Origin of the sequence: Xanthobacter sp. NM-59 (genome assembly GCF_021401125.1) — a bacterium.
GTDB lineage: Bacteria > Pseudomonadota > Alphaproteobacteria > Rhizobiales > Xanthobacteraceae > Xanthobacter.
Genome location: NZ_JACBFQ010000003.1, coordinates 343,187 through 400,154, shown reverse-complemented (window position 1 = coordinate 400,154; position 56,968 = coordinate 343,187). Strand labels below are relative to the sequence as shown.

Below are 56,968 nucleotides of genomic sequence, written 5' to 3'. Positions count from 1 at the left end.
GCTGCCCTATGGCGGCGAGATCTATGAGATCTACCTGCATCCCCAGTTCCAGGGCCTGGGCTTCGGCCAGCGCCTGTTCGCCTCTGCGCGCAGCGATCTGGCGATGGCGCGCCTGGGTGGTCTGGTGGTGTGGGCGCTGGCGGAAAACGAAGCCGCGGTGGGTTTCTATACGGCGCTGGGAGGGCAACCGGTCGCATCGTCCAATGAACGGTTCGGCACGAAAACGCTGGACAAGATCGCCTTCGCTTGGCAGCGGTAGCGCCCGCGCGGAGTCATTCCCGCGCGACCCCAAGCTGGAAGCGAGACTGACATGCGCATCGAAGCCATTCCAACTGGCAAGAAAGCCCCGGAGGAAGTCAACGTCATCATCGAAGTGCCGATCGGTGGCGAGCCGATCAAGTACGAGATGGACAAGGAGTCCGGCGCCCTGTTCGTGGACCGCTTCCTCTATACCTCCATGCGCTATCCGGGGAATTACGGCTTCATCCCTCACACCCTTTCCGGCGACGGCGACCCGGCCGACGTGCTCGTGTGCAACACGCGCGCCCTGGTGCCCGGCTCCGTGATCGCGGTGCGCCCGGTCGGCGTGCTGGTGATGGAGGACGAGAGCGGCCAGGACGAGAAGATCGTCGCCGTGCCCGTCTCCAAGCTCACCAAGCGCTATGACAAGGTGGCCGAATACACCGATCTGCCCGAGATCACGCTGAAGCAGATCGAGCACTTCTTCGAGCACTACAAGGACCTGGAGCCCAACAAGTGGGTGAAGGTTCTGCGCTGGGGCGACAAGGCGGAAGCCCACAAGCTGATCGTCGAGGCCATGGAGCGCGGCCAGGCCAAGGCCTGAGGATCGCCTTTTTCAATGCGGGTGCTCCCCCGAGGATTTCCCCGGGGGAGGCCCCTTGCGGCCAGCTGTGCCCCGATCGCGCAATCCGATTGCACAGCCTTCATGGCGCCCTTTTCGAACGGTGGCGAAGCGCCCGACTTGATATCCACCCATTGACAGCGACGCGGAAAGGACCCATCCGCCTCTCCAAGCAAAGGTGAGGGAGGAAAGGCATGTCCGTTTTAAAAAGCGAGCGCTCGATTGGAAATGTCGCGCCCGTGGTGGTGGTGACCGGTGGCGCCAGCGGCATCGGTGCCGCCTGTGTGCGCCATTTCGCCCAGGCGGGGGCCCGCGTCGCGGTGCTCGACCGCAGCCTGGAGCCGGCCGAGCAGCTCGCCGCCGAGGTGGGCGGCCGGGCATACGCGGCCGATGTCGGCGACGCGGAGGGCCTTGCCGCCTGCGCCGCGACCATTGAGGCCGAGTTCGGCCCGGTGGCGGTGCTGGTGAACAGCGCCGGGGTGCTTCAGCCGCCGGAGCGGCCCCACGACCTGCCTTTGTCCCGCTGGGACGACGTGATCCGCATCGACCAGCGCGGCACTTATGTGGCCTGCCTGGCCTTCGCGCGGGCCATGCTGACCCGGCGCGGCGGCAGCATCGTCAACATCGCCTCCATCACCGGCCTGCGGTCGGTTCCCCTCCACGCCTACGGCCCTGCGAAGGCCGCCGTGATCGCCATGACCGAGTGCCTGGCGGCCGAGTGGGGCCCTCAAGGGGTGCGGGTGAACGCGGTTTCGCCCGGCTACACGCTCACGCCCGCTCTGCGGCAGGCCATCGCGCGCGGCGAGCGGGACGTGTCGGCCCTGGAGGCGAACGCGGCGATGCAGCGCCTGGTGGAGCCGGACGAAGTGGCCCGGGCGGTTGCCTTCCTGGCGGGGGAGGAGGCCTCGGCCATTACCGGGGTGAACCTGCCGGTGGATTGCGGGTGGCTGGTGGCCACGCCGTGGAACACGTATGGCGGCCTGCGTCCCGCCAGTACCGAATGAGCCTTGCGTAACCCGGCTGCGCGCACCGCAGCATTTTTCGGCGGGCCATTTCCCGGCCCCGCCCGCGCGCAGCCATGACCCGAAGGTTGGGCGACCCTGACCGTCTGGCGGATGCTCACTCGACCGGACCGGTGATATCATATAGCTATCGCAAATAGCTAATACCGGGGATGGAAGCGCGCCGCATCCGCTGCGGGGCGGCGCGCAGTTGCCGGAGGAGTGCCGTGTCATGTCGTTGAAGCCAGCCAAGGGTCGCAAGCCTCTGCCGCTCACGGTCTCGCGGCCGGCCCTCCTGGTGGACAGGTCCGATGTCACCTTTCGCGACCTGTTGCACGACATGCTGGCGTTCGCCGCGGTCATCGAGGAAGTGCGGGACCGGCTGGGGGGGCTGATCGGCCTGTCCGGCACGCAATACACGATCCTGACCTCCATCGCCCGGCTCAGCGACCGCATGACCAATCTGGGCGTGAACCAGGTGGCGGAGCATCTGCATCTGTCCGGCGCCTTCATCACCCTGGAGGTGAACAAGCTGGTCACGGCGGGCCTCGTCACCAAGACCGTGAACCCGGAGGACCGCCGCCGGGTGGTGCTGGCGGTGACGGCGGAGGCGGAACGGCGCCTGACCGAGCTGGTCAAGGTTCAGGTGCCCGCCAACGACTCGCTGTTCGAGCCGTTGTCGGCGCAGGAGTTCAAGGCGCTGCGCGGCATTATCGCCAAGCTGGCCTCCCCCGGCGACCGGGCGGTGCAGCTCATCAAATTCCTTGCCCCAACCGGCAAGCTGGACGAAGTGCCGGCGGACGTGCGCGCGCCGGTATAATCGCGCGCTGGCGGCGGGATCAGCGGGCGGCGAGCGGGTGCTGGGCGCTGTGCGCGCGGGCGATGGCGTCTGCCGGCCGGGGCGAGCCGGTCACGGCGCGGTGGATGGCCTGCCGGGTCGCCTCATAGTTGAAGTCCTGGATGCGGGCGTCGTCCTCGGCGTCCCAGTGGATGAACACCCCCACGCAGATGAAGATGTCGTCCGCTTCCTCGATGGGGATGATGCCTTCGGCCACGCTGTCGGTGACCGCCTTGGCCACCGCATATTGGGCGGGTCCGAACATCTGCACCGCCTGGCGGGCATCCTTGATGGTCACCTTGTTGAACAGCACCGTGTTCGGTTTGGCGAGCAGGTTCGGCTCCACCACGGCGAGCAGGGTGGTGAAGCCGTCCTTGTTGTTGGTGAGCGCGCTGACGAACGCATATTCGGCGGACGAGCCGCGCGGGCCCATGATGAGGTCGATATGCGCCACCTCGTTGCCGTCGCCCACCAGGGCCTCGCCCACCAGCAGCCTGTCAATCTTCGCCATCAAAAGCTCTCCGCAAGAAAATCACCAATGAAAATGGCTTCCGCAATCGCGCCCTCCCGCTGATGCCCGGCAATGCGGAGCGTGCGGCGCGGGGCCGGGGTCACCGCACCAGGATCGGCACGTTGCCGGTGGCGGCGGCGCCTCGGCCGTCGCGCACGGTGACGAACACGCGGTAGGCACCGGGCTGGAGCGGGCCGATGCGGACCATGTTCGGCCCCGCCTCGTGCACGGCTTCCGGAAAGCTGGGCGGAACCGGCTCGGGATCGCCGCCGAGGCTGGGTGCGGTGCTTTCGGCCATCACCTGCCATTCCACCTTCAGCGGGTCGCCATCGGGATCGGTGGCGTTGACGCGGAGCTGGGTCATGCCGTTGCGCTTCAGCAGCACCGGGCCATCGAGCTGGAGCGAGAGGATGCGCGGAGCGTGGTTGTCGCCGCCGGGGGGAGTGCCGTCCCACTGGTCCGCCATCACCTCCACCGTCTCGCTCCAGTCGCCGTTGGGCAGCAGCAGCGAATACCAGGTGGGCGTCACCTCCTGCTTCTGGCCCCAGAGGAAGACGATGGTGCCCACGCCCGAATGGCTGGCCATGGACAGGTAGCGGCGCATGAGGTCCGCCTTGGTGGACGAGGTGGGCTCGATGCGGGCGCCCCAGGGGGTCTTGGGGGCCTCCCAGTGGCCGAGCGGGCCCATTTCCGTCAACACCACGGGGCCGGCCCAGCCCTGGGCGCGGGCGCGGGTTTCCGCCGTCAGCAGGCCGTCGCCATAGCCATTGATGCCGAGCACGTCGATGGAGGGGGCCAGCTCCTTCAGCTGGCGGGCCTTGTCGGTGCCCACCTCCGCCAGCACCGCGAGGGTGGGGTGGCTCGGATCGAGGGTCTTGACCATGCGCGCGGCCTCCTCGATGGCCGGCCACACGGTGGCCTGCACCTCCGCCGGCGGAAGCTCCACCTCCACCTCGTTGCCGATGCCCCACATGAGCAGGGCCGGGTGGTTCCGGTATCTTTCCACCATGTGGCGCAGGTTCTCGAGCTGCGCATCGACTGCCTGACGGTTGCGGTAATCAAAGCCGAGGCGGGGCTGCCCCATCCAGAAGCCGACGATCACCTTCAGCCCGGCCCGCTGCGCCGCATCGAGGATCTCGCCGGGCTCCTGGCCATAGGTGCGCACCACATTGGCCCCCAGCGCCTTCAGCTCGGCCAGGCGGGTTTCGCCCGCGGCGCCGTTGGGAATGAAGGGGCGCCCGTCCACCAGAATCTCATTGCCACGCACGGAGACATGGGCGGCTTCCGCGCGCAGGGGCAGCATGGCGAGGGCGATGAAGGTGATGAAGCGGAATGCGCGCACGTCGTGACAAGGCTCCTGACCGGTCCCCCCGGGCGGGGCATCGAGGCATAGCGCGGCTTGCCGCGCCGCACCAGGATTGTTGCCCCCGATGCGGGAGGCAAATGAATTCTCAGTTCCGCCCCGCCGGCAACGAGGTTGCGCGGCCCACGGGATGCTCTAAAGGAGGGGCGCGAGGGTGGCGGGCCTTCCTCGCGCGAGTGCGTTTTCGAGTGAGGTGGGGCCCGGTTCACCTGAAGAAAACGCGTCAACTCAATAGGCTGGAGCGTTCCCGGATCGTGTGGAGCGGGGATGCTCAGGAAAGCTCGAGAGGCTCGCCGCCGTCATGTTCGTGCTCGCCCATTTGTCCGATCCCCATCTTGGCCCGATTCCAGAGGCGCAGCTGTCCGAGCTGCTGGGCAAGCGCTTCTTCGGCATGATGAATTGGATCGGCGCCCGGCGGCGCAATTTCGGCGCCTCGACCCTCGGCCCGCTGATGGACGACCTGCAGGAGCAGAAGCCGGACCACATCTGCGTCACCGGCGACCTGGTGAATGTGAGCCTGCCGGCCGAGTTCGATACGGGCGCCGCCTTCCTCACCTCCCTCGGCGCGCCCGAAACGGTGAGCGTGGTGCCCGGCAATCACGATGCCTATGTGCGCTCCGCCATGCACTACCACCTGGAGCATTGGGCGCCCTTCCTGCGCGGCGATGAAAGCCACCCCCATACGCCGGTGGACGTGGACGCCTTTCCCTATGTGCGGCGGCGCGGGCCCGTGGCGGTGGTGGGCGTTTCCACCGCCGTGCCGACGGCGGTCTTCCTTGCCAGTGGCGAGGTGGGCAAGGCCCAGCTGGGCCGCCTGCGGGCGCTGCTCGCGGCGCTGGGGACGGAGGGGCTGTTCCGCGTCGTGATGATCCATCACCCGCCGGTGGGCCACCGGCCGTTTCACCGCGATCTCAAGGATGCGGCGGCCCTGCGCGCGGTGCTGGCCCAATCCGGGGCGGAGCTGGTGCTGCACGGGCACGACCATCGCGCGGCTCTCGGCCAGGTGGAAACCGGGGAGGGGGGCTCCATTCCCGTGGTGGGCGTGCCTTCTGCTTCCGCCGGGCCGAACGACGACCGTGGCGCGGGGGCCTATGCGCTCTATCGCGTTTCCGGCAGCCCGGGCATGTGGCGCTGCGAGATGGAGCGGCGTGGCTACGATCCGGCGGACGGCGCGGTGGCCACCCGTAAGACGCAGGTCCTGTGGCCGCGTCCCGCCGCTGCGTGAGGGGCCGGTCAAGGTGCTATTCAAACCCAGTCGCGGGAAGGATAATTACCGAACTTTAAGTTGAGGTGCGGGGTCGGTGGGGCCATGGTGCGGCCATCCTTTAAGGAGGATCTGATGAAGAGAGCCGTTATCGCCGCCGCCACCGCCGCGCTTCTCGCCGGCTCGGCGATCGCCCATGCCGCCGGCCCCGCCGATGCGGCTGCGCCCCAGAGCACCCAGCAGGCTGCGCCCCAGACGGCAGCACCTCCGGCTGCCGCGCCGGCGAACCCGCAGGCCACGGCCGCAAAGCGGGCTGCGGTGTTCGACGCCCGCATTGCTGATCTCAAGGGCGCGCTGAAGCTGACGGCCGATCAGGAAAAGCTGTGGCCCGCGTTTGAAACCACGCTGCGCAATGTGGCCCAGGAGCGCGCCGCGCGGATGGATGCCCTGCACGCTGCGCGTCAGGCCGCCCGCCAGTCTGGCCAGCGTCCCGCCCGTCCCGACATGGTGACCCGGATGCGCGCCGCCTCCGACCGCATGGCCACCGCTTCCGGCGAGCTGCGCCAGGTGGCGGATACGCTGGATCCGCTCTACAAGACCTTCGATCCCGCCCAGAAGAAGGTTTTCGAGCAGGCTGCCCGCAAGGATCTGCGCAGCTTCTTCGGCACGCCTCACCCCCGCCGCGGGGATGGCCCGCGCCGTGGTGAGGGCCCGCGCGGGGGCTGACCGATGGGCTCGCAGGGGCGGAGCGGGTCTCTCCGCGTCGCCTCGAAGCGGGCTGCGATCCGACACGGACGGTCCCATGAGGCTTCCATTCGGAAGTCTCATGGGTTTCTTTTCTATTATTGATTTTTCACAGCCCTCGGGCGGGCATTAACATGACCTCGAATCGCGGCGGACGGTCTTGCCGCGCGGAAAGAACGGGTCATGTCCGCCTCACCTGCCTCATCCTCTCCGGCCTCGGCTCCCGGGCGTCATTTGCCGGCGCTGCTCATCATCGTCGCCGGCTGCGTCATCGCCATGGTCACGTTTGGGCCGCGCTCGGTGTTCGGTCTGTTCCTGGTGCCCATGTCGCGGGAATTCGGCTGGGGACGCGACGTGTTCGGGCTGGCGGTGGCCATCCAGAATCTCCTGTGGGGCCTGGGCTCGCCCTTCGCCGGCGCCATCGCCGACCGGTTCGGCACCGTGCGGGTGCTGTGGGCGGGCGCGCTCATCTATGGCGCCGGCCTCGTGCTGATGGCCTATTCCAGCACGCCCGGCGCCCTGCAGCTCACCGCCGGTGTGCTGGTGGGGTTCGGCCTTTCCGCCGCCTCGTTCAATCTGGTGTTGGCGGCGTTCGGCAAGCTGTTGCCGGACCGGCTGAAGTCGCTGGGCTTCGGTGCCGCCACGGCGGCGGGCTCGTTTGGCCAGTTCCTGTTTCCACCCCTCACCACCGGGCTCATCCAGGCAGTGGGGTGGCAGGAAACGCTGATCGTTTTCGGCATCTCGTTGCTGCTGGTGATGCCCTTCTCGCTGGCCCTCGCCACCCGGGGGGCCGCGCGCCCGGCCGGCCCGGCGGCGGTGCACCAGCAGAGCGTGGGCGCCGCCTTGTCCGAGGCGTTCCGCCATCCGAGCTATGTGATGCTGGTGCTGGGCTTCTTCACCTGCGGCTTCCAGCTGGCGTTCGTCACCGTGCACATGCCGGCCTTCCTGGTGGATCGCGGCATGAGCCTTTCGGTGGGCGCGGTGACGCTGGCACTGATTGGCCTGTTCAACATGGCCGGTTCCATCGGCGCCGGCTATCTCACCGGGCGCGTGTCGCGCAAGTGGCTGCTGGCCTGGATCTATGCGGGGCGCGGCGTGGCCATCGCAGCCTTCATCATGCTGCCGGTGACGCCGCTGAGCTGTTACCTGTTCGGGGCGGTGCTGGGGCTGCTCTGGCTGTCCACGGTGCCGCCCACATCGAGCCTCGTCATGCTCATGTTCGGCACCCGCTACATGGCCATGCTCTACGGCTTCGCCTTCTTCTCCCACCAGGTGGGCGGCTTCATCGGCGTCTATCTGGGCGGCGAGATCTATGAGGCGGTCGGCTCCTATGACCTGGTGTGGTGGCTCGCCGTCGCGCTCTCCTTCGCTTCCGCCGCCATCAACCTGCCGATCCGCGAGGAACCGGTGAAGCGGCCGGTGGTGGTGAGTGTGTGAACGCAGGGTTAAAATCGCGCGTCCCGGCGGGCACAGTGCCGGGAAAAATGGCTCGGGAATTGCGTTTTCCGGGCCGGGTGGCGGAGCTGGCCCTTGACAGTGCCGGGGCGGGTCTGCGCAAGTGGGCGGCTGAAACGACAAGCATTTAGCGAACCAGCCATGCGCAAAACTCTTCTTGCGGCTGTCGGCTTCGCCACCATCGTGACGGGGCCGGCGCTGACCACCGCCGCCCGGGCCGAGGAACAGCTCAGCGCTGAACAGGCGCGGGCGTTCGTTGTCGGGCGTGATTTCTCCTTCACCTGCTTCGAGGGCTCCAAGGGCTCCGGGCGGGTCAATGCTGACGGCTCGGTGGCCGGGATCATCTCCCTGCGCGAGGCGCCGGCCCGCTTTGTGCGCCTGCCGGCCAACACCCTTCGTGTGCGCAGCGGCGCAGTGTGTGGCGCCGTGAAGGGCATGAGCTTCGAGCCGTGCTTCGATGTGGTGAAAACCGGGCCCGGCAGCTTCCGCGGCACCCTCTCGGGTGTGCAGACCATGTGGTGTGACTTCCAGCGGACGGGGCGCGACCGCCCTCAGGTGGCCTCGCGCCGCAGCCGCTCGCGCACCGCCGCCCAGGAAGCCTCGGCGGAGTGAGTCTCTTCCAAATGAGCCTCTGCTGAGAGAGGCTTTGGGCAGCTGAGGGCAAGGGGCCCTGAACGGGCGCCCCGCCCAGTGGGCGCGGAAGGCCCCTGTTTCACATTCATCCTTCTGGCGCTCGTCGTCGGTGTCCCGATCTCCGGTCGGGTTGCGTGCTGCTCCTCCGCCGCGCTTTCCGGACCTCCGGTCCGCTTGCTCCACAATGAGTGTCCGGCGTCAACTTGAGAGTGCCCGCTCCTCGGGCACCGGCCCCGGGGGCGATGCCTTCAGGCGATGGGATGGCACGCCCCAGGACGTGGCTTCCCTCCCACCCCAAGAGGCTCCAGGTTCCGCGTGGCGCGCCGTCGGGCGACCCTGTTCCCAGTCGCTCGGAACAGCTCCGACTTCGTCTCGCGCTGAGCCGGACGCCTAGGTTCGGCCCGTCGCCATTTGGGGGAGGACCAGCGGCCGCTGGTCTGTAGGGAAGGGCGTTCCGGACGACCTTAAAGGGCTGGTTCCCCCGCTGGCCCCGTGCCGGCCTGCAGCTCCGGGGATGAGGGCTCGTCCTCCGCCTCGATGCGCGCGCGCTGGCGGTGCAGCTCGTGGCCCACGTGTTCCATGAACACGCGGACGCGGGCGGTGGCTCGGATGTCCGGGTGTGTCACCAGCCAGAGGCCCGATGCCATTTCCGGCTCAGGGCCGAGGAAGCGCCGCAGGCCGGGGGTGCGGGCGCCGATGAAGCAGGGCAGCACCGTGAGCCCGATGCCGGCGGCCGCCGCCTCGGCAAGGCCGAGCACTGAATTGACGCGATAGACCAGCCGTTCTTCGCCCACCCGCTCCCGCAGCCATTTGGCCGGCTTGATGCCGCCGAGGGCGTCGGAAAAGCCGATCCAGTCGTGCCGGCGCAGCTCGCCCGGTTCCAGACGGCCGCCGGGGACCATGTCCGGACGGGCATAGACCCCCCAGCCGATGCTGGCGATGCGGCGGCCCACCAGGGCGTCGCCGGGCCGGTCGCTGGCGCGGATGGCCACATCCGCGTCGCGCTTGGACAGGCTGAGGGATGAATTGCTGACCACCACCTCCAGCCGGATTTCCGGATAGACCTCCCGAAAGCCGGCGAACACCGGCGTCAGCAGGTGAATGAGCATGGAATCGTTGGTGGTCACCCGCAGCTCGCCCGAGGGCCGCAGATCCTGGCCGGTGATGCGGCGTTCCACGGCCGCCACTTCCTCGCCCATCCGCTCGGCCAGGCGCACCATCTCCTCGCCGGTGGGGGTCGGCACGTAGCCGGAGCGGGAACGGTCGAACAGGCGGGTGCCGATATGCGTTTCCAGGGCGCCAAGCCGCCGGAAGACGGTGGAATGGTTCACCGCCAGCTGCTCCGCCGCGCCGGCGAGGGAGCCCGTTTCGGCGATGGCCCGCACCAGCCGGAAATCATCCCAGGCGATCATCCGTGTTGCACCCGTGCCGGTTGCTGAACGCCGGTGACATTACGCCATTGCATCGCGGAAAGCGCGAATGAATGCGCGCTTACTCTTCGCTGTCCTCGCGCCGGCTAGCGCCGCGCTCTCCCTTATGGGCCAGCAGGCGCTGGTAGAGCCAGCCCATGGCTACCAGCACCACGCCGAGCCCGATGAAGGACACCGCGCGCAGCATGCCCTCAAGGTCCGCCATGTCGGAGATGAACACCTTGAGCACGGTGGCGATGGTGACCGCCGCTGACGCCAGGCGCAGGCTGCGCGAGCCCTGCCACAGGCCGAGGCCCAGCAGCACGATGCCGAAGGCGAGCCAGGTGGCGGAATAGGCATACCACTCCATGGCGCCGATGCGGTCGGCCGACAGGACGGGCCCCTGGAACAGGCGGCTGACCTGGAAGGTGGCATAAGCGAGCGCCAGCACCACCGCGAGGGCCGAGGCGCCGAGCCGCAGCCGCCGGCGCTCGGGCGGCAGGCCCGCCGCATAGAGCAAGGCGAGGCCGGCTGGCAGGGCGTAGGCCACGAGCAGGTCATTGAATACGACGCCGCCGACGCTCTGGCCGGTCATGAATGGATTGTCCGCCGTCAGCGCCGCGAGGGCGCAGACCGCCGCCAGCGCGGCCACCAGATCCGCGAACAGGCGGTAGAAGGCGCGCCCCGTCACCGTGGCAAGCCGCGACAGCCCCACCGCATAGGCTCCGTAGAGCGCGGCGAGCAGACCGGTCTCGAACAGGCGGGTGCCGGCGGCAAAGACATCGCCGCCATGGGCGAGGTGGCGCACCTCCAGGGCCGCCAGCAGGATGGCGAAGACCAAGGCGAGGCTTTCCAGCACCCGCCGGCTCCAGTCGTCGCCCCCACGCGCCAGCAGGCGCGCCGCGCCGGCGAAGGCGAGCGCGGGCACCCCATAACCCCACAGCAGCCAGTTGAGAATCGGCAGGGTCCCGAGGTCCGTGCCGGCAATGGTCGGGTCCCAGCCCACCCGCGCGAGCACCACGAGGCCCAGCCCCGCCGAGAGCTGCCGCAGGCCCGGCAGGGGGCGCTGCGTGGAGGCCCAGGCGCCCCCCAGGGCGGCCAGGGCGAGCCCCACCGTCAGCCACCCCTTCTCCAAAGCGAAGGCGAGGGCGAGGGCCAGGCTCACCACGCCGCCGGTGGCGAAGGCGGCTGCGGCGGGCCATTGCCGCAGGCGGGAAAGACCCTCGGACGCGGCGGTGAACAAAGCGGCGAGCGCCAGGGCCAAAACGGCGAAAGGCAGGCTTCGGTCCAGCTCCGTGAGGCGGCCGTAGGCGGCGATCAGCAGCAGCAGGGGGCCGGCCGTGCCCGCCGCCGCCCACCCGAGCCCGAACAGGTCGCGCCGCGCGCGCCAAGCCCCCGCGACGCCGATCCCCGCCAGCAGCAGCCCCATTAGGAAGCCATAGAGAGCGAAGGAGGCCAAGGCGAGCGGCGCAGGCTCCGGCACCGCGCCCGCCAGCGGCCCGGCGGGGGCGATGCTGGTGGCCGGCAGGGGCGGAAACGCCCAGGCGGCAAGGATCACCGGAGCCGTCAGCGCCGCCGTCAAGGCGGCGAAGGTGGCGGCCGGGGCGCGCCACGCCAGCGCCAGGGCTCCAAGTGCGGCGATGATGAAGACGAGAAGCGGCAGCGCCGCCGTTTCCCCCTGCTGCGCGGCGAAGGCCGCGACGGCGAGGGCCAGGGCAGCGCCCAATGTGGCGACGGGATCCGGACGCTCGCCGCCCGGCGGACCCAAGAGATGGTCTGGCGTCAGCAGCCCGGCCGTGAGCGCCAGTAGCGCCAAGGCGAGCGCGCCGGCGGCCGGCACCGCCTGGGGCACGGCGAACAGCAGCAGCGTGAAGCCCCACGCCCCCATGCCCGCGACCGCCAGCGCCGCGAACCACCGCCACAGCCGGATGCGCGCCACCACCAGCGCTGCCGCCCCCACCATGATGATGAGCAGCGCCACGCCCCAGGCATTGGGTTCGTCCGAACCGACGAGGAACGGGGTCACCGCTGCACCGGCAAAGCCGAGGGCCGCCAGCGCGGGGCCGTGCAGCAGCGCGGCCAGCACGGTGCCGGCGCCGGTCAACCCCAGAAGAGCCACCGCCACGGGAGGGGAGATGAGGTGATAGAGCTCGTGGGCCGCATAGAGGCTGCCGAAGGCGGTCATGGTACCGATGGCGGTGAGCAGGCCGGGAACCTGGGGCCACCCCTGCGGCGGCGTGGCGGCGGGGCTCTGCCGCAGGTCGAGGCGCCGCAGGGCTTCACCCGCCGCCAGCAAGGCCAAAGCGAGGGCGAGGCCAAGGCCGATTCGTCCGGCGGGCCCGATCAGGTTCTGTTCCACGGCAAAGCGCACCAGGAACACGCCGCCCAGCGCCAGGGCCAGGCCGCCTACCCAGACCGCCCATCGCGCGCCGATCTTCTCCTCGATCCCACTGAAATTCTCACGCAGCCGACTGAGATTCCACTGCGAGCCAAGCCGCGCGCGAGGGGGCCTTGCGGCTCTTGTCACCTGCTCCGGCGCGGGTGGGGACGGCTGGCGCACCGGTGCCGCGCGAGCCGGCTCGGGGAAGACAGGCTCCGCAACGGTTTGTGTGGCCATGGCCGCCTCGAGCTGCGCCACCCGCGCTTCGAGCATGCGCAGACGGGTGCGCTGCTTGAGGCTGAGGATCAGGCCCACCAGCGCCATGACCGGAAAGGCGAGCAACACGACCACCAGCCAAGCCAATTCATCCATGCCATCTCATCCTTGCGGAGGCTCGCGCCCATTCCGCCTTGGCTTTTCGTGCTCGCCCTCGCGCCAAGCTACCGCGCCGCACGGCGCCACGCCAGAACACCTCTGCGGCCTCCGCCGCGTCGGGCCGCACCAGGACAGCCGCACCAGGACGTCCCTGGCAGGACGCCCGTGCCGGGACGCCCGCACCGGATCGTCGCACAAAGGTGCTCGTGCCGAGGCGGTTGCACAAATGCGGTCGCACAGCCAGGGTGCTTGCCAGCACGGTCTCGCCAGGACCTCACGCCAGGACCTCACGCCAGGACCTCACGCCGGGGCTGTGGCGCCGGGTCCCCAAGCCAGGGCGGCCGCGTTATCGACGCGTGGTGCTTGTCCGGGGCCTGGCGTTCGGGCTCCGGTGTTCGCGGGGCGGTACCGATAGCTCTGTTTCCAATCGCTTGAGCGGGAAATGGGGCCGGTGCGATGGTCTCATCGCGCCGATGACCGGTCGAAGCCCGAGCGCAGGGTGCGTCGCCTTCAGGGAATGGGGAGGGGTGCTGCGGGGGCGTCCGGAATCGGCCTCGACCCCCGGCGCCATCCCGCTCCGTTGACGCTGATAGTTACCGCTTTTGGCCCAGCAGCGTTCATGCGCTCCGTCGGCGCGGGGCTTTGGTACCCTTCAGCCATATGGTGAAGTTGAAGGCGCCCAAGGGGCGGTTGGGATGAAAGGCGCGCTTGGGGCGAAAGGGCCTTGGGTGGAGGTGCTCTCAGCGGTGGCACGGGCATGTGCGTGGCCAAGGCGCTCGCTCCCTCAGTCCTGGGCGCGTCGAGCCGTGGTGGGGAGCTGTTCCCCCCCTGCGGGGCCGGCCGCACGGGCCGGCAAGCGACAGCGCGGTGTGGGCCGGGGCGCGCCGCACCGAGTCCCAGGTCGCACTGAGTCCCAGGTCGCACTTAACCCCAGCAGGCCCGCCACAAGGCGGGCCGCGTTGTGGGTGGAAGGCTCAGTTGGCCTTCTTGTCTTCCTCGGCCTTGCGCACGGGGGCCGGCTGGTCCACGGCGTCGAGACCGCCCTGGATCTTCTTCTCGATCTTCGCGAGAGCGTCGGGCTCGGGCTTCATGTCGCGGGCGTGGTTCCACTGGAAGCCGGCCTCCAGCGGGCGGCCGACCTTCCAATAAGCATCGCCCAGATGGTCGTTGATGACCGGATCCTGCGGCATGAGCTCCACCGCCCGCTCCAGCTCGTTCACCGCGTCGTCATAGCGGCCGAGGCGGTAATAGGCCCAGCCCAGGCTGTCCACGATGGGGCCGTCGTCCGGGCGCAGGGAGACCGCCTTGCGGATCATGTCCAGCCCCTCGTCCAGGTTCACGCCCTGGTCGACCCAGGAATAGCCCAGATAGTTCAGCACCTGGGGCTGGTCAGGATTGAGGATGAGCGCCTTTTTGAGGTCGGCCTCGGCCGCCGGCCAGTTCTTGCTGCGCTCGTTGCAGATGCCGCGGAAGTAGAACAGCGCCCAGTTGCCCTTGTCCGGATTCGGAACGAGGTCGATGGCCTTGCTGTAGGTGCCCGCGCACTCCGGGAACATCTTGCGCGACTGCTGGATGCGGCCCAGCGCCACGATGGCTTCCAGATCCTTCGGATTGGCGGCGATCAGCTCCTGAAGGTGCTTGCGCGCCTCGGCGGACTTGTCCACCGCGTCGAGATTGAGGGCGAGCTGCACCTCCGCATTGTTCCACAGCGGCGAGGTGGGCGGCACCTTCTCATAGACCTGGATGGCCTTGAGCGGCTGCTTCAGCTGCTCGTAGAGGTCGGCCAGGGTGAGGGTGGCGAAGGGGTGCTGCGGGTCGAGCCAGTGGGCAAGCTGGAGATAGACCAGCGCGAGATCCTCACCGCCCTGCCGGCCCAGGGTCGCGCCCAGGCCGTAGAGCACCTCGGCGGACCCCTCCTGGGCGGTGGTGACGAGGGGCGGAAGGGCCTTTCCGGCCTTCAGCTCCTTGATCTCCGCCAGCACCATGGGGTGGTTCGGCATGGCCTTCTCGAACTCGGCCAAGGCGGCGACCGCCTGTTCCTTGCCCTCGTTGCGCGACAGCCAGCGGGCATAGGCATCCGCCGTGCGCAAGGAGCCGGGGTCGAGCTTCACCGCTTCCGCGAGGCGCTTGCCCGCTTCCTTGCGATTGCCGGCGGCGTCGAGGATGAGGCCCGAATGCAGCGCCTTCAGCGGCGCATACCAATCGGGCCCCTGCAGGTGGTCGATGAGCTCCACCGCGCCCTTGGTGTTGCCCGAGCCGAAGAAGGTCCAGGCGGCGAGCAGCGTGGCGGTGAGATCGCCGATGGGGCCGCGCACCGAAAGGGAAAGGTTGGTTCGCGCGGTCTGGTACTGGCTCTTCTTGATGGCCTTCACCGCCAGGGCGAGGCGGGCGATGCGGTGGGTGCGGTCCACCTTCACCAGGCGCTCGGCCAATTTCATGGCCTCGTCCATCTGGCCGTCCACCAGGGTGGCGAAGAAGGTGCGCTCCACCACTTCCGCATTGCGCGAATCAAGGCGCAGCAGGTTGCGCAGATAAGTCACCGCGGCGTCCGTATCGCGCTCGGAGCTGGCGAAGCGCGCGGCAAGGTAGCTGCCCGAGACGGTGGGATCCTCATCCACGGACAGGTCCGCCGGGGCCTCGGCGCGTGCCGTGACGGGCAAAGCAAGGTGCATCACCGCGGCAAGGCCGACAGCCAGGGCCACGGAGGAGGAGAGGCGGGGAATCTTCACCGATCGAGAATCCTGAAGAGCCTGTGCGGCCGTTGCAACGCGCTATTCAAGCGCGGCGAGATGGCGGGAGGATGGCCGCTTTCCGCGTGCGCCGCAAGTTTGCGTGCCGTCACGCGGTCTTGATGCCATGGCGAGGGGGCGGCGGAAGGTGTTCCGCCGCCCCCTAATGCCCCGTGGGTCGTCCGCTTCCGGCATGGGCGGAACCTTGCGGCCCCTCCTGCGGCGCGGCATAAGGGCGGCCATGCATCCGCTCGTCGCCAAGGCTCCGGCCAAGATCAACCTGACCTTGAGGGTCACGGGCCGACGGCCAGATGGGTATCATGATCTTGTGAGTCTCGTAGCATTCGCAGGCGCGGCGGATCTCGTTTCGCTCGATCCCGGAGCGCCGCTGGGGCTTGACGTGGCCGGCCCCACAGCCGTGGATGCGGGCCCCGACGCGGAAAATCTGGTGCTCAAGGCCGCATCTGCCTTCGCGCGGGAAGTGGTGGGAGCAAGGCTTGGCGCGTTCCGCCTGGTGAAGCGCCTGCCCGTGGCCGCCGGGCTGGGCGGGGGTTCGTCCGACGCCGCCGCGGCACTGCGCCTTCTGGCCGGTCTCAACGGTGTCGCGGCCGATGATCCCCGCCTGTTCGCGGCGGCCCGCGCCACCGGCGCCGACGTGACCGTGTGCCTCGACCCCCGGGCGCGGATCATGCGTGGCGTCGGTCATGATCTGTCCGCGCCTTTGGATCTGCCGCTTCTGCCAGCGGTGCTCGTGAACTGCCGGGTGGCGGTGCCCACGGCGGATGTGTTCCGCACCCTGGGCCTGCGTGCCGGGGAAGTGCTGCCGGGGCCGGAGCATCCGGCCACCCTCCCGCGCGAGGCCGGGGCGCTCCGCGCCGCCTTGGCCGCTCTACCCAATGATCTGGAGCCGCCGGCCCGTGTGGTGGCCCAGCGCATTCAGGATGTGATGGAGCATCTGGCCAGCCTGCCCGAAGCCTTGCTGGTGCGCATGTCCGGTTCGGGAGCCACCGTTTTCGCCCTCACCCAGAGCTGCCGCTCCGCCGTTGCTTTGGCCCGGCGGGTGACGGCCGCACACCCGGACTGGTGGGTGCGATCCACGGTTCTGCGCTGAGGCGGCCGCGTCTACGCCGGAGATTGCCTTCGCCCGAGATGACAGGGAGGGGTGACGGGCTTACGCGCTGCGAAAGCTGGGGCGATCCTGTTCCTCCGCAGCCGGGCAGAAGCCGTTTCAGGCGGAGCGCGATCGCCATCCGACGGGTTGGGCGCGTTTCCCCTTTCGCCTAAGTAGCGGCCGCTCCGGGGGGCAAGAGATCGGGCGTGTCCGAGCGCGGTGGGCGCCGGGGTGTCAAAAGGCTTGTTCATTCAAGGAACCATGCGCGCCCCGCCCTCCGAGACCCACGGAGATGGTTCCGGCTTTGAACCCGCAATGGCCTTCGCGATCCTTCCCTCTGGTCCGGAACGTTTCCCAGCGAAGCGGGAAGCGATTTGCGTTACGGAAACCTGTAAAAGCAAATCGATAGCGTGTTCCAGCGTCCACATAAGAGCTGAAGCCATATCGCGGGCGTGATTTTCTATTCTGCATTGTGGGCGCTCGGCCGCAAATGGGCGACGCGGCGCTGTCGGGGGCATCCGGGTGGCAGGCTTGGGCCTCTCCCTTCGCGGCGCGTCGATCGTCGTAGGCACATCGAGTCGAGGCCCTTTCTTCGCGCCCGGATTCTTCGTGCCCCGAAGACTTCGGGTACCAGATCGCGGGGGCGGGCCGCGCAATCCTGCCCATGATGGCGCGGGCCGATCCGCACCGCTCATCCGCGACGGCTTAACGGTAAAGGGGCGGCCTCCGCATGGAGAGGCGGTCACAGCGCTGGGGGCACCCGAAGGGCTCGGCCCCGGGGCCGCGTGGGGGAGGCCGTCAGCGCCGTTCTGCATCCTCGGTGCGTGTTCGGGGCGAGGCCCCAAGGGCGCGTGGGATAAGGGCGCGTGGGGCAAGGGGCATGCAGGGTATGCGCAGGAGGGGCGTATGCGGGCGCGTGTCGGGCCGCGTCCCACAGGGCTGGGGTGGTGGTACAATAGGCGTCTTGCCCGGCCCGGCCCGGCCGAAGCCTTGTCGCTCGAAGCGGCAATCGCCGCAGGCCCCGACCGCCCATGAGGACGACATGACCTTGCCCGCTTTTCTGTTCGCGGCTCTTGGCGAAATTGCCGGCTGCTTTGCCTTCTGGCAGGTGGCGCGCCATGGCGGGTCGCCGTGGTGGCTGCTGGCGGGGCTTGCCAGCCTCTCCGCCTTTGCTGTCGCGCTCACCTTCGTCGATGCGCCGGCGGCGGGGCGGGCCTTCGCGGCCTATGGCGGCATCTACATCGTGGCGTCGCTCGCGTGGCTGTGGGCCGTGGAAGGCGTTCGGCCCGATCGCTGGGACGCGGCCGGCGCGGCTTTGTGCCTCGCCGGCGCGGCCGTCATCGTGCTCGGCCCGCGCGGAGCGTGAGCCGGCGCGGGCTCAGTGGGCGCGGGCGAGGCAGAAGTCCACGGCCTGCGACAAGGCGGACTTGGCCGGGCTTGCCGGGAACAGGGCCAGCGCATCCTTGGCGATGGCGCCGTAGTGGCGGGCGCGCTCCACCGTATCGGCCAGCGCCCGGTGCTTCATGAGCAGGGCAATGGCCTGCTTGAGGTCCGCGTCGGTCACGTCGCCATGCTCCAGGCATTTCTGCCAGAAGCCGCGCTCGCTCTCGTCGCCCCGGCGGAAGGCGAGCAGCACGGGCAGGGTGATCTTGCCCTCGCGGAAGTCGTCACCCACGTTCTTGCCGAGCTTCTGCTGGCTGCCGCCATAGTCCAGCGCGTCGTCCACCAGCTGGAAGGCGATGCCGAGATTCATGCCGTAGGAGCGGCAGGCGGCGTGCTCGGCCTTGGGCCGCTCGCCCAGCACCGCGCCCACCTCGCAGGCGGCGGCGAACAGCTCGGCCGTCTTGCCACGGATAACGGCCAGATAGTCGTCCTCCGAGGTCTGGGTGTTCTTGGCGGCGGCGAGCTGCATCACCTCGCCCTCGGCGATGACGCTGGCGGCGTTGGACAGGATGTCCAGGCAGGTGAGCGAGCCCACTTCCACCATCATCTTGAAGGCCTGGCCCAGCAGGAAGTCGCCCACCAGCACGCTGGCCTCGTTGCCCCACAGCTTGCGGGCGGCCAGCTTGCCCCGGCGCATGTCGCTCTCGTCCACCACATCGTCATGGAGGAGGGTGGCGGTGTGCATGAACTCCACCGAGGCGGAGAGCTTGATGTGGCCGTCGCCCTCATAGCCGCTGAGCGCGGCGCAGGCGAGCGTCAGCATCGGCCGCAGCCGCTTGCCGCCGGAAGAGATGAGGTGGTTCGCCACCTCCGGGATCATCGCCACGTCGGAGCCGGTGCGCGCCAGAATGGCGGCGTTCACGCGTTCCATGTCCGCTTTCACGAGACGCACCAGGGCGTCAATGGACGGCTCGTTGGGCTCGAACGGAAGAACGATGGCCAAGAAACGCCCCCGCTTGTCAATTTTGCGGGCGCACCATAGGGATGCCCAGGGGCTTGGCGCAAGGGGTTCGCAACAGTTCGACCCCAAGGGCAGGGGCCGCATCCACATGGATGCCGGTTCAAGGCGGGAGCGGGTGAGGATGCGGGAGCTGCTGCGAACCAATGACTTGGTGTTGCTCGGCGCCATCGAAGCCCTGCTCGATGCGGCGGAAATCGGCCATTTGGTCGCGGATGCGCATATCAGCGCTCTTGAAGGCTCCATCGGTATTCTGCCCCGCCGCCTGCTGGTGGTGGACGAGGATGCCGACCGCGCCCGGCGCCTGTTGATGGAGGCCGGCTTCGGCGCGGCCCTGCAGGATCCGCCATGATTCCCCCCTTGGGCAAAAATCCACCCGCCGATGTCACCCGCGATGCCATTCTGGGTGGCCGCGTGGCGCTGCGGCAGCCGGCCCGTGGCCATCGGGTGGGGCATGATGCGGTGCTGCTGGCGGCGCTGGGGCCGCAGGCCTGCCGCGCGATGGTGGACCTGGGAGCCGGCGTGGGCGGGGCGGGGCTGTCCTTCCTCGCGCGGGTGCCGCAGGCGCGCGGCACGCTGGTGGAGATCGATCCGGACCTCGCGGCCCTCGCCCTTCAGAATGTGGACGTCAACGGCTGGGCGGCGCGCTGCACCGTCGTGGCGGGGGATGTGCTCACCCTTGCCCGTCCATCCGGACCGGCGGAGCCGCAGCCGGGGGCGGCGGACCTCGTGCTGATGAACCCGCCTTTCAACGCGAATGCCGCGCACCAGATCTCGCCCCATGCGGGCCGCGCCCGCGCCCACATGGCGGCGGGGGAACTGCTGGGGGCATGGGTGAAGGCGGCCTATCGGTGCCTCGCGCCGGGGGGCGTGCTGTGTCTCATCCACCGACCGGAGGAGCTGGGGGCGATTCTCGGCGCGCTTGCCGGGCGCTTCGGCGCGGCGGAGCTTCTCGCGGTTCATCCCCGGCCGGATGCGCCGGCGGTGCGCCTGCTGGTGCGGGCGGTGAAGGGCCGGCGCACCCCATTGCGTCTCCTGCCCGGCCTGGCGCTCGCCGATGCGCACGGCAACCCCACCGCCGCCGCAGAGGCGGTGTTGCGTGATGCGCAGGGCCTGGGCTGAGGCGGGCGCGCCGCGCCGCGCAGCCGCTTCGCCGCGCCGTCGGGCGGCTGGGGCGAGTTGCCCTGTGGGGCGACGATCGGGCCAGGATCTCCATCCCCGAATCCGGTTGGCTGGACGTGAGCCTTGTTCAACGAATGGGGTTTGGCCCGCGGGGCGTCGCCTCTGCGCCAAGACAAATGCGCGGCTGGGACCGAGGGGCGGCGCCGGATCGATGGGCGTGGTCGGGGCATGATCGGCAAGGCCGGAACCGATAGCCCCCGCCAAGGCGGATCGTTGGGGCCAGGACGGATCATTGGGGCCCGGACGGATCGACGGGGTTCGGCCTGATGGTCAGTGGCCAGACGGATCATCAGGGCTAGAACTGACCATCACGGCCAGGATAATTCCCTGGGGTAAGGCTAGATCTCCAGGGCTAGGATAGATTGTCAGGGCGAAGTTGGGTCGTCAGCGCCAGATCGGATCATCCGGGTCAAGACGGATCATCCGGGCCAAGACGGATCACTCGGGCCAAGACGGATCATTCGGGCCAAGACGGATCGTCGGCGGCAAGACAAATCGGCAGGGCTTGGGCTGAGCGAGGGCGGGGCTTGCCGCGTGGCTCCGGGCTCGCCCGCGGGCTCGTCCGGCGCGGCGGGTGTGTCGCGCGTCGTTGGAAAGATCCTGGCGGCGGGCTTCGCGGTGCCTTGAGGCCGTCGCCTGCGCGGCTTACATCTCAAGCATGGCCGATCCCCTCTCCTTCCTCCCGCGCCGCCTGCGCGCCCTTCTGCCCAAGAGCTGGCGCCCCGAGGCGCCGGTGGTGCCCGTGGTGCGCCTTTCCGGCGCCATCGGCATGAGCTCTCCCTTCTCCGCCTCGCTCACCCTTGCCGGCTGCGCCAAGGCGCTGGAGAAGGCGTTCGCGATGAAAGAGGCGCCGGCGGTGGCGCTGCTCATCAATTCGCCCGGCGGCTCGCCGGTGCAGTCGCACCTCATTTTCAAGCGCATCCGGGCGCTGGCGGAGGAGAAGGAGAAGCACGTCTTCGCCTTCGTGGAGGATGTGGCGGCCTCCGGTGGCTACATGATCGCCTGCGCTGCGGACGAGATCTTCGCCGATCCGTGCTCGGTGGTGGGCTCCATCGGCGTGGTGAGCGCCGGCTTCGGCCTGGATAAGGCCATTGCCCGCTTCGGCATCGAGCGGCGCGTCTACACGGCCGGCGAGCGGAAGGTCACCCTCGATCCCTTCCAGCCCGAGCGCCCGGAGGATGTGGAGCGGCTCGACACCCTGCTGAAGGAACTGCACGTGGTGTTTGCGGACTTGGTGCGTTCGCGCCGGGGCGTGACGTTGACGGCGGATGACGCCACCCTGTTCTCGGGCGAGTTCTGGCTGGCCACCCAGGCGCTCGGCCTGGGGTTGCTCGACGGGTTGGGCGATGTACGCTCCACCCTGCGCGCCCGCTATGGCGAAAAGGTTCAGACGCCCTTGATGGAAGCGCCGAAGCCCTTCTTTTTGCGCCGCTCCGGCGGCTTTTCGGCCAGCCTTGCCCATCATGCGGCGGCCGGCGCCGTCGCCGCCGCCGAGGAGCGCGCCCTGTGGGCCCGCTACGGCCTGTGAACGCCCCCCTGCTTTTCCCCCCTTCCCGCCGGCCCGGTAGATGAGCACGATGAACACGCCCGCCAGCACCCCCGCGAACACCCTTTTCATTGCCGTCGCCCAGCTGAACCCCACCGTGGGCGATGTTTCCGGAAACCTGGAGCTGGCCCGCCGCACCCGCGACGCGGCGCGGCTTTCCGGCGCCGACCTCGTGGTGTTCTCCGAACTCTTCATCGCCGGCTATCCGCCCGAGGACCTGGTGCTGAAGCCTTCGTTCCAGGCCGCCTGCCGCAAGGCCATGGAAGAGCTGGCAGCAGAAACGGTGGAGGGCCCGGCTCTGCTCATCGGCTCGCCCTGGGTGGAGGGCGGCAAGCTCTATAATTCGGTGCTGCTGCTGGAGAATGGCGGCATTTCCGCGGTTCGCCACAAGGTCGACCTGCCCAATTACGGCGTGTTCGATGAGAAGCGCGTCTTCGCCGCCGGCCCCATGCCGGGGCCGATCCCGTTCAAGGGGGTGCGCCTGGGCGTGCCCGTCTGCGAGGATATCTGGGGGCCGGACGTGGTGGAGTGCCTGGCCGAGACCGGGGCCGAAATCCTGCTGGTGCCCAATGGCTCGCCTTATCGCCGCTCGGTCTATGAGGAACGGGAGAACGTGGCGGTGGCGCGGGTGGTGGAGAGCCGCCTGCCGCTGCTCTATGTGAACCAGGTGGGCGGCCAGGACGAACTGGTGTTCGACGGCGCCTCCTTCTGCCTCAACGCCGATCGCTTCCTGGCGCTCCAGTTCCCCAGCTTCGAGGAGCGGGTGCGCGTGACCCGGTGGGAGCGCCTGCCCACCGGCTGGGCCATGACCGAGGGCGGCATCACCGACCGCACCGAGGAGGACAGGGCCGATTATGCCGCCTGCGTGCTGGGCCTGAAGGACTATGTGAACAAGAACCGCTTCCCGGGCGTGGTGATCGGCCTTTCCGGCGGCATCGACAGCGCCCTGTGCGCGGCCATGGCGGTGGATGCGCTGGGGCCGGAACGGGTGCATTGCATCATGCTGCCCTACCGCTACACCTCTGGCGAGAGCCTTTCCGACGCGGCTGCGGTCGCCGATGCGCTGGGCGTGCGCTACGACACCCTGCCGATCGCCCCCGCGGTGGAAGGGCTGGAGGCGGTGCTTCAGCCCGTGTTCGCCGGCAGGGAACGGGACGTGACGGAGGAAAATCTTCAGTCGCGGGTGCGCGGCACGCTGTTGATGTCCATTTCCAACAAGTTCGGCGGCATGGTGGTGACCACCGGCAACAAATCCGAGATGTCCACCGGCTATGCCACCCTCTATGGCGACATGAATGGCGGCTACAATCCCATCAAGGATCTGTACAAGACCGAGGTGTTCCGCCTATCCCGCCTGCGCAATGCCTGGAAGCCGGCCTGGGCGCTGGGCCCCGGCGGCACGGTGATCGCCGACCGCCTCATCGACAAGCCGCCCACCGCCGAGCTGCGCGAGAACCAGAAGGACGAGGATTCCCTACCGCCTTACTCCATTCTGGACGCCATTTTGTTCCGGCTGGTGGAGCTGGAGGCGCCGGTTGCAAGCGTGATCGAGGAAGGGTTTGACCCGGCGGTGGTGAAGCGGGTGGAGCGCCTTCTTACCATTGCCGAATATAAGCGCCGTCAGGCGGCGCCGGGCGTGAAGGTGACGCCGCGCAATTTCGGCCGCGACCGCCGCTATCCCATCACAAACCGCTTCCGGGATGAGGGTTGAGGCCCATTTTCCTACCCGGGCGCGCAAAAAACGTCAGCCTGACGATCCGCGGGGGAAGATCGTCAGGCTGAGCGCGATTGGAAACGTCCGGTCGCCTCGCGCGCTTTTTTCATCTCATGGATGTGGCGTGGGCAACATCCCCAAAATGGAGGAGATGTGCGCCCAATTTGCATTACAACCCCTCGTTGCCCGGTAGATGTGAACCTTTTTCGCCACGCAGCTCATCATTTTTACCACATGAGCCGGCGCAGCATGCGCATTCCTCAACGGAATATGCCCGCCCTGGGGCTCAGGGGGCTGGTGCGCCGTCGAGGTCCCGCAGGATGCTCGCGGGTGCGCCGCGCGCGGTGATGCGCCCTTCCGCCATCACGATGATCTCATCCATGGCGTCGAGCCGGGCACGGCGGTGGGAGATCAGCAGCAGGGCACGGCCCTCGGTGACCTCCAGCACGGCGGACATCACCCGCCGCTCGGTCTCGGTGTCGAGTCCCTCGGTGGGCTCGTCGAGAATGAGGATGGGCGCATCCTTCAGCAGGGCGCGGGCAAGGCCGAGGCGTCGCGCCTCGCCGCCGGAAACCTTCGCGCCATGGGCGCCCACGAAGGTGTCGAGCCCCTCGGGCTGGCTCTCCACGAAGGCGAGGATGCCCGCCTTGGCGCAGGCGCCCTTCAGTGCCGCGTCGTCGGCGCCGGGCGCGGCAATGGCGAGGTTCTCGCGAATGGTGGCGGAGAACAGGTGGTCGCCTTGCGCCAGCACCGCGAGGCGGGCGCGCAGCGCATCGGTGTCATAGGCGGCGACGGAGTCGTCCGCGAAACGCACCTCGCCGGTGCCGGACGCCCGGAAGCGCAGGGCCAGGGCGACCAGGCTCGATTTGCCCGAGCCGCTCTCGCCGATGATGCCGATGCGCCGGCCCGGCTCCAGGGTGAAGCTCACATCCTCCAGCGCCGGCGCGTGCGCGCCTGGATAGGTGAGGCCGACATGGCTGAAGGCAAGGGCACCCCGGGCCGGCACCGGCTTCGGCGCGGCGGGCTCGGCCACCGGGGCGGGACGGTCCACCAGGGCGAAGATGCGGCGGGCGGAGGCGAGCGTTCCCGGCAGGGTCTGGAAGGCCAGCGGCAGCGGCGCCACCGCCTCGAACAGAGCCAGGGAGAACAGGGCCAGCATCACCAGGTCCGGTCCCGGCAGGCTGCCGCCAAGCACGCGCGGCGCGCCGATCAGGATGACCGCCAGCAGGGCTGCCTGGGCCGCAAGGCCAACCCCCGCGCCGGCAAAGCCCGCAATGCCGGCCAGCCGGCCCTCTGAGGCGATGAGGGTGTTGGAGGTGGCGTCCACGGCGGCGCGGTGGCGCCGGTTCGGGTCATAGATGTCAAGCTCGGCGCGGCCTTCCAGGTGGTCCACCAAGGCGGCGTTCAGCTCCGCGCCATGGGCGGTGACGGCGCGGGCGGCGGGCGCGGCGAGCCGCTGCACCAGAAGTGGCAGCACAAGGCCGGCGAACAGCGCGGCGCCGGCCACCGCCAGCGCCATGGCTTCATCATGCCCGGCGATGAAGGCCAGGCCTACGGCCAGCACGATGAGCGCGGCCGCCACCGGCGAGATCACCCGCAGGAAGGCGAATTCCAGTCGGTCGATATCACCTTTCAGCCGGGCCAGCAGGTCGCCGCTACGCTGGTCCTGCAAGGCAGCCGGGGCCAGGGGCGTGAGGCGGACGAAGAACCAGGGGCGCAGGCTCGCCACGAATTTCAACGTCGCCTGGTGGCCCACCAGACGCTCGATGTAGCGCGAGAGGGTGCGGGCGATGGCGAAGCCGCGAATATAGGCCGCCGGTGCGAAAACATCGATGGCGATGCCCGCCGCGCCCGCCAGCGCCATGGCGGTGATGAACCAGCCCGAAGTGGCCATGAGCGCCATGTGGGCGAGGCTCGCGAAGGCCGAGAGCAGCACCGCGACGCCCATCCACAGGGCCTGGGGTCGCATGAGCGCCACAAGGCGCAGGAAGTCCTTCATTGGGCCGCCTCCCAGAAATCGGCGTCGCCACCGGCGGCGAGGCGCGCATAAAGGCCGCCCTGGGCGAGGAGGGTGGCGGCGTCGCCCTCCTCGACGATGCGGCCGCGGTTCATCACCACGATACGGTGTGCGCCGGAGATGCTGGAGAGCCGGTGGGCGGCGATGAGCCCGCCGCGCCCCGGCAGAAGGCGGGCCAGGGCGGCTTCCACCTTGGCCTCGTTCTCGCTGTCGAGATGGGCGGTGGGCTCGTCCAGCACCACCATGGGGGCGTCGCGATAGAAGGCGCGCGCCACGGAAAGGCGGTGGGCCTCGCCGCCGGAAAGGCCGCTGCCACCTTCGCCCACACGGCCCTGGAGCCCGCCGGGCACGGCCGCCACCACGTCCGCAAGGCCGGCCTCGGCCACCGCCGCCTCAAGCCGCGCGGCCTCGGGCGCGGCCTCGCCGGGGGCGATGTTGGCGGCGAGCGTGCCGGCGAACAGGCGCGGACGCTGGGGTACATAGCCGATGGCGCGCCGCCATTGGGCAAGGTCGAGCTCCGCCAGCGGCACGCCATTCACCAGCACCCGACCGGAGGTGGGCGCCACGAAGCCGAGCAGCAGGTGGATGAGGGAGGACTTGCCGGCGCCGGAAGGGCCCACCAGGGCCACCGTTTCACCGGGCGCCAGGGTGAAGCTGACCCCATCGAGGGCCATGCGGCCATCGGGAAAGGTGAGGTGCACATCCTCGAACCGCACCTCGATGCGCTTGGGCGAGGGCAAGGGGGTGGCCCCGCCCGTTTCGGCCAGAGCGGGCACGTCCTCCAGGGCCACCATGCGCTCGGCGGCGCCCAGCGCCTCCATGCGGGCGTGGTAGGCGGTGCCCATGGCGCGCAGGGGCGCGTAGAATTCCGGCGCCAGCAGCAGGATGAACAGGCCGGTGAAGAAGTCCATCTCGCCCCACAGCAGCCGGAAGCCGATGAACACCGCCACCATGGCGATGGAGACCGTAGCGAAGAATTCCAGCACCAGGGACGAGAGGAAGGCGATGCGCAGCACCGCCATGGTGTCGCGCCGGTAGCCGTCCGCCACATCCGCCACCTGGCGCCCCATGCGGCCGGCGGCATTGAAGGCCTTCAGCGTGGCCAGGCCCTGCACCGCGTCCAGCAGGTGTCCGGACATGCGGGCCAGCCGGCGCCATTGCTTCTGGTTGAGCCGCTCCGCCCCTTTGCCGATGAAAATCATGAACACTGGGATGAGCGGCGCGGTGAACAGGAAGACGAGCCCGGAGACCCAGTCCAGGGGGAACACCACGACGAGGATGGCGAGCGGCAGCACCACCGCCAGGACGGAGGCGGGAATGTAGCGGGAATAGAAGGGCTCCACCGCCTTCACGCCTTCGGCCAGGGCGGCCACCAGTTCGCCGGTGCTGCGTTCGGCAAGGCCCACGGGGCCGATCTTCTCTACGCGGTCGAGCAGGGCGGCGCGCATGGCGCGCATCACCCGCGCGGCGGCGGCGAAGCCGAAGCGCTCGGTGGCCCACTGGGTGGCGAAGCGCAGCGCCATGGCGGTGGCGAGCGCAGCGATCTCCGGCGTGAAGGCGAGGGCCGGGCGAGCCTGGAACAGCACGCCATCCAGGATGCGCGCCACCAGGAATGCCTGGAGAATGATGATGAGGCCCGTCGCCACCGATGCCGTCATGGTGACGTTGAGATCGCGCCGGGCCGATCCGCGAAAGCGGGAGAGGAAAGCGGACAGACGCTTTTTGTCCGGCCGCTGATCGGTGTCGGGAGAGGTGGTGATGGCGCTGCCTCCGCTGGGCCGACGTGCCCGCTTGTCGGCGGGGCGTGTTGGGGGCTCCCGGGGAAGCAATGGAGCCATCACCCCCGCCCGCGCACATCGGCGCGCGGCCAAGGAGCGTCCTCACCGCCGGGGGATGCCTCGGATGCGGGGAGCGATAGCATACAATCCGGCGCGCATCACTGCGATGAAACGCCCGAATCCCGTTGCGGAAGGCGGGTCGGAAGGCTCAGGCCGGCGTCATTTGCAGCCCTTGCGGGCTTCCCAATAGCGCACCTGGTCCACATAGCGCTGCTGTTCGGGCGTGAGCTGGCCATAGGGCGGATAGCAGCGCTCGCCAAAAGTGGCGATGGCGTCCGCCGTCTTGAAGCAATAGCCTTGCTCCGCATAGATGGCATTACGCTGATACCATAAGGCGCGGCAGGACAATTGGCTCAGCTCCTGTGCCATCGCCGGCCCGGGCGCCAGCAAAGGCGCCAGAGACAGGGCAAGCACCGCCCATGCCGGTCGAACGGCGAGCACTCTCTTCCGGGGCATCCTCATCGCAGGTCTCCCGCGCCGGGGCGGCTGTCCGCTGGGTATCATGACGCGGGGACAGACTAGCCGAAGCCGGTGGTGGCCGGGAAGGCGAAAGCGTGCCCGGAGCTGGGGGCTGGGGCGGGAAGGGCAGGGGTGCTGTCCCTTATGCGACTTTATGCGGAGACGCCCCTGTCGCATGATGTCGCTAAGCGTGAAGCTGCCGCGCGCCAATCCCGAGGGCCAACCCCGGAACCGGAGGAACACCCGTCATGCCGCACAAGCGAGCGCTCACGAAGCGCGACCGCGCCACGAAAATCGTGGCCACCGTGGGCCCCTCGTCCAATTCGCAGGAGAAGCTGGAGGCGCTGTTCCGCGCTGGCGTGGACGTGTTCCGCCTCAATTTCAGCCACGGCACCCAGGCCGACCATGGCGTGGTGCTGGAGCGCATCCGCCGGCTGGAGAAGGAGGTGGGCCGCCCCATCGGCGTCATCGCCGACGTGCAGGGGCCCAAGCTGCGCATTGGCCGGTTCAAGGAAGGCGCCATCGCCATCACGCCCGGCGACATCCTGCATTTCGACGCCGACACGGACCGGCTGGGCGAGGGGCGGCGCGTGCCCATTCCCCATCCCGACATTCTGGAGGCGCTGCCGGTCGGCTCCACGGTCCTCTGCGACGACGGCAAGGTGCGCCTGAAGGTGGTGGAGAAGGGGCCAGGCTATCTCGAAGCCCAGGTGGTGGCCGGTACGCGCCTGTCCAACACGAAGGGCTTCAACATTCCCGACGTGGTGCTGCCGCTCTCCCCCCTCACGGAGAAGGACCGCGCCGACCTGGAATTTGCCTGCGCGGCGGGGGTGGAATGGATCGCCCTTTCCTTCGTGCAGAAGCCGGAGGACATTCATGAGGCCCGCGCCCTCATCCAAGGCCGCGCCTCGGTGATGCTGAAGATGGAGAAGCCCTCGGCGGTGGAGCACCTCACCGAGCTGGTGGAACTCTCCGACGCCATCATGGTGGCGCGCGGCGACCTGGGGGTGGAAATCTCCCTGGCCGAGGTGCCGGCGCTGCAGCGGCGCATGATCGCGGAGGCGCGCAAGTTCGGCCGGCCGGTTATCGTCGCCACCCAGATGCTGGAATCCATGATCCTCGCGCCCGTCCCCACCCGCGCGGAGGTCTCCGACGTGGCCACCGCCGTTTACGAGGGGACGGACGCTGTCATGCTCTCCGCCGAGACCGCCGCCGGCCAGTACCCGGTGGAGGCGGTGCAGGTGATGGATGACGTCATCCGCCACGTGGAGCACGACCCCGGCTACCGCAAGGTGCTGGGCGCCTCCGAGGCGGAATGGGGCAACAATATCGGCGACGCCGTCATCAAGGCCAGCTACGAGGCGGCGGTGGCGGTGGATGCGGCGGCCCTGGTCGCCTTCACCCTCTCGGGCACCACCGGCCTGCGCGCCGCGCGGGAGCGGCCGAAGCTCGCCATCCTGGGCCTCACCCCCAAGATGGAGACGGCCCGCCGGCTCGCCCTGTCCTACGGCGTGCACGCGGTGCACATGAAGGAGGACATCCACTCCTTCGGCGAGATGGTGGACACGGCGGTGCGCACCACCGTGCGCCACGGCCTGGGGGCGCCGGGGGACCGGCTCGCCATCTGCGCTGGCGTGCCCTTCGCCCAGCCCGGCACCACCAATATCATGCGCATCACCATCATCGGCGCCGATGATCCGCCCTCGCGCTACGATATCGACGCCGCGGCAGCCCCCAAGGGCGGCCGGAAGGAACAGGTGTAGAAGCTGTATTTCAATGAAAACAGGAAGTTGCCCCCTCGGCGCGCGGGGGCGGTGGCTGCATTGTGTCGGCAGGCGAAAAGTATTTGCCTGCCGTGCGCCGTGCATGCGTGGTATCCATTTGACGCAGGCCGGGATAAGCGGCAGGAATAACTCGGAAAAATAGGATCTCGTCGATAGTTTTGCCGGCTCATAACTTGTAGGTGGCTAGACGTGCGCCGCCTGGCTGCCGATATTATGTGCATCCAAACTGATGCGATGCAGTGCCATGGGCGTCGAAGTCGAGCGAAAATTTCTCGTGGTTTCAGAGGCTTGGCGTGAAGGTGCCAAAGCCTGCGCGATCCGGCAGGGTTATCTGTGCCTGGGGGCGGAAACCACGGTGCGTGTTCGTGTGGCCGGCCCGCGCGCCTTTATCACCGTCAAGAGCAAGACGGAGGGAATCTCCCGGGCCGAGTATGAATACGACATTCCCCTTGGCGATGCCGAGGCCATGCTCGACGATCTCTGTGCCCGCCCGCTGATCGAAAAAACCCGCTATTCGATTGTCCATGCGGGCAAGCTGTGGACCGTGGATGTCTTCGGCGCCGACAATGCCGGCCTCGTGGTGGCCGAGGTGGAGCTGGAGCATCCCGAGGAAAAGGTGGCGCTGCCGCCGTGGGTGGGCAAGGAGGTGACCTCCGACCCGCGCTATCGCAATTCCTCCCTCGTCAACGCGCCGCTCGGCGGCGGCTGCCTCGTCGGCTGAAACCGCTGCCCGAGGCCGGCATCAGGCCCGGCCCGGCGCCGGCGGCCTTTCGCGCGGCGCGGATTTGGCCAAGGCGCCTTCGATGGCGAGCAGGTCGCGCCAGGCGAGGCGCTTGCCGATGGGCGTGCGCAGCAGATAGGCCGGGTGGAAGGTGGCCAGGGCCTGGATGGTGCGGGTGCCGGTTTCGTAATCCATGAAGCGGCCGCGCAGCTTGGTGATGCCCTCGGTGGTGGCGAACAGAGCCTGCGCCGACTGGCCGCCCAGGCATACCAGCACATCAGGATCCGCCAGCTCGATCTGCCGGGCGATGAAGGGCAGGCAGATGGCCGTTTCCTGCGGGGTGGGCGTGCGATTGCCCGGCGGGCGCCAGGGAATGATGTTCGCAATATAGGCGCTGGACCGGTCGAGGCCGATGGCGCCCAGCATCAGGTCCAGGAGCTGCCCGGCCCGGCCCACGAAGGGAAGGCCCTGCTGGTCCTCGTCCCGTCCCGGCGCCTCGCCCACGAACATCACCCGCGCTGCCGGGTTGCCGTCGGCGAAGACGAGGCGGCTGGCGGTGCGTTTCAAGGCGCAGCCCTCGAACGCCTCCAGGAGGGCGCGCAGTTCCTCCAGGCTGGCGGCGCCACGGGCGGCTTCCCGGGCTGCCATCACCGCCTCGTCCGGCGAATGGGGGGCGATGGTGGGGCTGTGCGGCTGGGGGCGCGGCGCGGCGGGGCGCGCGGCCGGCCGCGCCGCAGGCGCCGGCGCGGTTTTGAGCTCGTCTTCCCCACCCCGCGGGGTGCGGGCCTTCTGCTCGGCGGCGCTCTGGGCGAACCGATCCACCGGCTCCTCGCCCACGGCGATGTCCACCCCCGCTTCCAGATGGAAGGCGAGAAGGTCGGACCAGTCGTCGGGCGGAAGGAAGTCGGTCATGGATGTCCAGGCCGGGAGCGGCGGCGCCCCTCACGCGTTCTGCATGGCGAACCTATGGCACGGGCGGGCTCGCCGGTGAAGCAGTGCATTGCGGTATGTGCCTTCACGGACATGGGGACAACCACCCGATCGGTCAAGTCGTCGCACCCGGAAGGCATCTCGCGAATTGTCAGAACGGCCCAACCGTGGAAGAACTCCAACGAAAGCACGATGACGTAAACGGGAGCTTCACGGATGAGCGAGGCGGAACTGCCTGAACGCGAAGGCATGGATTATGACGTGGTGGTGGTGGGCGGCGGGCCCGCCGGTCTGGCCACGGCCATCCGCTTGAAGCAGCAGGCCGCCGAGCGCGGCGCCGAGATTTCCGTGGTGGTGGTGGAAAAGGGCTCGGAAGTCGGCGCCCACATCCTGTCCGGCGCGGTGGTGGACCCCTCGGGCCTCGACCAGCTTCTCCCCGGCTGGCGCGAGGATGACGAGCGCCCCCTGGTGACCGAGGTGATCGAGGACCACTTCTTCCTGCTCGGCCCGGCCGGCGGCGCCAAGCTGCCCAATTTCGCCATGCCGCCGCTGATGAACAACCACGGCAACTTCGTCGGCTCCCTGGGCAATGTGGCGCGCTACCTCGCCAAGAAGGCGGAAGAGCTGGAGGTGGAGATCTATCCCGGCTTCGCCGCCAACGAGGTGCTGTATGACGAGAAGGGCGCCGTGCGCGGCATCGCGACCGGCGACATGGGCATCGGCAAGGATGGCCAGCCCAAGCCCGAATTCACCCGCGGCATGGAGCTGCGCGGCCGCTACACCGTGTTCGCCGAGGGCGCGCGCGGCCAGCTCTCCAAGCAGCTCATCGCCAAGTTCGGCCTGGGCGAGGGGCGCGAGCCGCAGAAGTTCGGCATCGGCCTGAAGGAATTGTGGAAGGTCAAGCCGGAGAAGCACAAGCCCGGCCTGGTGCAGCATGCTTTCGGTTGGCCGCTCGATTCCAAGACCGGCGGCGGCGCCTTCCTCTACCACATGGAGGATGAGCAGGTGATGGTGGGCTTCGTGGTCCACCTGAACTACCAGAATCCCTGGCTCTCGCCCTTCGACGAGTTCCAGCGCTTCAAGACCCACCCTATGTTCCGCGACACCTTCGAGGGGGCCAAGCGCATCAGCTACGGCGCACGCGCCATCACCGAGGGCGGGTTCCAGAGCGTGCCGAAGCTCAGCTTCCCCGGCGGCGTGCTGGTGGGCTGCGCGGCCGGCTTCGTCAACGTGCCGCGCATCAAGGGCAGCCACAATGCGGTGCTCTCCGGCATCCTGGCCGCCGACCATCTGGCCGAGGCGCTGGTGGCCGGGCGCGGGCATGACGAGCTTTCGAGCTATGAGAATGCCTGGCGCACCTCCGCCGTGGGCGAGGACCTGAAGAAGGTGCGCAATGTGAAGCCCCTGTGGTCCAAGCTCGGCACCTATGTGGGCATTCCGCTCGGCGCGCTGGACATGTGGGCCAACACCTTCGGCTTCTCGCTGTTCGGCACGCTGAAGCACGGCAAGGCCGACTATGCCAGCCTGAAGCCCGCCGCCAAGTGCAAGAAGATCACCTATGCCAAGCCCGATGGCGTGCTGACCTTCGACAAGCTCTCCTCGGTGTTCATCTCCAACACCAACCATGAGGAAGACCAGCCGGTTCACCTCAAGGTGGCGGACATGGCCCTGCAGAAGTCGTCGGAGCTCGACGTGTTCGGCGGCCCCTCCAACCGCTACTGCCCGGCGGGCGTGTACGAGTGGGTGGAGGAGGGCGGCGAGGGTCCGCGCTTCCAGATCAACGCGCAGAACTGCGTGCACTGCAAGACCTGCGATATCAAGGACCCCAACCAGAACATCACCTGGACCGCCCCCGAGGGCGGCGGGGGCCCGAACTACCCCAATATGTGAGAGCATACGGCCCGAGGGCGGCATTCGGCCCAGCCCCGGGCCGGTGGCGCTTTCGCAAAGACGCAGAAAAAGGCCGGCACGCAGGGCGCGCCGGCCTTTTTCTTTGAATGTTCTCTGCTGTCTTGAGCCGGGCTCTGGGCCATCGGCCCCGGCCTTTGACCGGCGCCGAATGGGTGCCCTCAAGCGCGGCCCGGTCTTGACTCATGGCCACTGAGCCTCTGGCCGGTGAGCCTCGCTCACCGGCTGCGGCCTCACGCGGCGGCGGCGCCCGTCGGGTGGCGGGCGACGATGTTGCAGAATTCCGTGGGCCGGGTGGACAGGGCGGTGAGAGAGCCGTCCCACTTCAGCCGGAAGAACTGGTAGCCAAGCCCGGCCAGGGTGTTCCAGGGCGCGGCCGGATCGCCGCCGCTGGACAGCAAAGCAGGGCAGTTCATCTCGAAGATGATGGTGGGCAGGCTGGCGGAGATGGTCTTCATGCCGCCGGCCAGCACCCGCTGCTCGGCGCCTTCCACGTCGATCTTGATGCAGTCCACCCGCGGCAGGCCGAGGTCAGCCACCAGGGCGTCGAGGGTGGTGATCTCCACCTCCTCCGCCTCGGTGGCGGCGCCGTCATTGACGAGCGAGAAGGCCTGGGGATCGTCGCCCACCGGATTGTGGAACAAGGTGGCCTTGCCGGCGGCGTCGGCGAGGCCCTTGCGCACCAGCGTCACGTTCTGGAACGCGTTGAGCGCGATATTTTCCGCCAGCAGGTCGCCGGCTTCCTTGCCCGGCTCCACCGCCACCACGCGCCCGGCGTGGGGGGCGACCTTCAGGCTGAACAGGCCGATATTGGCGCCCACATCCACGAAGATGTCGCCCTTGGCGACGAAATTGTTGATGTGCTTGAGCTCCGGCTCCACCTCATCGCGCAGGAGAAAGGCGGACACGGTGGTGTAGCGCAGGTCGGCCGGCACCTCCATGCGCGCGCCGCCGGGCACCAGATGGAATGCCGGCTTGCGGCCGAGCCCCACCAGGGCGGCCAGGCACGCGACCCGTCCGAGAACCGCGACAGGTGCTTCCTTGAACGCCTGTTCGTTCAGAAGCTTCTTGATCCGCTTTAGCATCATGGCCCCCGCCGTCGTGTCCGGCGCGAAAATCGCGTTGAGATGGGTCCTTGGACGAAAGTCGCCTGCGAAAGCCGATCCGCCATCCAGGAAAAAGAAGTGGCAAGCGCGGGGGCGACGCCGAATTCGCCCGGGCGGAAGACATGGGAAGAAACAAAGGATGTCAATGCAAGCAAAAGCATGGCTCCGCCTGCATGAACACATGGGGTTCAGCTCTCACGTTTGCGTGCCCCCCGTCAATTTGCCCGCGCAGGCACCCGCTACCATGGCGCAAAAGGCCGGATAGGCGCGCAGGTGCTGGTGCGGGATGCAGCTGCTGCGGGCCGCGCCCGCCCGGCGCCAGGGTCTTGCATTCGCCCATAATGTTTTCCGCCCCCGGCACCCGGGCCCGACACCTCAGGCGGCGGGCTTGGTGATCAGGTACGGGCCCACGGCGAGCCAGTTCAGGCCCGAATTCAGCAGCACATGCACCGCATCGCGCGGGCGATGCACCAGCGGCAGGCCGTGGAGGTTGAGGGAGGTGTTGAGAAGCCCGCCCACCCCTGATCGCGAAGCGAAGCGGTGGATGAGATCCCAGTATTCGGCGTTGCTCTCCTGCGTCACCACCTGGGGCCGGCAGGTGCGGTCATAGGGGTGGGTACCGGCCTTCAGCTGCTCGCCGCCCGCTTCGGTGGTGTCGAAGGAGAGGATCATGTAGGGCGCGGCAACATTTTTGGGGTTGCGCAGATAGAGGTCTGCATGCTCGGCCGCCACGGAGGCCGCGAACGGCATCCAGAAGTCGCGGCTCTTCACCATTTCGTTGATCTCGCGGATCACGTCGGGGTTGCGCGGATCAGCGATGATGGCCCGGTTGCCCAGGGACCGCGCGCCGAACTCCTCGCGCCCGGCGAAGCGGCCCACCACGTGGCCCTGCATCAGGAGCTCGACCACGGCATCGTTGATGGAGTCGGGCTGCGACAGGACGATGTCGCCGCGGTCGACCCATTCGGAGAGATCGTCGCGGATCTCGGTCGCCGACCATTCCGGCCCCAGATACATGGAGGACAAAGGCGGTACCGCCGCGCCGCCTTCATGCTCCGCGCGGGCGAGATAGGCCGCGCCGATGGCGTTGGTCTCGTCGCCGCAGGAGGGGAAGATGAACAGGCTGTCCACCTCCTCCATCTCCATGATCCGCTTGTTGGCCTTCACGTTCATGAAGACGCCGCCGGACAGGCACAGGCGCCGGATGCCCGTTTCCGCGATGGCGCGGCGCACGAACTCGCAGAGGATTTCCTCGGTGAAGAGCTGCACGCCGCCCATGATGTTGTCGAACCGCTGCTCGAAGAACAGCTTCTCCAGCACCGGCTGGATGTGCAGCGTGTGCGGCACGCCGGGCGCGCGCCGCCACACCGGCGTGCGCTCGTCCACCCAGCGGAACAGGGTGTGCAATCGGTCGGCGATGCGTCGGCTGCCGGACATGGCCGCATAGGGCGCCATGCCCATGATCTTGTATTCGTGCTCCAGCGGCACCATGCCGAGCATGTAGGTGACCACGGCATAGAGCGTGCCGAACGAGTCCGCATAGGGCACCTCGTGCAGCAGCTTCAGCTTGTTGTCCTGGCCGATGCTGACGCTGGCGCACAGGCCGTCGCCGCCGCCGTCCACGGTCAGCACCAGCACGGGCTCGGTCCGCTCGCTCTGGCCGTAATAGGCGGTGGCGGCGTGGCAGGCGTGGTGGCCATAGACCTTGATCGCCTCGGGGCGGAAGCCCAGGGCCACATAGGCATCAAGCCGCTCCTGCGCCCGCTTGCGCTCCACCGCCGCCCGCAGCGGGGTCTGGCCGATGGCCGTGCGCAGACGGCCCTGCCAGTGGGCGGAACGGCGAAACACATCGATCCAGCCGGCGCGATCCAGCGGCACCGTGGGCATTCCGGCCAGGGCGAGGACCGAGACGTCCTGCGGCGCCACGCCGGTATGGGTCACGAGCCATTCCAGCCCCATGGTGGGCACGTTGTGATAGTTCTTGACGCGCCGGAGCCGCTCCTCCTGCACCGCGGCAATCGTTCCATCCTGGCACAGGGCGGCAACCGCCGAATTGTGAGAATCGCTAACGCCGATGACGGTCACATTCAGGCTCCGAAAGACAATCCGCGCCAAGCCGAGGCGGTCTTGCCGATGACAGGGGTGTAAAGGCGATATCGCAGGGGCGGGACGATGCTTTGAACGCGGCTTTCCGGGGCAGCCTAGTTCCGCAAGAGTTAAAAAGCCATTCTTTTGTGGTCGCGACATTTCGCCTATCGCCAGCTTGTTTAAGCGGGCAGCGTGAATGCCATTAGTTCAAGTATAGTGGCTTTCGAGGTAAGAGTTTTTCCTTCAGTGCCCGTTCAGCCTAAGTGGATACCGTTTCTCTGGAAAGATGAGGCGGCAGGGCGGTCCCGATGTTAGGTGATCGGCTTCGTTCGCCGGACCCAGCTGCGCGTGCGCCGCATGGGGGTGAGGGTCGGGGGCGGATCGGGCAGCCGTGCCGCCGCCGACATATAGAAGGCCAGCGCCAGGGCGGCGCCCAGCTCGCCCGGTTGCAGCACCAGGGAATACACTGCGGAGGTCAGGAGCAGGTAGAGCACATAGTCGGAAAGGGCCAGCACGAAGGGGTCGCGCAGGGCCATGCCGCGTCGCGCGATGGCGACATAGGCCCACACATGCACCACCAGCACCATGATGGCGCCCACGAGCCCATATTCGAACACCACGCCGAGCCAGCCGAGATCGGACACGAAAAACTGGCTGTAGCCGAAAATGTCGGCCAGGGTGACCGAGCCGAAGCGCGTGGTCGCCCCCACGCCGAAGATCCAGCGCAAGGTGTGGTCGCCCAGGAAGCGCACCGCCAGGGCGCTGGAGTTCTGCCGCACCGAGAGCGAGCCGCCCAGGCTCTGCTCCACGCTGTCCCAGCCGGACCCGCCGAACAGGCCGAGCTTGGCCGCCACCAGAACCAGCATGGGCACCAGCATGGCGAGCCCCACGCCGATGGCGAGCCGGCGCATGCGGCCGGGCATGGACATGACGATGCCATAGGCCGAAACCAGCACCGCCACCGCGATGGCGGTGCGCTGCTTGTAGGTCAGCACCTGGATCAGCAGGCATATCGGAATGGCGAACAGGCGAAAGCGCTTGTGCTCGAGCACGAAGCTGCGGCCCAGGTAGAAGATGAAGATCATGCCGAAGAACATCGACATGTAGACGCGCCGGCCGCGGTCGGTGTCGTACTGCAGCAGCTTGCCGTTGATGGGGTCGGTCACATACCAGGAACGCGGCGCCAGCCCATAAAGCAGCACCAGCAGCACGAAGGTGGCCATGCCATAGGCAAGGCACACCGCCCGCACCCGCTCCGGCGGCAGCCCCAGCAGCGACAGCACCGCCGCGAACGCGAAATAATAGGTGAATGGCCAGGCCTTCACCGTGGTCGCCATGGCGTCGAGCAGGCCGTTGCCGAGCTGGATGATGGAGATGAGCGGCGTGAAGCCGAGCAGGTAGGCCAACAGCAGCAGGAACATGTTCCGCCCCGGCAGCCGCAGGCGGATGGCGGCATAGAGGCTGAACGGAAACATGAGGAACGGCCACGCCTTGGAGAGGAAGTATGGCGGTGGCAGCTCGTTCAGATAGTGGAAGACCTGCGCGAAGAACGGCATCACGAAGATGAGCGCCAGGGTGCCCACCATCGAGATCTTGGTGCTCCGGGACGCGCGGGTGCGAGGCAGCTGCCGCAGCGGCATGACCACCTTTCGCCGGCGCGTCGGGGCGGCAAGGCTCATGGGGTCGGTCCCCGGCCATCCGTGCCGTCTGCGGCCATGCCATAGGCGGCCGGGTTCAGGCGCGCCTTGGCGGCGGTGAGGAAGATGGGCATGGAATCCACGAACACCCGCTTCACCTGGATCTTGGGATCCTGAATCAGCCGGTGCAGCCACTCCACCCCCAGGCGGCGATAGGCGTGGGGCGCGCGGGTGGAAAGGCCGGTGAGGAAGTTGAGCGAATTGCCCACGCACAGGCCGGTGCCAACGGCCGTGCCGCGCTGCCAGACAAGGCGCGTGACATATTCCGAGCGCGGCGAGCCGGTGACGAAGAACACATAGCGCGCCGGATGGTTCAGCACAAACGCGACGCAGCGCTCCACTTCCTCCGGCTTGTTGATGAAGCCCATGGGCGGCACATGCATCGCCACGTTGGCGAGGTGGTAGCGCGCCTTCAGGCGCTCCAGCATCTCCTGCGATCCGCCGATGATGGTGATGGCGTCGTCGGGCTTGATGTGGTGCTCGAACAAAGCGGTGGTGATGTCCGAGCCGGGCGCGCGGGGAATGTCGAGGCCGAACAGCTGGCGCGCGAGGGCCCGGGGCACGGAGCCGTCCATGGTGTGCAGCCAGGCGTTCTTGTAGATCTCGATGAAGATCGGATCCTTCAGCTCGTTGAGCCGGGTGAGGTTGGAGGCGTTGGGCGTCACCACATAGGCGAAGGGGGCGCCCGGCGGCCGCGAGGCGATCAGCGCGGCGGCGCCCTCCACGTCGAGGTCCGCGAACGGCACGTTGAGGAAGGTCACAGTCTTCACGTCGGCCGGAAGGGACACCTGCGGCGGGGTGACTGGCTGCGGCATGACTTCGATCCGTCCTTCTGGCTCTGCCGGTGCGGCTGGGTCCTTCCGGCTCCGCCAGGCCGGTTGCAGGCGCCACCGGGGCGGCGCCTGCGCGCGTCAGGGCAGGACGGTGGTCGAGCCGCCACCGTATTGCGTGTAGCTGCCGAGGGTATAGCTGAACGTGCGCTGGAACGGCACCACGCGGTTGATGAACTGGTCGATCCACAGATCGATTTCGGCGATGGAGCTGCGCGGCACGAAGATGATGTCGCCGCTCATGAGCGGCACATCGTCCTCGGAGAAGCCGGTCTCGATGATCTGGCGCACGTCGATCAGCTTCAGCATGGGCAGGTTGTCAGGCCCACGGCGGATGAGCGCCACCTGGCCGGTCCGGGCCTCGGAGTTGAGGCCGCCGGCCATCATGAGGGCCTGCAGCACGCTGGTGCCGGAGCTTTCCAGCTTGATCATGCCGGGCTGGGTGACCATGCCGCCGATATAGATGCGGGGGCCTGCGGCGGCTTCCAGGGACACCACCACCTTCTGGTCCACCAGCTCCTTGCGGGAGGCGCGGCGGATCTGCTCCTCGATGCCGCCCAGGGTGGCGCCCTCCACCCGCATCTGGCCGATGGCGCGCGGCGCGATGGTGCCGTCTGGGCTCACCGTGAGCTCTTCGTCCATGTCGCGGGTGATGAAATACTTGATCTTCAGACGATCACCGGGATTGACCCGATAGGCGGGCGCGGCGTCGCTCCAGGGGCGGAAGCGGTCGGCATTCACCTCGGTGAAGCGCACTTCCTGGCCGGTGGTGAGGGGCGGCGTGTTGGTGCTCGGCGCGTTGGAGAGCGTCACGCAGCCGGTGAGGGTGGCGCCGCCGAGCAGCAGCATCAATGCGGTCGGGGCCGCGGACAGGGGCGCGCCGGGCCGTCCCCGCACCATATGGCGAGCGGATGCAATCCAACCGCACCGGGGCAAGACCATCGACGACTCCCAAAGTGACACGTTCGCAACACGCGCTCAGCCTCGCTCCGGAAGTCCGGCACAGTGAAGTATGCCGAAGGCGCGAGCTGAACCGCAATTCTTGGTTAACCGACGCTAAAGCCCCGTGGTTAAGAAAGTCCTTAACGGGCGCGTGCGGCGCAAGATATGAACGGCGCAAGTCTTTGTTTTTGCGATGTCGAGAGTGTTGCGCTGTGGCCGAACGGCCATTTTGGGCGGAGGTAACGCGAGAGGTGCCCCATTTTCGCGTCCGAACCGCGCGGTGCGGGGGCATGGCGGGACCGTTTGGCGACGAGAACGAATCAGAACGGGCGGGCGCGACCGCGGCCGAAGCCTGAGGTCGCGCCCGCCCGTCTGTTTTCTCGAGCGGAGAATCTTGCCGGGGTGCCGGAAGGCGGGGTGATTCGCCGCCCCTCAGGCGCGGCGATAGAGCCAGTTGGGCAGGTAATAGCGGCGGCCGAAGAAGATCAGGCCCAGCAGGGTGCCGCCGGCCTCCGCCACGGTATCGCTCAGGTGCACGGCGGCCGGCTTGCGGGTGATCTCTGCGTGCACGGCCAGGATGTTGCCGTCCACCAGCTGGGTCAGGCGCTGGGTCACCAGCGAGGTGCCCTGGAGGCTGGAGCAGATGACGATGCAGTCGAACGAGGACTTCAGCGCCTTCATCATCTCCTCGCCCTCCACCACCGGCAGGCGGACCGAGAGCAGGGGAGAGGTGTCGACATCCGCCGCCGCCCACAGGAGCGGCACCGGCGTGGTGGTGACCGCGAGGCCGCCGATGACCTCCGCATGGCCGGTGTGCAGCGGATAGGGCATGCGCGAGCTGAGATCCACCAGCAGGGTGCGCATGCGGCGCTGGGTGGCGAACTCTTCGGCCAGGCGCCGGCAGAACCAGGGCAGCGTTTCCTCGCGCTCGGCGGTGAGGAAGTGCATGGCCCGCAGCGGCTGGTCATCGATGCGTGTGTCGAGCAGCAGGGTGGCGCAGCTGCCGATGGCCTGATCCACGGCGGCGTTGGTGCGGTGCTCGGCGCCGTCGTCGAAGGTCGCGAGATTGGGCAGGCCGAGCAGGCGCTCTGGCTCGCTGGGCATGATGAAGGTGGTGCGCAGCACCGAGGCGATGGCGCCAGCCGCCGCGCCGAACAGGATGCCGCCCAGGAGGCCGCCCGCCAGCATGGGCAGAAGCAGCGAGCGCTTGGTGACGGCGGCCCCAGCCTCTTGCACCAGGCGCACATTGGACTGGCGCGTGCGGGCGGCGGTCTCTTCGATATTGGCAGCCACGGCGCGGCGCAGATATTCGCGATAGCCTTCGCTGAGGGTCTCGCGCTGGCGGGTCAGCTCGATGAGGCGGGTCTCGGCGCCGCGCAGGGTGTTGATGCGCTGCTGCGCGGCCACGCGCTGCTCTTCCAGCTCGGCTCGCTGGCGGCCCAGGGAATCCTTCTCCACCTTCAGGTTGAGGATGAGATTGTCCACATAGTTGATGGACGGGTTCCGCGAGGCGCGGTCCGTATAATAGGGGTTCTGGCCCCGATCGGCGACGCGCTTGCGCATCGTGTCGATCTTCTTCTGCACTTCCTTCAGCAGCGGGCTGCCGGGGGCGTATTGAGCGGCAAGGCGGTCGCGTTCCAGCAGCAGGCCGGTGAGAAGGTTGGTGCTGTCGTCGCCGGACAGGGCGTCGGTCTTCTCCGAGAAGTCGAACACCGAATCGGGCAGCGCCTTGCGCTGGGCTTCCGCTTCCTTGAGCTGGGCGCCCAGTGTGGCATCGCGCTCGTCCACCTGGCGGATGCGCTGCACCACGCTGTCCATCTGGTTGGAGGCGAGGATGGCGTCCTGATTGAAGTCGATGACGCCCACCTTGGCCTTCAGCGCCTCAATGTCGTTGTCGGCGGTGGTGAGATCACGCTTGAAGCGCTCCACCTCCAGCATCAGGATTTTCGCGGTGGGGTTCTCGAACACCTTGCGGCGGCTGGCCAGATAGTTCTGCACCAGCGCATCGGTGGTCTTGATGGCGATCTCGCGGTCTGGGTTGGTGAACTGGACTTCCATGATGTTGGAGTCCGCGACCACGGTGGCCCTGAGATTCTTGCGGAAGCGCTCAATGGCCAGGTCCATTTCGTCCTGGTCGGAATTCAGCCAGCGCGTGACCGGGGTCAGCAGGCCCGGCGGGAACAGCCGGTCCATGCCGATCTGCTCGATGGTGGTGCGGATGACATCGGCGCTTTCGATGATCTGCACTTCCGATTCCACCTGCTTCAGGCCTTCCACCGTGAGCACGGCGGGGCCGCTGTCGGTGACGTTGCTGGACGTGGACACCTCGCGGTTCACGATCACCAGCAGCAGGCTGGATGCGGTGTATTCGGTTTTCGCCAAGGCGGCGGCGACGATGCCGATGACCAGCGGCACCAGGGCCGCCACCATGACCACGCGGATGTGGAAGAAGGTGGCGATAAGAAAATCGCGCAGCGTGAAGCTCGATCCTTCCGCGGCAGCCGGTGCGAGTGCGGTCTCGTCCGCGGTGCCGGCCTGTTGCGCCATCGACATGCTTCCCCCTGCAGCCTTCGCCTCTGCCCGTTCACGCCGCTGCGGCGTCATCCATCCGGCGTCGGCTTCCCATCGTCCACGCCGGCGTGCTCGCTGCGCGAGCCGCGCCTGTCGGAACGCGCCGGCGAATCATGGCGGGAGCCGATTACTTTGCCGTTAAGTCGCCTCTCGCGCGCCGGGGCAGATCAATAGGCGCGGGGCATCAGCTTCACCACGGCGAGCGTGGTGCCGATACCGCCCTGGGCGATGAAGAGCGAGGTGGCGATGGCCGCCCCCACCATCCCGTAGGGTGGGATGAGCGTGAAGCACAGCACGATGCAGCTGGCGAGCTGGGCGCCATTCAGCCAGCGCAGCACCCGGCCATGGCCCGTCATGGCCAGCATTACGTCCTGCGTGGGCAGCAGGCAGTTGATGAGCTGGCCGATGGCCATGATCATGAGCGCCGGCGCCGCCATCTCGAAGCCGGGGCCGATGAGATGCAGCAGCCAGGTGGGGGCCAGCAGCATGATCGCGATGGCCGGCACGCCACAGGCCGCGATGGCGAGGCGCGCGCGCCGATTGAGCGCCCGCAGCTGGTCCCAGTCACCCACACGGTGGGCCGCGGCGAAGGAGGGCGCGGCGATGGTGGAGATGGCGATGATCACCACCCAGATCAGCACGGTGATTCGGCTGGCCACGCTGAACGCGCCCACGGCGGCAGCGGAGGCGTAGGCCGCCAGCACCATGGTGGGGATGGAGTTCAGCGCCGCCTGCACATTCTCGACGATGGCCAGTGGCCAAGCGGTGCGCCAAAGGGCGGGCATGCCCTCCACGGCGCGCGAGGGCGCTGCGGGCGGTATCGTGTTGCGCGCTTCGCGCGAGCGCAGCTTCGCCCGCTCGCCCACCAGCAGGCCGAAGCCCAGGGCGGCACTGGCGATATTGGCGAACGCGAAGGCATAGAGGATGCCGTGCAGGGTATGGATGCCGATGGCCAGCGCGCCGAAGGTGAGCACGGGCCAAAGGCCGTTCTGCACGAACTGGCCCGCCACTCCGCGCTGAAACCCCGTGAGCGCGTGGGCCGAGAAGATGCACAGGGTCTGCGGGAGAATGGATGCGGCCGAGATCATCAGCGGCACCGTCAGCTCATGTTCCTTGAAGACGTAGGTGGCGAGCGGCTCGGCCGCCAGAACGGTGGCGATGCTGACGGCGAGGCCCCCCGCCGTCACCCACAAGGTGCCCTGCAGCAGCGCCTTGCGGGCCTCCACCGTGCGCCCCACGGCAAGCTCGGCGGCGATGTGGCGCATCACCGCCTTCTCGAAGCCGCCCCGGGCGACGGTTGCCGCCGCGCTGACCCAGGTATTGCACAGAAAGAACAGGCCCGCTTCGAACACGCCCAGAATGCGGGCGGTGAGCATATAAAGGCCGAGCTTGCCCACCAGCTCCAGCCCGCGCACCACGAGCGCGGCACCGAAGGCCCATTGGGACACGATCAGGCGGAGGATGGGCTGGAGCTGGAGCTTCATGCGGCTCTTGGAAGGCGCGATGCGCTGAAATAGGGTTTGCGCGCGTCGGCATCGGATGACGCCGCGCGCGGGCGGGATTCACGCAAGGCGGGACGGCGATGACGATCGCGCGGCAGGCCGGTGGAATGCTGGCGGACGAGCCGGCCCGTTCCCCCCTCGGGGCATGGGCATGGCGAATGAGGCAGAGAGGTTTCGAGAAATGACGCGCACGCGGAAAGACCTCCGGGCCGTGGGCGAGCCTTTGTCCATGAAGCACGGGCGTGGCCGTTTCGCAAGGGTGTGCGGTGGTTTGGCTGCGTTGGCCATGGTGGCGGGAGCCTCGCCCGCCGCTGCGCAGCTGCAGATCCTCGACCTCAATGACCTGCCGATGCAGCGGAACCTGACCCCGATGAACCGGCTGTTGCCGACCGACCCGCACGTGGTGATCCGCGCCTATCTGGCGAAGGCGCTGCCCAGCCTGTGGTGGGGCAAGGAGAGCGAATACAGTACCGGACGCATCGCTGTGGAGATCCACATTCCCGATGGCTGGCAGGGCAATCCGACCACGGCCATGATGCGGCTGTGCCCCCAGCCCAACGACAATCTGTGGCGTGTCTACCGGGAAATCGAAATGCGCCCATTCTACCAGAAGAAATTCTGGTCCAGCTGGACATGCCGCCTCTGAGGGCGCCCGGCAATTGCGCCACGTGTGGGGCTGCCGGAGCTGCAAGCGCGGGAGTGCGGGGGGAGTGCCTCGTGTAGTCGCGAGGCCCCTTGGAGCCGGAATGCGCCCGATCGCGCGGAATTGGCGTGCGGTCCTGACGCGAAAGGCTATCCCCCGAGCTCACAGAGGCGTCGCTGTCCCTAGTACGCCTGCTGAAGCCGTCTTCGCTCTGCGCGCCGCTCGGCCTGGCGCGTGCGTGTGAGATGGGCGAGTTCTTCGATGAGCTACACGCGCGAGAGGAGGGGCCACGGGGCACAAAGCAGCATGGGGAAGACCCTCACAACGTGCCCAGATACACAGGCTTCTTCAGCCGCGCGCCGGCTCCCTCAGCTGCAGATCACACCCGCGCCTCTCATCATAGTCACCGAGCGGAACGAAGTCGGATTCATTGACGATCTTCGTCACGTCGACGCTCACGCTCCGTCGAAGCCGGCCTGCAGAATGGAGACCTTTGATTGCGCTGCACCACGTCCCGGCGCAATGCTACACTCGCTGATCGCCAGGGGGTGGCGCGATAACGCGATCAGGAAACGAACTGATCGCCGAGGCCATCCTCAGCCGGCTGAGCCTGCACCACGCGTCCCTGATAGGCGCGATCAAACCCGAACACCAAGGCGGTGACGGCGAAGGCAAAGAAGATCAGCGTGCTGGTGGTGCTGAAGGTGATGAGAAGGCCCGCAAACAGCTCAAAGCTGCGCTCCGGATGGGTCGCGATGAAGGGCACGACAAGCGCCAGCAGAGCGATGATGATGGACATACGGCGCAACATGGCACTTCTCCAATACGGGCGGCCAGTTCCCCCGGTTGCCACCTCCTCGCTTTTACCATGCGGGAGCCGCCATTGAAAGCGCGATCGCAACCTTTAAGCGGTCTTGCCAGATCGCTCACGGCGCTCGTGGCAGAGCGCGTCCGCCAAGTGGCCATCGGGCTTAGCCGGGTGGCACGGGACGCGGCTTAGGGCGCGGGCATTCGCTGCTGGGGGGAGAGTTATGGTCTGTGGGGAGCGATGCTGGCCGCCACACGCGGCGACGCGTGGTCGGCGCCTGCGCCCTGAAGCGCGTCCGACGGGTGTCCAGCAGGCTGCGGCACGGTATCCACTTGGCTGAGCCTACACGTGGACCGCGGCGAGGGCGCATCGCGCTCCGCGTCGACATCAGTGCGCGTTCCGGGGAGAGGGAGGTGGCGTTTCGCTACGAGCGGGCACGCAGAAACAAGAACGGCACGAACGAGGTTCGTGCCGTTCTGATTTTTCAGATGTGGCGCTCGACCATCATCTTCTTCACTTCAGCGATGGCCTTGGCCGGGTTGAGGCTCTTCGGACACGCCTGAGCGCAGTTCATGATGGTATGGCAGCGATACAACCGGAAGGGATCTTCCAGGTTGTCGAGGCGGGCGCCGGTGCGCTCGTCGCGGCTGTCCTTCAGCCAGCGGGTGGCCTGGAGCAGGGCCGCCGGGCCGAGATAGCGGTCACCGTTCCACCAATAGCTGGGGCAGGAGGTGGAGCAGCAGGCGCACAGAATGCACTCATAAAGGCCGTCGAGCTGCTCGCGGTCTTCCTTGGACTGGCGCCATTCCTTTTCGGGAGCGGCGGTGTCCGTCTGCAGCCAGGGCTCGATGGAGGCGTGCTGCGCATAGAAACGGGTGAGGTCGGGAACGAGATCCTTCACCACCGGCATATGCGGCAGCGGATAGACGTTCACGACGCCCTTCACCAGCACCTCGTCCATGCCCTTGGTGCAGGCGAGGGTGTTGGTGCCACCGATGTTCATGGCGCACGAGCCGCACACACCTTCGCGGCAGGAGCGGCGGAAGGTCAGGGTCGGGTCGATCTTGTTCTTGATGTAGATCAGGCCATCAAGAACCATCGGGCCGCAGTCTTCGCGGTCGACATAATAGGTGTCGATGCGCGGGTTGCGACCGTCATCCGGGTTCCAGCGATAGATGCGGAACTCGGTCAGTTTCTTGGCGCCGGCCGGCTTCGGCCACACCTTGCCCGTCGTGATCTGGGAGTTTTTCGGGAGAGTGAACTCAGCCATGGGACGTCCTGGATCGCTGGAGCGGTGGTCGTTTGAAGCCGGACCGCCCGCAGGAATTCTGGCCATGGCCGCGCGCGTCGCTCACGCCGCGCGCGGTCGAGGAAGTGGCGTCAGTACACGCGCTTGCGCGGCTCAATGTACTGGATGTCGTTGGTCAGCGTGTAGGTGTGCACCGGACGATCGTCCAGCCGCACCGCGCCCGTCTTCGAGTCGAAGTAAGCGAGGGTGTGCTTCATCCAGTTCGCGTCGTCGCGGTCCGGATAATCCTCGCGGGCATGGGCGCCACGGCTTTCCTTGCGGTTGGCCGCGCTTTCCATGGTCACCACCGCCTGGCCGATCAGGTTCTCGAACTCCAGGGTTTCCATGAGATCCGAGTTCCAGATCAGGCCGCGATCGGACACGCCGATGTCGCTCGCGTGATCGAACACTTCATGGATGAGGGTCTTGCCCTCTTCCAGAACCTCGCCGGTGCGGAACACTGCGCAGTTGTTCTGCATCACCTTCTGCATCTTGAGGCGCAGCTCGGCGGTGGGGGTGGACCCCTTCGCGTAGCGGGCGGCGTCAAGGCGCGAGAGCGCGAGCTCGGCGCTGTTTTCCGGCAGGGGGCTATGCTTCTCACCGGGCTTCACCAGCTCGGCGGCCCGCAGGCCGGCCGCGCGGCCGAACACCACAAGGTCGATGAGCGAGTTGGAGCCGAGGCGGTTGGCGCCGTGCACGGACACGCAGGCTGCTTCGCCGATGGCCATCAGGCCGGGCACCACGGTGTCGGGGTCACCCTTGCGCTTGTCCAGCACCTCGCCGAAGTAGTTCGTCGGGATGCCGCCCATGTTGTAGTGCACAGTGGGCAGGATCGGGATCGGCTCGCGGGTCACGTCGACGCCGGCGAAAATCCGGGCGCTCTCCGAGATGCCGGGCAGGCGCTCGTGGAGAATGGCCGGGTCCAGGTGGTCGAGGTGCAGGAAGGCGTGGTCCTTGTTCTTGCCGACGCCGCGGCCTTCGCGGATCTCCATGGTGATGGAGCGCGAAACCACGTCGCGGGACGCAAGGTCCTTCGCCGAAGGGGCATAGCGCTCCATGAAGCGCTCGCCTTCGGAATTGGTGAGGTAGCCACCCTCGCCGCGGGCGCCCTCGGTGATGAGGCAGCCCGAGCCATAGATGCCGGTCGGGTGGAACTGCACGAATTCCATGTCCTGCAGGGGCAGGCCGGCGCGCAGCACCATGCCGCCGCCGTCGCCGGTGCAGGTATGGGCCGAGGTGGCGGAGAAGTAGGCGCGGCCATAGCCACCCGTGGCGAGCACGGTGAGGTGCGCGCGGAAGCGGTGAATGGTGCCGTCATCGAGCTTCAGGGCCACCACGCCGCGGCACTTGCCTTCCTCATCCATGATGAGGTCGATGGCAAAGTATTCGACGAAGAACTCGGCCTTGTGCTTCAGCGCCGCGCCGTAAAGCGTGTGCAGCATGGCGTGGCCGGTGCGGTCGGCGGCGGCGCAGGTGCGCTGGGCGGTGCCCTTGCCGAAGTGCGTGGTCATGCCGCCGAACGGGCGCTGGTAGATCTTGCCGTCCTCGGTGCGGGAGAAGGGCACGCCCCAATGCTCCAGCTCGTAGACGGCGGCCGGCGCGTTACGCACCAGGTATTCGATGGCGTCCTGGTCACCCAGCCAGTCCGACCCCTTGACGGTGTCGTACATGTGCCATTCCCACCGGTCGTCTCCCATGTTGCCGAGGGAGGCGGCGACGCCACCCTGGGCGGCCACGGTGTGAGAACGGGTGGGGAAGACCTTGGTGATGCAGGCGGTGCGCAGGCCGGCTTCAGAGCAGCCCACCACGGCGCGCAGGCCCGCGCCACCGGCACCCACGACCAGCACGTCATAGGTGTGGTCTTCGATGGGATAGGCAGCGCCGAGCTTCGAAGGCGCGGCTGCCTCGTTGGTTGCTGTATCGGCCATGTGTCAGCCTCCCAGGCTGATCTTGAGCACGGCGAAGGCGCCGGCGAGAGCGATCGCGATGGTGAAGAAGGTGTTGGCGATGATGAGCGCCACCTTCAAGCCTTCGGTGTGCACGTAGTCCTCGATCACCACCTGCATGCCAAGGCGCATGTGGACGGTCACCGAGAGGAGGGTGAGCAGAATGATCACCGCCACCAAAGGCTGGCCGAGCACCGCGCGGGTTTCCGCGTAGCTGGCGCCGGCAAGCCGGATGACGATGACGATGAAGGCGATCATCAGCAGCAGGTTGGCAAGGCCAGTGACCCGCTGCAGGAAGAAATGCTCGGTGCCGGTGTGGGAGGCGCCGAGGCCGCGCACGCGACCGAGGGGGGTGCGCATGGGGGTATGGGTGGGGTTGCTCATGTGCGCTGTCCTCAGCCCTTGACCGCGAGACCGATGATCCACAGCACGATGGTGAGGGTCACCGAGCCAGCCAGCGTCGCCTTGGCGAGCAGCATGCGCTCCTGCGGCCCGAAGCCGTGGATGAAGTCCCAGATGAAGTGGCGCACGCCGCCGAGGGCGTGGTGCAGCATCGCCCAGGTGAAGCCGAACAGCACCAGAAGGCCGATGAAGGAACCCGCCAGCCAGCTGTAGGCGGCGAAGGCGGATGGGGTCGACGCCGCAGCGAGCAGCCACCACACGAACAGCACCATGCCGAAATAGAGGCCGATGCCCGTGATGCGGTGCACGATGGACATCACCATCGTGAACAGCGGGCGGTAGATTTGCAGGTGAGGCGAAAGCGGGCGCTCGACGCGCGAAGGACTATCGGCCATGGGCCTCCTCCAAAAATTGACCGATCAGGTATCTCAATCGTGACCAGTTCGCAACGATTCCAAAGCGGAAAGGTTGCGGTTTAATGCTCGGATGGTGGCGGCGGCGCAATTGGCCCTAGGTTGGATTGGGCCTTGGCCGTCGCCATGTTCGGTGTCGCGGTGGGACATGGCCGCCGGGCGGCGATGGGCCGACAGCTTGTCCTTACACCCATATGCGCACCCTTGTATCCCAAAAACGCTTCACTTTTTGTCTCGCATCGCAGCATGCGGACCGGCTCCGCGAGGGAGAGGGGCGGGACGGCCGGCGCGGGTGCGCCGGAGGGCCTCGCTCGCGCCCCTGCTACGCTTCGACGCACCCTGAGCATAGCGCCCGTGAGAGCCCGGTGGGGAAACAAAAACGGCGCCGGAGAGGCTCCGGCGCCGTTTCGTAGTCAGCAGATCCGTCTGGGATCAGAAGCGATAGGTCACACCACCGCCGATCAGCCAGGGGTTCAGGTCGGCGCGGCCGGTGACCGTGGCGCCCGAGCCGGCGACCTGGAGAACGAAGTCGGGTTCCATGAAGATCTTCTTCACGTCGACGTTCACGCCCCAATGCTTGTCGAACATCCAGTCGAAGCCGGCCTGCAGAGCGAAGCCCCAGGCGTCGTTGACGTCGATGGAGGAGAAGGCGGAGTTCTTCACGTCCTGGTTATAGAAGAACGTGTAGTTCACGCCGGCGCCGATATAGGGCTTGAACGGGCCGAAATCGGTGAAGTGATACTGCAGGGTCAGGGTGGGGGGAAGGATCCACACCTTGGCGATGTCATTGAGGCTCGACAGGGAGCCCTGGCCGGTGATCGTGGAGCGGGTGGTGCCCAGGATCAATTCGGCGGCGATGTTCTTCGTGAAGAAGTAGGTGATGTCGAGCTCGGGGATGACCGAGTCGGAGTAGCTGAGGTCGGCGAAGGGGTCGCCGGTGACCACGCCGCCGTTCTCCGGCTTCACCCACAGGGCGCGGATGCGGATCATCCAGGGGCTCAGGGCCTCTTCAACAGCCGGCGCCTTGTAGACGGGCGTCGAGAGATCCGCGGCCACGGCCTTGCCGGCCACCAGTGCGCCGAACGCCGCCGCGAGCGCAACCCCCAAACCGAACTTGTTCATCCCCCAACTCCCGCAGATGTGAATTTTTCGTGAGATAGACATCACGCCGTGGCCACAGAATAGGATTGATTCAGATCAAGTCCATCGTGCTTGTCGGAAGACCTGTGATAATCAGGCCACAGTGCGGCCCCGCGCGCGCCCCATTTCTGGCTGAATGGAGGCGCCTGGACGATTCGGGGGCGCCGTCCCGTTTCCCTTTGGTTTCAAGGATTTTACCTGGCATGGTATCGGTGGTGGTGGGCTTGTTTCGGGCGCTCTGTGGGAGCTGTGGCGGTGGTGTGCGTCGCGCAATTTCACTCGCGGGGTGGTGCGCGAAAGCCACAGTCGTTATGGGCGCCACAATGCTCGCATTGGTATCCCTTGCCGGAGCGGCGCCGAATCGTCAGCAGATTGAGGTGGGCCAGGAGACGCGCACCTATCTCGTGTCCAATCCCGCGGGGGTGGCTGGACCGGCGCCCGTGGTGATCGCGCTGCACGGCGCGATGCAGACGCCGCAGAGCTTTCGCGCCTATTTCGGGCTGGATGCGGCGGCGGCCGCGAACGGCTTCGTGGCCGTGTATCCGCAGGGCGAGGGGAAGGTGTGGAATGACAGCCGCCCGGCCGCCATGCGGTTGAAGGCGGTGCTGCGGCCGGGTGATGACGCCGCGTTCCTGGTAGCCCTGGTGGCGAAGCTGGTGGCGGATGGGGTGGCGGATCCGGCCCGCATTTACCTGACGGGCATCTCCAATGGCGGCTTCATGGTGGAGCGCATGGCCTGCGAGCATGCGGACCTGTTCGCGGCCTATTCGGTGATCATGGCCACAACCCCGGCCAATGCGCGGGAGGAGTGCCGGCCGGCGCGACCGGTGCCGATGCTTTTCATCCACGGCACGGCCGACACGGTCATCACCTATAACGGGTTCTGGACGCCCATGGGCGCGACCCTTTCCGCGCCCGACAGCGCGGCCTTCTTCGCGCGGCTCAATGGCTGCGGGGCTCCGGTCAAGCGCGCATTGCCGGATGTCGATCCGCTCGACGGCACGACGGTGACGGAGCGCACCTGGCAGGGCTGCCGCGATGGCGCCACCGTGACGCTGCTGAGCGTGGAAGGGGGCGGCCACCAGTCGCCGGCTCGGGTGGAGACGCGGCCGGATCTGGCCACGCCATTCCTGGGCCTGCGCAACCACGACATCGACGCGGGCGAGGAGGTGTGGCGCTTCATGTCGGCTTACACCCTCGCCCCGGCGCTGCCGGAACAGGGCATGGGGGCGGCCCCGCCCGCCGCCGCGCCGCGCAAGCCCAAGCGGGCCGCGGCTTCGCCGGAGAGCGGGGCGGAGCGTCAGCGCGGGATCAGCACCCAGTAGTCGAGATCGAGGATCACGCTCGGGTCGTACTCGTCGCCGGTCTTGTACGGGAAGTCGGCGGTGGGGCGATCCTTGGTGGCCACGGTGCGCACGCGCAGGGCGCCCACATCCTCGCGCCCCGGCAAGGGTTGGGCGTCGAGGATTTCGCTCCAGGCGTGCACGGTGAGGCCGGCGAACAGCGGCGCCACGTGGCGTCCGCCATTGATGGCGGCCACATGGAAGGCATTGGCCAGGCCGTTGAACGACAGGGACCGCGCCAGCGAGATGACGTGACCGCCATAGATGAGGCGGCGGCCGAAGCGGCCCTGGCCCTCGGTGAACTGGTTGAAATGCACCTTTGCCGTGTTCTGGTAGAGGCGGGTGGCCAGCATGTGCTCGGCCTCTTCCACCGTCATGCCGTCCACATGATCGATGCGCTCGCCCACCTCATAGTCGCCGAAGCGGGCCTTGCTGCCGGAAAGGTCGTCATTCCAGCCTTCGAGATCCAGCACCGGCACCGCGCTGCCGAGGGCGTCGGGCGCCAGGGCGGAGGGCAGCTTGGGCACCACGGGCTCGGGCGCGGGGGAGGCGGGATCGGCCTTGCGCACCATCACCCAGCGCACATAGTCGAGTACTTCCACACCGTCCTGGTTGAAGCCGGTGGAGCGCACATAGACCACGCCGCTCTGCTTGTTGGAGTTTTCCTTGAGGCCGATGACCTCGGAGACGGCGGTCAGGGTGTCGCCCGGATACACCGGAGCGAGGAAGCGCCCGCCCGCATAGCCCAGATTAGCCACGGCATTGAGCGAGATGTCGGGCACGGTCTTGCCGAACACCACATGGAAGGTGAGCAGATCGTCCACCGGCGCGCGGGCATAGCCGATATCCTGGGCGAAGCTGTCGGCCGACTGCACCGCGAAGCGCGTCCCGTAAAGGGCGCTGTAGAGGCTCACATCGCCCACGGTCACGGTGCGCGGCGTGGCGTGGCGGATCACCTGGCCGACTTTGAAATCCTCGAAGTAATTGCCCTTGTTGGTCTTGCTCATCATGCTCCCCCAGGGGTGGTGGCGCATGTTGGCAGACGGGGCGGGAGGCTGGCAACCGCGCCGAATGCCGCCACGGCGGATCCGCGCGCTCGTCCTCAGCATTCGCCCTGGGCATACGGCCGGTGGTGTCTCAGCGCGCTCTGGGTGCTTGACGAACGGCCCCGCGGCGGTCCTGATGCCGGCCACCAACGGAGGACATGCGGTGTCGGGATCGGCGAGCCAGAAACTGTCGTTCCAGGCCATGATTTTCACGGCCTGCCTGTTTCCCTTCTACATCCTGGCGGCGACGCTCACCAATTCCTCGGCCATCCTGTCGGATCTTTTGGCCACGTCCTTCGATCTTACGGCGCTCACGGCCTGCTGGTTGGTGCTGCGCATCGCCCACAAGGCCAATACGGGCAAATACGCCTATGGCCTGGGCAAGCTCGAAAACCTCGCCGAGCTCATGATCGCTCTGCTGCAGAGCGCGCTCGTCATCATCGCCGGCACGCAGGCCGTGTCTCGCATCATCCATCCCGAGGGGGTGAGCGGGGCGGAATTCGGCCTCTTTGTCACGGCGGCGGCGGTCGCGGGCAATGTGGTGCTGAACCGAAAGGCGCTGCGGCTGGCGCAGGAAACCAAGTCGCCGGTGCTGGCGGCCCAGGCGCGGGTGCACCTGGTTTCGGCCATTTCCTCGGGCGCGGTGTTCATCGTCACCGTCATCACCTCGCTCTTCAACGATATCTACTGGATCTACTATCTCGATCCCATGGCATCGTTCGTGGTGATCGGCTTCATGGTCTACAACATCTTGGCCATGCTCACCAATTCGGTGGGCTCCCTGCTCGATCAGGCGATCGGCGAGGCGGGCCAGCTGCGCATCCTGAAGGTGCTCACCTCCCATTTCGACGATTTCTCGGAGCTGGGGGACATTCGCACCCGGCAGTTCGGCGGCAAGATGTTCGTCGAGCTGCATCTGGGTTTCGACGATGCCTGGACCGTGGGCGAGACGCGCGCCGTGGTGGCCCGCCTGATGGCGGCGGTGAAGGCCTCCTTCCTGGAGGCGGGCGACGAGGTGGAAGTGGCCGTGGTGCTGATGCCGGGGCCGGCTACGGCTTGAGAACAGCTGAGGGCAGGTCGGGGCGCGGGCCATTTGGCGCGCCCCCCTTGGCGAGGCAGGCAAGCGCCCTTTTGGGGGCGCCCCGGGCAGGCAAGCGCCCTCTGGGGGGCGCCGCCGAGGCCGGTGTCAGTAGTCGGAGAGCTTCACGTCCTCGCTCCACTCGCCGGGAACTTCCTTCACGATGGCCTGGCCGCAGATCACGCGGCCCTTCTGCTGATCGAAGGTGAGGGTGGGCGCGCCATGGAGCTGCCAGCCCTTGTTGAGGGCCGCCGTGACGCGATTGCAGAAGGACGTGTCGTCGGGTCCGGTGAGGTAGCGATAGAGCTTCATGGGCACTGCCGGGGTTGGCGTGGAGGGGATGCCGGGTCAGGCCGGCGGGATGAGGCCGAGCCGCGCGCCCGCCTCGCGGGCCACGGCCTCGCGGCGGGCCTGAAAGGCGGCCGTGCGTGCGCGCACCTCGGCCACGAGGCGGGGCGCGGTGCCCGCCGGTGGAAAGGGCGGCGCGGGGTCGTATTCCATGGCGAGGGCGATGCGCCGCGCCTCGTCTTCCCCCGCGATCTGCCCGGCGAGCGTCAGCGCGAAATCGATGCCGGAGGTGACTCCGGCGCCGGTGATGCGGTTCCGGTCGACAACCACCCGCTCGGCCACCGGCTCTGCGCCCAGCAGCGCAAGCTGGGGCAGGGAGAGCCAGTGGCAGGTGGCGCGGTAGCCCTTCAGCAGTCCCGCCGCGCCCAGCAGCAGCGAGCCGGTGCACACGGAGGTGATGAAACGCGCGCCCTGCGCCATGCGGCGCAGGAAATCGAGCGCCTCGACATCCTCCATCAGATCAAGCTGGCCGGGGCCGCCGGGCACGAACAGCAGGTCGCACTCCGACAGCCCGCCGAACGCCACGGTGGGCATGATCCTGAGGCCGGAGGCATCCTCCACCGGCTTGCGCCATTTCTTCCACGCCAGCTCGATCTTCACCCCTTCGAGGCGGCTCAGCACCTCGAACGGGCCGGTGAGATCGAGCTGCGTCATGCGCGGATAGACGACCATGACCACACGCAGCGTCATGGCCCTCAGCCCCGCGCGGCGATGGCGTCGGCCACGGCGACGGTGCGCTTGGCCATCTCTGCGTGCAGCAGCTCCACCATGCGGCCGTCCAGGGTGATGACGCCCTTGCCCGCATTCTCCGGCAGCGCGAACGCGGCGATGATGGCGCGGGCGCGGGCCACCTCTGCCTCTGGCGGTGAGAAGGCGCGGTTGCAGGGCTCGATCTGGCTCGGGTGAATGAGCGTCTTGCCGTCCATGCCGAACGATACGCCCTGGGCGCATTCGGCATCAAAGCCTTCGGTGTCCTGGTAGGCGTTCCACACGCCGTCGAGCACTTCCACGCCATAAGCCCGGGCGGCGGCCACCACCAGCGTCAGCCACGCCACCATGGGCGCGCGGCCGGGCACCAAGGCGGCGCGGGTTTCCTTGGCAAGGTCGTTGGTGCCGAGCACGAACACCGCGAGGCGGGTTACGGGATCCTTGGCGCAGGCGGCGATGGCCTTGATGTCCAGGATGGCGAGGGGGGTCTCGATCATGGCCCAGACCCGCGTGGTCTGCGGCACGCCGAGCGCCTCCAGCCGGCGGCCGACGGTCATGAGCTGCTCGACGCTCTGCACCTTGGGCACCAGGATGGCATCGGGCGCGGCGCTGGCGGCGGCATCGAGATCGTCCGAGCCCCACGGGGTGTCGAGGCCGTTGATGCGGATCACCACCTCGCGGGGTCCGAATCCGCCTGCCTTCACGGTTTCGACGATTCGGCCGCGGGCCTCCACCTTGGCGTCGGGGGCCACCGCGTCCTCGAGATCGAGAATCACGGCGTCGGCCGGCAGGGTGCGCGCCTTCTCCAGGGCGCGGGCATTGGAGCCCGGCATATAGAGAACGCTGCGGCGCGGGCGAATGGTCATGGATGAGCTCCCAGTTGAACGCAGTGCGAACTTAAGGCGTCGCGCCCGCGGCGGGAAGCGTCCTGCGGTGCGCAGTTCCGGGTCTCAAGCGTACGCCCAAAGCGGGCGCGCACAGCGCGCAGTCCATCGTGGCACCGGGAGCCCGAGGGCCGCCGGCGGGGGAGGTCGCGCCATCGGGCCGCGGGTATGTGATCTGGCAATGCGCGATCTCTCGCGCTGCGGCATCGCGGCGTCAGCCTGCGTCCCCGGGGGCAGGGACGTGTTCGCCCACGCGAACTGCCCCGGCGCGCAAGGTCGCCTGCCGCGTCCGTTGCGTCGGCCGCTCGTGGCCCATTGCTTCGCCCCTGGGTCCGAACACGACATGGTTGCCGGCGGTGAGGCGCGCGACGTGGCCCGAGGAAAGGTGGCTGCGTCGGGCCACAGGGGCACTCAGCGGGGAAGATGGAACCTGCCGCGAGCGCTGCCCGAGCTCCCGAAACGCCGCCCTTACCCTCCTGCCGCGACGCGGAAAAATACAGAGCACGGAGATCGCGCTCCTGCGCGACGGGCGCCGGAAAGGGCGCGCGGTGCGCGGCAAGTTACGGGCGGGATCTCGTCCGGCCAGCACCGAGAAAACGCCGCTGCTGATACCGGCGGCTGGCAGGCGCCACGCCCGGAGGGAAGTGGCGCGGGTTCCCGTTCGGCGGGAGGCCGCAGCTGCAGCACGCGCCAAACGCACGCCGGAAGGGGGGCGTCCGTTGGCGGGGCTATTTCTGCACTGGTGCCGGCAGCTCGGCGGAAGGGGGCGGCCAGGAGAAGTCGTCCGCGCGGCCGCGGACGGCGGGCGGGGAGATGCCGTCCTTCAGCGCGCGTGCCCCGCTTGGAACAGGGGCCGTGGACTGGGCCGCCACAGGCAGCGGCTTTGCGTCCGCCCTGGCCGGAGCACCGGCGAGGCTCAGCGCCGGCTGCGCATTGTCGGGCGAGGCACTGGGCTTGGCGGGATCCTCCAGAAGGCGATTGAGGTCCTTCTGAACGAAGAATGCCAACTTGCGCCCCCCTGCCCGCGTGAAGCGCACGCCATCATTGAGGCGCAGGCGCCGCCGCTGGCC

At 68.0% G+C, this 56,968-nt stretch carries 48 protein-coding genes (2 of these 48 cut by a window edge); 20 read left to right on the top strand and 28 right to left on the bottom strand.

Annotated features, from left to right (window positions below; translation table 11 throughout):
- The 4 genes from L0966_RS09515 to L0966_RS09500 all read left to right on the top strand — a co-directional run.
- Positions 1-259: the 3' portion of a GNAT family N-acetyltransferase gene (locus L0966_RS09515; protein ID WP_234051653.1), read on the top strand. 251 nt of this gene lie to the left of the window's left edge; 259 of the gene's 510 nt are visible here — the last part of the coding sequence; the start codon falls outside the window, past its left edge; the stop codon is at positions 257-259.
- Positions 260-310: 51 nt separating this feature from the next.
- Positions 311-844 carry an inorganic diphosphatase gene (ppa, locus tag L0966_RS09510; protein ID WP_234051652.1) on the top strand — a complete coding sequence of 178 codons (534 nt, stop codon included), beginning with the start codon at positions 311-313 and terminating at the stop codon, positions 842-844.
- 212 nt (positions 845-1,056) lie between these two features.
- Complete coding sequence (locus L0966_RS09505; RefSeq protein ID WP_234051651.1) at positions 1,057-1,866, top strand: SDR family NAD(P)-dependent oxidoreductase; 810 nt, start codon at positions 1,057-1,059, stop codon at positions 1,864-1,866.
- A gap of 229 nt (positions 1,867-2,095) precedes the next feature.
- On the top strand, positions 2,096-2,683 hold the full coding sequence (locus tag L0966_RS09500; RefSeq protein WP_234051650.1) for a MarR family winged helix-turn-helix transcriptional regulator: 588 nt from the start codon (positions 2,096-2,098) through the stop codon (positions 2,681-2,683).
- Positions 2,684-2,702: 19 nt separating this feature from the next.
- On the opposite strand, the gene fae is transcribed toward L0966_RS09500, so the two are convergent.
- Both fae and L0966_RS09490 read right to left on the bottom strand, forming a co-directional pair.
- Complete coding sequence (gene fae / locus L0966_RS09495) at positions 2,703-3,212, bottom strand: formaldehyde-activating enzyme (RefSeq protein WP_234051649.1); 510 nt, start codon at positions 3,210-3,212, stop codon at positions 2,703-2,705.
- A 100-nt stretch (positions 3,213-3,312) separates the two neighbouring features.
- The gene (locus tag L0966_RS09490; RefSeq protein ID WP_234051648.1) at positions 3,313-4,554 is read right to left on the bottom strand and encodes a glycoside hydrolase family 2 TIM barrel-domain containing protein; all 1,242 of its coding nucleotides are present in this window, start codon (positions 4,552-4,554) and stop codon (positions 3,313-3,315) included.
- Positions 4,555-4,876: 322 nt separating this feature from the next.
- Between L0966_RS09490 and L0966_RS09485 the strand changes: the two genes are divergently transcribed.
- From L0966_RS09485 to L0966_RS09470, 4 genes are all read left to right on the top strand, one after another.
- Positions 4,877-5,800: a metallophosphoesterase gene (locus tag L0966_RS09485; RefSeq protein WP_234051647.1), complete on the top strand. Its 924-nt coding sequence runs from the start codon at positions 4,877-4,879 to the stop codon at positions 5,798-5,800.
- Positions 5,801-5,914: 114 nt separating this feature from the next.
- Entirely contained in the window at positions 5,915-6,505 is a 591-nt protein-coding gene (locus L0966_RS09480; RefSeq protein ID WP_234051646.1) for a Spy/CpxP family protein refolding chaperone, read from the top strand.
- Positions 6,506-6,706: 201 nt separating this feature from the next.
- Complete coding sequence (locus L0966_RS09475) at positions 6,707-7,960, top strand: MFS transporter (RefSeq protein ID WP_234051645.1); 1,254 nt, start codon at positions 6,707-6,709, stop codon at positions 7,958-7,960.
- A 159-nt stretch (positions 7,961-8,119) separates the two neighbouring features.
- On the top strand, positions 8,120-8,590 hold the full coding sequence (locus L0966_RS09470; RefSeq protein ID WP_234051644.1) for a hypothetical protein: 471 nt from the start codon (positions 8,120-8,122) through the stop codon (positions 8,588-8,590).
- Between the two features lie 485 nt (positions 8,591-9,075).
- Here L0966_RS09470 and L0966_RS09465 read toward each other — a convergent pair whose 3' ends face one another.
- The 3 genes from L0966_RS09465 to L0966_RS09455 all read right to left on the bottom strand — a co-directional run bounded on the left by L0966_RS09465 (position 9,076) and on the right by L0966_RS09455 (position 15,447).
- Positions 9,076-10,023, bottom strand: coding sequence for a LysR family transcriptional regulator (locus tag L0966_RS09465; RefSeq protein ID WP_234051643.1), 948 nt, complete (start codon positions 10,021-10,023; stop codon positions 9,076-9,078).
- A gap of 79 nt (positions 10,024-10,102) precedes the next feature.
- Positions 10,103-12,772, bottom strand: a complete 2,670-nt coding sequence (locus L0966_RS09460; protein WP_234051642.1) for a DUF2339 domain-containing protein — start codon at positions 12,770-12,772, stop codon at positions 10,103-10,105.
- Between the two features lie 977 nt (positions 12,773-13,749).
- Positions 13,750-15,447, bottom strand: coding sequence for a tetratricopeptide repeat protein (locus L0966_RS09455; RefSeq protein WP_255684232.1), 1,698 nt, complete (start codon positions 15,445-15,447; stop codon positions 13,750-13,752).
- Positions 15,448-15,745: 298 nt separating this feature from the next.
- Here L0966_RS09455 and L0966_RS09450 point away from each other — a divergent pair, with 298 nt between their 5' ends.
- Both L0966_RS09450 and L0966_RS09445 read left to right on the top strand, forming a co-directional pair.
- Complete coding sequence (locus L0966_RS09450) at positions 15,746-16,615, top strand: 4-(cytidine 5'-diphospho)-2-C-methyl-D-erythritol kinase (RefSeq protein WP_234051640.1); 870 nt, start codon at positions 15,746-15,748, stop codon at positions 16,613-16,615.
- Positions 16,616-17,657: 1,042 nt separating this feature from the next.
- Positions 17,658-17,981, top strand: coding sequence for a YnfA family protein (locus L0966_RS09445; RefSeq protein ID WP_234051639.1), 324 nt, complete (start codon positions 17,658-17,660; stop codon positions 17,979-17,981).
- Positions 17,982-17,993: 12 nt separating this feature from the next.
- Here the strand turns inward: L0966_RS09445 and L0966_RS09440 are convergent, their stop codons facing one another.
- Positions 17,994-19,001: a polyprenyl synthetase family protein gene (locus L0966_RS09440; RefSeq protein WP_234051638.1), complete on the bottom strand. Its 1,008-nt coding sequence runs from the start codon at positions 18,999-19,001 to the stop codon at positions 17,994-17,996.
- Between the two features lie 139 nt (positions 19,002-19,140).
- Here L0966_RS09440 and L0966_RS09435 point away from each other — a divergent pair, with 139 nt between their 5' ends.
- The 4 genes from L0966_RS09435 to L0966_RS09420 all read left to right on the top strand — a co-directional run bounded on the left by L0966_RS09435 (position 19,141) and on the right by L0966_RS09420 (position 23,455).
- The gene (locus tag L0966_RS09435; RefSeq protein WP_234051637.1) at positions 19,141-19,368 is read left to right on the top strand and encodes a DUF2007 domain-containing protein; all 228 of its coding nucleotides are present in this window, start codon (positions 19,141-19,143) and stop codon (positions 19,366-19,368) included.
- Positions 19,365-20,138: a tRNA1(Val) (adenine(37)-N6)-methyltransferase gene (locus tag L0966_RS09430; RefSeq protein WP_234051636.1), complete on the top strand. Its 774-nt coding sequence runs from the start codon at positions 19,365-19,367 to the stop codon at positions 20,136-20,138. The genes L0966_RS09435 and L0966_RS09430 overlap by 4 nt, the downstream gene beginning before the upstream one ends.
- A 718-nt stretch (positions 20,139-20,856) precedes the next feature.
- Positions 20,857-21,726: a S49 family peptidase gene (locus tag L0966_RS09425; protein WP_234051635.1), complete on the top strand. Its 870-nt coding sequence runs from the start codon at positions 20,857-20,859 to the stop codon at positions 21,724-21,726.
- A 40-nt stretch (positions 21,727-21,766) separates the two neighbouring features.
- Positions 21,767-23,455, top strand: a complete 1,689-nt coding sequence (locus L0966_RS09420) for an NAD+ synthase (protein ID WP_234051634.1) — start codon at positions 21,767-21,769, stop codon at positions 23,453-23,455.
- A gap of 289 nt (positions 23,456-23,744) precedes the next feature.
- Here the strand turns inward: L0966_RS09420 and cydC are convergent, their stop codons facing one another.
- The 3 genes from cydC to L0966_RS09405 form a co-directional block, all read right to left on the bottom strand.
- The gene (gene cydC / locus L0966_RS09415; protein WP_234051633.1) at positions 23,745-25,457 is read right to left on the bottom strand and encodes a thiol reductant ABC exporter subunit CydC; all 1,713 of its coding nucleotides are present in this window, start codon (positions 25,455-25,457) and stop codon (positions 23,745-23,747) included.
- Complete coding sequence (cydD, locus tag L0966_RS09410) at positions 25,454-27,313, bottom strand: thiol reductant ABC exporter subunit CydD (RefSeq protein WP_234051632.1); 1,860 nt, start codon at positions 27,311-27,313, stop codon at positions 25,454-25,456. The genes cydC and cydD overlap by 4 nt, the downstream gene beginning before the upstream one ends.
- A 159-nt stretch (positions 27,314-27,472) precedes the next feature.
- On the bottom strand, positions 27,473-27,769 hold the full coding sequence (locus L0966_RS09405; protein ID WP_234051631.1) for a YARHG domain-containing protein: 297 nt from the start codon (positions 27,767-27,769) through the stop codon (positions 27,473-27,475).
- 251 nt (positions 27,770-28,020) lie between these two features.
- Here L0966_RS09405 and pyk point away from each other — a divergent pair, with 251 nt between their 5' ends.
- Together pyk and L0966_RS09395 are read left to right on the top strand one after the other, a co-directional pair.
- Positions 28,021-29,535 (top strand): pyruvate kinase, encoded by a 1,515-nt coding sequence (gene pyk, locus L0966_RS09400; RefSeq protein WP_234051630.1) that lies wholly within the window; start codon positions 28,021-28,023, stop codon positions 29,533-29,535.
- A gap of 250 nt (positions 29,536-29,785) precedes the next feature.
- The gene (locus L0966_RS09395) at positions 29,786-30,277 is read left to right on the top strand and encodes a CYTH domain-containing protein (RefSeq protein ID WP_370640802.1); all 492 of its coding nucleotides are present in this window, start codon (positions 29,786-29,788) and stop codon (positions 30,275-30,277) included.
- Positions 30,278-30,298: 21 nt separating this feature from the next.
- Here L0966_RS09395 and L0966_RS09390 read toward each other — a convergent pair whose 3' ends face one another.
- Positions 30,299-31,189: a uracil-DNA glycosylase family protein gene (locus L0966_RS09390; protein WP_234051628.1), complete on the bottom strand. Its 891-nt coding sequence runs from the start codon at positions 31,187-31,189 to the stop codon at positions 30,299-30,301.
- 234 nt (positions 31,190-31,423) lie between these two features.
- Here L0966_RS09390 and L0966_RS09385 point away from each other — a divergent pair, with 234 nt between their 5' ends.
- Complete coding sequence (locus L0966_RS09385) at positions 31,424-33,097, top strand: electron transfer flavoprotein-ubiquinone oxidoreductase (RefSeq protein WP_234051627.1); 1,674 nt, start codon at positions 31,424-31,426, stop codon at positions 33,095-33,097.
- A gap of 251 nt (positions 33,098-33,348) precedes the next feature.
- On the opposite strand, the gene L0966_RS09380 is transcribed toward L0966_RS09385, so the two are convergent.
- The 7 genes from L0966_RS09380 to L0966_RS09350 form a co-directional block, all read right to left on the bottom strand.
- Positions 33,349-34,203, bottom strand: coding sequence for an FkbM family methyltransferase (locus L0966_RS09380; protein WP_234051626.1), 855 nt, complete (start codon positions 34,201-34,203; stop codon positions 33,349-33,351).
- Positions 34,204-34,596: 393 nt separating this feature from the next.
- Positions 34,597-36,306, bottom strand: coding sequence for a carbamoyltransferase C-terminal domain-containing protein (locus tag L0966_RS09375; protein ID WP_234051625.1), 1,710 nt, complete (start codon positions 36,304-36,306; stop codon positions 34,597-34,599).
- Between the two features lie 314 nt (positions 36,307-36,620).
- On the bottom strand, positions 36,621-37,988 hold the full coding sequence (locus L0966_RS09370) for a hypothetical protein (RefSeq protein ID WP_234051624.1): 1,368 nt from the start codon (positions 37,986-37,988) through the stop codon (positions 36,621-36,623).
- Complete coding sequence (locus L0966_RS09365) at positions 37,985-38,821, bottom strand: WecB/TagA/CpsF family glycosyltransferase (RefSeq protein ID WP_234051623.1); 837 nt, start codon at positions 38,819-38,821, stop codon at positions 37,985-37,987. The genes L0966_RS09370 and L0966_RS09365 overlap by 4 nt, the downstream gene beginning before the upstream one ends.
- Positions 38,822-38,917: 96 nt before the next feature.
- Positions 38,918-39,685, bottom strand: coding sequence for a polysaccharide biosynthesis/export family protein (locus L0966_RS09360; RefSeq protein WP_234051622.1), 768 nt, complete (start codon positions 39,683-39,685; stop codon positions 38,918-38,920).
- 525 nt (positions 39,686-40,210) lie between these two features.
- Entirely contained in the window at positions 40,211-42,331 is a 2,121-nt protein-coding gene (locus L0966_RS09355) for a lipopolysaccharide biosynthesis protein (RefSeq protein WP_234051621.1), read from the bottom strand.
- A 185-nt stretch (positions 42,332-42,516) separates the two neighbouring features.
- Entirely contained in the window at positions 42,517-43,833 is a 1,317-nt protein-coding gene (locus L0966_RS09350; RefSeq protein ID WP_234051620.1) for an oligosaccharide flippase family protein, read from the bottom strand.
- A gap of 289 nt (positions 43,834-44,122) precedes the next feature.
- Here L0966_RS09350 and L0966_RS09345 point away from each other — a divergent pair, with 289 nt between their 5' ends.
- Entirely contained in the window at positions 44,123-44,497 is a 375-nt protein-coding gene (locus tag L0966_RS09345; RefSeq protein WP_234051619.1) for a hypothetical protein, read from the top strand.
- A gap of 562 nt (positions 44,498-45,059) precedes the next feature.
- On the opposite strand, the gene L0966_RS09340 is transcribed toward L0966_RS09345, so the two are convergent.
- The 6 genes from L0966_RS09340 to L0966_RS09315 all read right to left on the bottom strand — a co-directional run bounded on the left by L0966_RS09340 (position 45,060) and on the right by L0966_RS09315 (position 50,473).
- Positions 45,060-45,305: a hypothetical protein gene (locus L0966_RS09340; RefSeq protein WP_234051618.1), complete on the bottom strand. Its 246-nt coding sequence runs from the start codon at positions 45,303-45,305 to the stop codon at positions 45,060-45,062.
- A 481-nt stretch (positions 45,306-45,786) separates the two neighbouring features.
- Positions 45,787-46,572, bottom strand: a complete 786-nt coding sequence (locus L0966_RS09335; RefSeq protein ID WP_234051617.1) for a succinate dehydrogenase iron-sulfur subunit — start codon at positions 46,570-46,572, stop codon at positions 45,787-45,789.
- A 110-nt stretch (positions 46,573-46,682) separates the two neighbouring features.
- Positions 46,683-48,518, bottom strand: a complete 1,836-nt coding sequence (gene sdhA, locus L0966_RS09330; protein WP_234051616.1) for a succinate dehydrogenase flavoprotein subunit — start codon at positions 48,516-48,518, stop codon at positions 46,683-46,685.
- Between the two features lie 3 nt (positions 48,519-48,521).
- Positions 48,522-48,920 (bottom strand): succinate dehydrogenase, hydrophobic membrane anchor protein, encoded by a 399-nt coding sequence (gene sdhD, locus L0966_RS09325; RefSeq protein ID WP_234051615.1) that lies wholly within the window; start codon positions 48,918-48,920, stop codon positions 48,522-48,524.
- 11 nt (positions 48,921-48,931) lie between these two features.
- Positions 48,932-49,333 (bottom strand): succinate dehydrogenase, cytochrome b556 subunit, encoded by a 402-nt coding sequence (sdhC, locus tag L0966_RS09320; RefSeq protein ID WP_234051614.1) that lies wholly within the window; start codon positions 49,331-49,333, stop codon positions 48,932-48,934.
- A 450-nt stretch (positions 49,334-49,783) separates the two neighbouring features.
- Complete coding sequence (locus L0966_RS09315; protein ID WP_234051613.1) at positions 49,784-50,473, bottom strand: OmpW family protein; 690 nt, start codon at positions 50,471-50,473, stop codon at positions 49,784-49,786.
- Positions 50,474-50,814: 341 nt separating this feature from the next.
- On the opposite strand from L0966_RS09315, the gene L0966_RS09310 reads away from it, so the two are divergent.
- Complete coding sequence (locus L0966_RS09310; protein ID WP_234051612.1) at positions 50,815-51,816, top strand: PHB depolymerase family esterase; 1,002 nt, start codon at positions 50,815-50,817, stop codon at positions 51,814-51,816.
- On the opposite strand, the gene L0966_RS09305 is transcribed toward L0966_RS09310, so the two are convergent.
- A complete protein-coding gene (locus L0966_RS09305) occupies positions 51,792-52,841 on the bottom strand; it encodes a MaoC family dehydratase (RefSeq protein ID WP_234051611.1) in 1,050 nt (349 codons plus the stop codon). The genes L0966_RS09310 and L0966_RS09305 overlap by 25 nt on opposite strands.
- A 175-nt stretch (positions 52,842-53,016) precedes the next feature.
- On the opposite strand from L0966_RS09305, the gene L0966_RS09300 reads away from it, so the two are divergent.
- On the top strand, positions 53,017-53,940 hold the full coding sequence (locus L0966_RS09300; RefSeq protein WP_234051610.1) for a cation diffusion facilitator family transporter: 924 nt from the start codon (positions 53,017-53,019) through the stop codon (positions 53,938-53,940).
- 126 nt (positions 53,941-54,066) lie between these two features.
- Here L0966_RS09300 and L0966_RS09295 read toward each other — a convergent pair whose 3' ends face one another.
- The 4 genes from L0966_RS09295 to L0966_RS09280 all read right to left on the bottom strand — a co-directional run.
- A complete protein-coding gene (locus tag L0966_RS09295; protein ID WP_234051609.1) occupies positions 54,067-54,270 on the bottom strand; it encodes a DUF1737 domain-containing protein in 204 nt (67 codons plus the stop codon).
- A 36-nt stretch (positions 54,271-54,306) separates the two neighbouring features.
- Entirely contained in the window at positions 54,307-54,996 is a 690-nt protein-coding gene (locus tag L0966_RS09290; protein ID WP_234051608.1) for a DJ-1/PfpI family protein, read from the bottom strand.
- Between the two features lie 5 nt (positions 54,997-55,001).
- Positions 55,002-55,880 (bottom strand): CoA ester lyase, encoded by an 879-nt coding sequence (locus L0966_RS09285; RefSeq protein WP_234051607.1) that lies wholly within the window; start codon positions 55,878-55,880, stop codon positions 55,002-55,004.
- Between the two features lie 746 nt (positions 55,881-56,626).
- Positions 56,627-56,968 carry the 3' end of a hypothetical protein gene (locus L0966_RS09280; RefSeq protein WP_234051606.1) on the bottom strand. The gene runs 822 nt beyond the window's last position, so 342 of the gene's 1,164 nt are visible here — the last part of the coding sequence; its start codon lies off the right edge, out of view; it ends in the stop codon at positions 56,627-56,629.

Bases quoted from the DNA above. Each gene is read 5' to 3' on its own strand.
- L0966_RS09305 (WP_234051611.1), bottom strand. From the start codon at position 52,841: ATGAGCAAGACCAACAAGGGCAATTACTTCGAGGATTTCAAAGTCGGC.
- L0966_RS09315 (WP_234051613.1), bottom strand. From the start codon at position 50,473: ATGAACAAGTTCGGTTTGGGGGTTGCGCTCGCGGCGGCGTTCGGCGCA.
- L0966_RS09470 (WP_234051644.1), top strand. From the start codon at position 8,120: ATGCGCAAAACTCTTCTTGCGGCTGTCGGCTTCGCCACCATCGTGACG.
- L0966_RS09390 (WP_234051628.1), bottom strand. From the start codon at position 31,189: ATGACCGACTTCCTTCCGCCCGACGACTGGTCCGACCTTCTCGCCTTC.
- L0966_RS09455 (WP_255684232.1), bottom strand. From the start codon at position 15,447: ATGCACCTTGCTTTGCCCGTCACGGCACGCGCCGAGGCCCCGGCGGAC.
- L0966_RS09405 (WP_234051631.1), bottom strand. From the start codon at position 27,769: ATGCCCCGGAAGAGAGTGCTCGCCGTTCGACCGGCATGGGCGGTGCTT.
- L0966_RS09385 (WP_234051627.1), top strand. From the start codon at position 31,424: ATGAGCGAGGCGGAACTGCCTGAACGCGAAGGCATGGATTATGACGTG.
- L0966_RS09505 (WP_234051651.1), top strand. From the start codon at position 1,057: ATGTCCGTTTTAAAAAGCGAGCGCTCGATTGGAAATGTCGCGCCCGTG.
- ppa (WP_234051652.1), top strand. From the start codon at position 311: ATGCGCATCGAAGCCATTCCAACTGGCAAGAAAGCCCCGGAGGAAGTC.
- L0966_RS09485 (WP_234051647.1), top strand. From the start codon at position 4,877: ATGTTCGTGCTCGCCCATTTGTCCGATCCCCATCTTGGCCCGATTCCA.
- L0966_RS09350 (WP_234051620.1), bottom strand. From the start codon at position 43,833: ATGAAGCTCCAGCTCCAGCCCATCCTCCGCCTGATCGTGTCCCAATGG.
- L0966_RS09335 (WP_234051617.1), bottom strand. From the start codon at position 46,572: ATGGCTGAGTTCACTCTCCCGAAAAACTCCCAGATCACGACGGGCAAG.
- L0966_RS09310 (WP_234051612.1), top strand. From the start codon at position 50,815: ATGCTCGCATTGGTATCCCTTGCCGGAGCGGCGCCGAATCGTCAGCAG.
- L0966_RS09465 (WP_234051643.1), bottom strand. From the start codon at position 10,023: ATGATCGCCTGGGATGATTTCCGGCTGGTGCGGGCCATCGCCGAAACG.
- L0966_RS09295 (WP_234051609.1), bottom strand. From the start codon at position 54,270: ATGAAGCTCTATCGCTACCTCACCGGACCCGACGACACGTCCTTCTGC.
- L0966_RS09425 (WP_234051635.1), top strand. From the start codon at position 20,857: ATGGCCGATCCCCTCTCCTTCCTCCCGCGCCGCCTGCGCGCCCTTCTG.
- L0966_RS09395 (WP_370640802.1), top strand. From the start codon at position 29,786: ATGCGATGCAGTGCCATGGGCGTCGAAGTCGAGCGAAAATTTCTCGTG.
- cydC (WP_234051633.1), bottom strand. From the start codon at position 25,457: ATGAAGGACTTCCTGCGCCTTGTGGCGCTCATGCGACCCCAGGCCCTG.
- L0966_RS09435 (WP_234051637.1), top strand. From the start codon at position 19,141: ATGCGGGAGCTGCTGCGAACCAATGACTTGGTGTTGCTCGGCGCCATC.
- L0966_RS09480 (WP_234051646.1), top strand. From the start codon at position 5,915: ATGAAGAGAGCCGTTATCGCCGCCGCCACCGCCGCGCTTCTCGCCGGC.
- pyk (WP_234051630.1), top strand. From the start codon at position 28,021: ATGCCGCACAAGCGAGCGCTCACGAAGCGCGACCGCGCCACGAAAATC.
- L0966_RS09430 (WP_234051636.1), top strand. From the start codon at position 19,365: ATGATTCCCCCCTTGGGCAAAAATCCACCCGCCGATGTCACCCGCGAT.
- L0966_RS09370 (WP_234051624.1), bottom strand. From the start codon at position 37,988: ATGAGCCTTGCCGCCCCGACGCGCCGGCGAAAGGTGGTCATGCCGCTG.
- L0966_RS09380 (WP_234051626.1), bottom strand. From the start codon at position 34,203: ATGATGCTAAAGCGGATCAAGAAGCTTCTGAACGAACAGGCGTTCAAG.
- L0966_RS09355 (WP_234051621.1), bottom strand. From the start codon at position 42,331: ATGTCGATGGCGCAACAGGCCGGCACCGCGGACGAGACCGCACTCGCA.
- sdhD (WP_234051615.1), bottom strand. From the start codon at position 48,920: ATGAGCAACCCCACCCATACCCCCATGCGCACCCCCCTCGGTCGCGTG.
- fae (WP_234051649.1), bottom strand. From the start codon at position 3,212: ATGGCGAAGATTGACAGGCTGCTGGTGGGCGAGGCCCTGGTGGGCGAC.
- L0966_RS09460 (WP_234051642.1), bottom strand. From the start codon at position 12,772: ATGGATGAATTGGCTTGGCTGGTGGTCGTGTTGCTCGCCTTTCCGGTC.
- L0966_RS09340 (WP_234051618.1), bottom strand. From the start codon at position 45,305: ATGTTGCGCCGTATGTCCATCATCATCGCTCTGCTGGCGCTTGTCGTG.
- L0966_RS09365 (WP_234051623.1), bottom strand. From the start codon at position 38,821: ATGCCGCAGCCAGTCACCCCGCCGCAGGTGTCCCTTCCGGCCGACGTG.
- L0966_RS09445 (WP_234051639.1), top strand. From the start codon at position 17,658: ATGACCTTGCCCGCTTTTCTGTTCGCGGCTCTTGGCGAAATTGCCGGC.
- L0966_RS09360 (WP_234051622.1), bottom strand. From the start codon at position 39,685: ATGCTGCTGCTCGGCGGCGCCACCCTCACCGGCTGCGTGACGCTCTCC.
- L0966_RS09500 (WP_234051650.1), top strand. From the start codon at position 2,096: ATGTCGTTGAAGCCAGCCAAGGGTCGCAAGCCTCTGCCGCTCACGGTC.
- L0966_RS09450 (WP_234051640.1), top strand. From the start codon at position 15,746: ATGCATCCGCTCGTCGCCAAGGCTCCGGCCAAGATCAACCTGACCTTG.
- L0966_RS09290 (WP_234051608.1), bottom strand. From the start codon at position 54,996: ATGACGCTGCGTGTGGTCATGGTCGTCTATCCGCGCATGACGCAGCTC.
- L0966_RS09300 (WP_234051610.1), top strand. From the start codon at position 53,017: ATGCCGGCCACCAACGGAGGACATGCGGTGTCGGGATCGGCGAGCCAG.
- L0966_RS09285 (WP_234051607.1), bottom strand. From the start codon at position 55,880: ATGACCATTCGCCCGCGCCGCAGCGTTCTCTATATGCCGGGCTCCAAT.
- sdhC (WP_234051614.1), bottom strand. From the start codon at position 49,333: ATGGCCGATAGTCCTTCGCGCGTCGAGCGCCCGCTTTCGCCTCACCTG.
- cydD (WP_234051632.1), bottom strand. From the start codon at position 27,313: ATGGCTCCATTGCTTCCCCGGGAGCCCCCAACACGCCCCGCCGACAAG.
- sdhA (WP_234051616.1), bottom strand. From the start codon at position 48,518: ATGGCCGATACAGCAACCAACGAGGCAGCCGCGCCTTCGAAGCTCGGC.
- L0966_RS09420 (WP_234051634.1), top strand. From the start codon at position 21,767: ATGAGCACGATGAACACGCCCGCCAGCACCCCCGCGAACACCCTTTTC.
- L0966_RS09475 (WP_234051645.1), top strand. From the start codon at position 6,707: ATGTCCGCCTCACCTGCCTCATCCTCTCCGGCCTCGGCTCCCGGGCGT.